General features: G+C 59.2%; 40 protein-coding genes and 1 pseudogene (2 of these 41 only partly in view). 11 read left to right on the plus strand and 30 right to left on the minus strand.

The annotated features are described in order from the left end of the window. The 16 genes from urtC to cbiE all read right to left on the minus strand — a co-directional run. On the minus strand, positions 1-466 hold the beginning of the coding sequence (urtC, locus tag ACMXYI_RS09825; RefSeq protein WP_415773065.1) for an urea ABC transporter permease subunit UrtC. The gene continues 614 nt to the left of window position 1, outside the view; the window shows 466 of its 1080 coding nt (coding positions 1-466); it begins with the start codon at positions 464-466; its stop codon lies off the left edge, out of view. Continuing rightward, positions 466-1968 carry an urea ABC transporter permease subunit UrtB gene (gene urtB / locus ACMXYI_RS09830; RefSeq protein WP_415773066.1) on the minus strand — a complete coding sequence of 501 codons (1503 nt, stop codon included), beginning with the start codon at positions 1966-1968 and terminating at the stop codon, positions 466-468. Before urtB ends, urtC begins: the two co-directional genes overlap by 1 nt. Positions 1969-2110: 142 nt before the next feature. Further along, positions 2111-3376 carry an urea ABC transporter substrate-binding protein gene (gene urtA / locus ACMXYI_RS09835; protein ID WP_415773067.1) on the minus strand — a complete coding sequence of 422 codons (1266 nt, stop codon included), beginning with the start codon at positions 3374-3376 and terminating at the stop codon, positions 2111-2113. Between the two features lie 223 nt (positions 3377-3599). After that, entirely contained in the window at positions 3600-3899 is a 300-nt protein-coding gene (locus ACMXYI_RS09840; protein WP_415773068.1) for a hypothetical protein, read from the minus strand. Positions 3900-3943: 44 nt separating this feature from the next. Then, positions 3944-4954 carry a FecCD family ABC transporter permease gene (locus ACMXYI_RS09845; protein ID WP_415773069.1) on the minus strand — a complete coding sequence of 337 codons (1011 nt, stop codon included), beginning with the start codon at positions 4952-4954 and terminating at the stop codon, positions 3944-3946. Next, positions 4951-5898, minus strand: coding sequence for an ABC transporter substrate-binding protein (locus ACMXYI_RS09850; RefSeq protein ID WP_415773070.1), 948 nt, complete (start codon positions 5896-5898; stop codon positions 4951-4953). Before ACMXYI_RS09850 ends, ACMXYI_RS09845 begins: the two co-directional genes overlap by 4 nt. Continuing rightward, on the minus strand, positions 5895-6683 hold the full coding sequence (locus ACMXYI_RS09855) for an ABC transporter ATP-binding protein (RefSeq protein ID WP_415773071.1): 789 nt from the start codon (positions 6681-6683) through the stop codon (positions 5895-5897). Before ACMXYI_RS09855 ends, ACMXYI_RS09850 begins: the two co-directional genes overlap by 4 nt. A gap of 80 nt (positions 6684-6763) precedes the next feature. Further along, entirely contained in the window at positions 6764-8143 is a 1380-nt protein-coding gene (locus ACMXYI_RS09860) for a PepSY-associated TM helix domain-containing protein (RefSeq protein WP_415773072.1), read from the minus strand. A 70-nt stretch (positions 8144-8213) separates the two neighbouring features. Beyond that, a complete protein-coding gene (locus ACMXYI_RS09865) occupies positions 8214-10331 on the minus strand; it encodes a TonB-dependent copper receptor (RefSeq protein ID WP_415773073.1) in 2118 nt (705 codons plus the stop codon). A gap of 84 nt (positions 10332-10415) precedes the next feature. Further along, positions 10416-10865, minus strand: a complete 450-nt coding sequence (locus tag ACMXYI_RS09870; RefSeq protein WP_415773074.1) for a DUF2946 domain-containing protein — start codon at positions 10863-10865, stop codon at positions 10416-10418. A gap of 20 nt (positions 10866-10885) precedes the next feature. After that, entirely contained in the window at positions 10886-11365 is a 480-nt protein-coding gene (locus ACMXYI_RS09875; protein ID WP_415773075.1) for a copper chaperone PCu(A)C, read from the minus strand. A gap of 48 nt (positions 11366-11413) precedes the next feature. Continuing rightward, entirely contained in the window at positions 11414-11812 is a 399-nt protein-coding gene (locus ACMXYI_RS09880) for a DUF2946 domain-containing protein (RefSeq protein ID WP_415773076.1), read from the minus strand. Between the two features lie 48 nt (positions 11813-11860). After that, complete coding sequence (locus ACMXYI_RS09885) at positions 11861-12172, minus strand: hypothetical protein (RefSeq protein ID WP_415773077.1); 312 nt, start codon at positions 12170-12172, stop codon at positions 11861-11863. Between the two features lie 254 nt (positions 12173-12426). Next, the gene (locus ACMXYI_RS09890) at positions 12427-13161 is read right to left on the minus strand and encodes a cobalt-precorrin-6A reductase (RefSeq protein ID WP_415773078.1); all 735 of its coding nucleotides are present in this window, start codon (positions 13159-13161) and stop codon (positions 12427-12429) included. Next, entirely contained in the window at positions 13158-14255 is a 1098-nt protein-coding gene (locus ACMXYI_RS09895) for a cobalt-precorrin-5B (C(1))-methyltransferase (RefSeq protein ID WP_415773079.1), read from the minus strand. The genes ACMXYI_RS09890 and ACMXYI_RS09895 overlap by 4 nt, the downstream gene beginning before the upstream one ends. Continuing rightward, positions 14248-15459, minus strand: a complete 1212-nt coding sequence (gene cbiE / locus ACMXYI_RS09900; RefSeq protein WP_415773080.1) for a precorrin-6y C5,15-methyltransferase (decarboxylating) subunit CbiE — start codon at positions 15457-15459, stop codon at positions 14248-14250. Before cbiE ends, ACMXYI_RS09895 begins: the two co-directional genes overlap by 8 nt. Before the next feature lie 248 nt (positions 15460-15707). Here cbiE and ACMXYI_RS09905 point away from each other — a divergent pair, with 248 nt between their 5' ends. The 7 genes from ACMXYI_RS09905 (at position 15708) to ACMXYI_RS09935 (ending at position 35634) form a co-directional block, all read left to right on the plus strand. Beyond that, positions 15708-16361 carry a hypothetical protein gene (locus ACMXYI_RS09905; RefSeq protein ID WP_415773081.1) on the plus strand — a complete coding sequence of 218 codons (654 nt, stop codon included), beginning with the start codon at positions 15708-15710 and terminating at the stop codon, positions 16359-16361. A 158-nt stretch (positions 16362-16519) separates the two neighbouring features. After that, a complete protein-coding gene (gene cobG / locus ACMXYI_RS09910) occupies positions 16520-17827 on the plus strand; it encodes a precorrin-3B synthase (RefSeq protein WP_415773082.1) in 1308 nt (435 codons plus the stop codon). Next, on the plus strand, positions 17820-18446 hold the full coding sequence (locus tag ACMXYI_RS09915; RefSeq protein WP_415773083.1) for a precorrin-8X methylmutase: 627 nt from the start codon (positions 17820-17822) through the stop codon (positions 18444-18446). The genes cobG and ACMXYI_RS09915 overlap by 8 nt, the downstream gene beginning before the upstream one ends. Next, positions 18446-19177 (plus strand): precorrin-2 C(20)-methyltransferase, encoded by a 732-nt coding sequence (locus ACMXYI_RS09920; protein WP_033053597.1) that lies wholly within the window; start codon positions 18446-18448, stop codon positions 19175-19177. The genes ACMXYI_RS09915 and ACMXYI_RS09920 overlap by 1 nt, the downstream gene beginning before the upstream one ends. Continuing rightward, positions 19177-20880: a precorrin-3B C(17)-methyltransferase gene (gene cobJ, locus ACMXYI_RS09925; protein ID WP_415773084.1), complete on the plus strand. Its 1704-nt coding sequence runs from the start codon at positions 19177-19179 to the stop codon at positions 20878-20880. The genes ACMXYI_RS09920 and cobJ overlap by 1 nt, the downstream gene beginning before the upstream one ends. A 519-nt stretch (positions 20881-21399) precedes the next feature. Beyond that, complete coding sequence (locus ACMXYI_RS09930; protein WP_415773085.1) at positions 21400-28479, plus strand: TcdA/TcdB pore-forming domain-containing protein; 7080 nt, start codon at positions 21400-21402, stop codon at positions 28477-28479. Between the two features lie 75 nt (positions 28480-28554). Beyond that, positions 28555-35634: a TcdA/TcdB pore-forming domain-containing protein gene (locus tag ACMXYI_RS09935; protein WP_415773086.1), complete on the plus strand. Its 7080-nt coding sequence runs from the start codon at positions 28555-28557 to the stop codon at positions 35632-35634. Here the strand turns inward: ACMXYI_RS09935 and ACMXYI_RS09940 are convergent. After that, on the minus strand, positions 35603-36199 hold the full coding sequence (locus ACMXYI_RS09940) for a MarC family protein (RefSeq protein WP_007937197.1): 597 nt from the start codon (positions 36197-36199) through the stop codon (positions 35603-35605). The two genes, ACMXYI_RS09935 and ACMXYI_RS09940, sit on opposite strands and share 32 nt — an antisense overlap. A gap of 252 nt (positions 36200-36451) precedes the next feature. On the opposite strand from ACMXYI_RS09940, the gene ACMXYI_RS09945 reads away from it, so the two are divergent. Both ACMXYI_RS09945 and ACMXYI_RS09950 read left to right on the plus strand, forming a co-directional pair. Further along, positions 36452-37240 (plus strand): hypothetical protein, encoded by a 789-nt coding sequence (locus tag ACMXYI_RS09945; RefSeq protein WP_415773087.1) that lies wholly within the window; start codon positions 36452-36454, stop codon positions 37238-37240. Between the two features lie 57 nt (positions 37241-37297). Then, a complete protein-coding gene (locus tag ACMXYI_RS09950; protein ID WP_415773088.1) occupies positions 37298-38002 on the plus strand; it encodes a hypothetical protein in 705 nt (234 codons plus the stop codon). A 22-nt stretch (positions 38003-38024) separates the two neighbouring features. Here ACMXYI_RS09950 and ACMXYI_RS09955 read toward each other — a convergent pair whose 3' ends face one another. The 13 genes and pseudogenes from ACMXYI_RS09955 to gcbA form a co-directional block, all read right to left on the minus strand. Continuing rightward, a complete protein-coding gene (locus tag ACMXYI_RS09955) occupies positions 38025-40799 on the minus strand; it encodes a hybrid sensor histidine kinase/response regulator (RefSeq protein WP_415773089.1) in 2775 nt (924 codons plus the stop codon). A gap of 99 nt (positions 40800-40898) precedes the next feature. Continuing rightward, the gene (gene purD / locus ACMXYI_RS09960) at positions 40899-42194 is read right to left on the minus strand and encodes a phosphoribosylamine--glycine ligase (RefSeq protein WP_415773090.1); all 1296 of its coding nucleotides are present in this window, start codon (positions 42192-42194) and stop codon (positions 40899-40901) included. A gap of 189 nt (positions 42195-42383) precedes the next feature. Beyond that, positions 42384-43991 (minus strand): bifunctional phosphoribosylaminoimidazolecarboxamide formyltransferase/IMP cyclohydrolase, encoded by a 1608-nt coding sequence (gene purH / locus ACMXYI_RS09965; protein WP_415773091.1) that lies wholly within the window; start codon positions 43989-43991, stop codon positions 42384-42386. An 81-nt stretch (positions 43992-44072) separates the two neighbouring features. After that, positions 44073-44393 (minus strand): DNA-binding transcriptional regulator Fis, encoded by a 321-nt coding sequence (fis, locus tag ACMXYI_RS09970; protein ID WP_007907419.1) that lies wholly within the window; start codon positions 44391-44393, stop codon positions 44073-44075. Continuing rightward, positions 44390-45400, minus strand: coding sequence for a tRNA dihydrouridine synthase DusB (gene dusB / locus ACMXYI_RS09975; protein ID WP_017336338.1), 1011 nt, complete (start codon positions 45398-45400; stop codon positions 44390-44392). Before dusB ends, fis begins: the two co-directional genes overlap by 4 nt. 185 nt (positions 45401-45585) lie before the next feature. After that, entirely contained in the window at positions 45586-46794 is a 1209-nt protein-coding gene (locus ACMXYI_RS09980) for a DUF3426 domain-containing protein (protein WP_415773092.1), read from the minus strand. A gap of 30 nt (positions 46795-46824) precedes the next feature. Then, complete coding sequence (gene prmA / locus ACMXYI_RS09985; protein ID WP_415773093.1) at positions 46825-47703, minus strand: 50S ribosomal protein L11 methyltransferase; 879 nt, start codon at positions 47701-47703, stop codon at positions 46825-46827. A 168-nt stretch (positions 47704-47871) separates the two neighbouring features. Next, positions 47872-49230 (minus strand): acetyl-CoA carboxylase biotin carboxylase subunit, encoded by a 1359-nt coding sequence (gene accC / locus ACMXYI_RS09990; protein WP_111449189.1) that lies wholly within the window; start codon positions 49228-49230, stop codon positions 47872-47874. A gap of 17 nt (positions 49231-49247) precedes the next feature. Further along, entirely contained in the window at positions 49248-49709 is a 462-nt protein-coding gene (accB, locus tag ACMXYI_RS09995; protein WP_008153753.1) for an acetyl-CoA carboxylase biotin carboxyl carrier protein, read from the minus strand. Positions 49710-49755: 46 nt separating this feature from the next. Next, positions 49756-50208, minus strand: a complete 453-nt coding sequence (aroQ, locus tag ACMXYI_RS10000; protein ID WP_129438831.1) for a type II 3-dehydroquinate dehydratase — start codon at positions 50206-50208, stop codon at positions 49756-49758. 131 nt (positions 50209-50339) lie between these two features. Then, positions 50340-52079: a protein-disulfide reductase DsbD gene (locus tag ACMXYI_RS10005; RefSeq protein ID WP_415773094.1), complete on the minus strand. Its 1740-nt coding sequence runs from the start codon at positions 52077-52079 to the stop codon at positions 50340-50342. Positions 52080-52243: 164 nt separating this feature from the next. Further along, positions 52244-52750, minus strand: a pseudogene (locus tag ACMXYI_RS10010) (methyl-accepting chemotaxis protein); the annotation flags it as partial. A gap of 1492 nt (positions 52751-54242) precedes the next feature. Then, entirely contained in the window at positions 54243-55913 is a 1671-nt protein-coding gene (gcbA, locus tag ACMXYI_RS10015; RefSeq protein ID WP_415773095.1) for a diguanylate cyclase GcbA, read from the minus strand. Positions 55914-56199: 286 nt separating this feature from the next. On the opposite strand from gcbA, the gene ACMXYI_RS10020 reads away from it, so the two are divergent. Together ACMXYI_RS10020 and ACMXYI_RS10025 are read left to right on the plus strand one after the other, a co-directional pair. Beyond that, the gene (locus ACMXYI_RS10020; protein ID WP_415773096.1) at positions 56200-57267 is read left to right on the plus strand and encodes a DUF2333 family protein; all 1068 of its coding nucleotides are present in this window, start codon (positions 56200-56202) and stop codon (positions 57265-57267) included. 3 nt (positions 57268-57270) lie between these two features. Then, positions 57271-57671: the 5' portion of an NUDIX hydrolase gene (locus ACMXYI_RS10025; RefSeq protein WP_008153742.1), read on the plus strand. Its footprint extends 157 nt past the window's final position; 401 of the gene's 558 nt are visible here — the first part of the coding sequence; it begins with the start codon at positions 57271-57273; its stop codon lies off the right edge, out of view.

A 57671-nucleotide genomic window follows, 5' to 3' on the forward strand; every position in this document is an offset into this window, starting at 1 on the left:
CCTTGATCCGCGAGCGGAAGGCGAAGAAGCCGAACACCAGCGCCAGCAAACCCGGCGCCAACACCACCAGACACATCGACCAGAGGAAACTGCTGGTGCCGGTCCAGTACCACGGTAATTCGGTCCACGACAAAAAGGTCATGAACGCTGGCAAGCCATCACCCGACGCCTGGCGCATCAGGTACATGCCCATCGCATAACCGCCGAGGGCGAAGAACAAGCCATGGCCGAGGGACAGCAGACCGGCGTAACCCCAGACCAGATCGAGGGCCAGCGCGACAATCGCATAGCAAAGAATCTTGCCCACCAACGTCAGCGTGTAAGCCGAGATGTGAAACACGCTGTCCGGGGACAACAACGACAGCAGCGGCAACGTCAGCAACAGAATGAGGATCACCGCGCCAACGGCGATCGTGACTTTGGGGCCGGCCTTTTGCGTGGCCGTGAGCATCAGAGGCTGGTTCATCAGTCGATCACCCGTCCTTTCAGTGCGAAGAGGCCTTGCGGACGTTTCTGGATAAACAGAATGATCAGCGCGAGGATCAGGATCTTGCCGAGCACGGCACCGATCTGCGGTTCGAGAATCTTGTTGGCGATGCCCAGACCGAAGGCAGCCAGCACGCTACCGGCCAGTTGACCGACACCACCGAGCACCACCACCAGGAACGAGTCGATGATGTAGCTTTGGCCGAGGTCCGGGCCGACGTTGCCGATCTGGCTGAGGGCTACGCCACCGAGTCCGGCAATGCCCGAGCCGAGACCGAAGGCGAGCATGTCCACGCGCCCGGTGGGTACGCCGCAGCAGGCCGCCATGTTGCGGTTCTGGGTGACGGCGCGCACATTCAAGCCGAGGCGCGTCTTGTTCAGCAGCAGCCAGGTCAGCACCACCACAAACAGTGCGAAGGCGATGATGACGATGCGGTTGTACGGCAGCACCAGGTTGGGCAGCACTTGAATCCCGCCCGATAGCCACGCCGGGTTGGCCACTTCAACGTTCTGTGCACCGAACACCAACCGAACAAGCTGAATCAGCATCAGGCTGATGCCCCACGTGGCGAGCAGGGTTTCCAGCGGGCGGCCGTAGAGGTGGCGAATCACCGTGCGTTCCAGTGCCATGCCGATAGCGGCGGTCACGAAAAACGCTACCGGCAAGGCGATCAGCGGGTAGTACTCGATGGCTTGCGGGGCGAAGCGCTGGAACATCAGCTGCACCACGTACGTCGAGTACGCGCCGAGCATCAGCATCTCGCCGTGAGCCATGTTGATGACCCCGAGCAGACCGAAGGTGATCGCCAGACCGAGGGCCGCGAGCAACAGGATCGAACCGAGTGACATACCGCTAAAGGCCTGTCCGAGGACCTCGCCGATCAGCAGTTTGCGTTTGACTTGAGCGAGGCTGGTTTCGGCAGCGGTACGCACATTGGCGTCGGCTTCGACACCGGGTTGCAGCAGGCTTTCGAGGCGGGTGCGAGCCAGTGGGTCGCCGGTTTCGCCGAGCAGGCGAACAGCGGCAAGGCGCACGGCCGGGTCGGTGTCCACCAGTTGCAGGTTGGCCAGCGCCAGGCTCAAAGCCGCGTGAACGCTTTCATCTTTTTCGCCAGCCAGTTGCTGGTCGAGGAATTTCAACTGCGCCGGTTTGGCGCTTTTCTGCAATTGCTGCGCGGCGGCCAGACGGGTTTTGGCGTCGGTGGCGAGCAATTGGTGGCTGGCCAGAGCGGTGTCGATCAGACCCCGCAGGCGGTTGTTCAGGCGCAAGGTTTTCGGTTGGCCGTCGACGGTCAACTCGCCTTGTTGCAGGGCGTTGATCAGCTCGATACGCGCCGGATCGGGCTGCGCGGCCCAGGCTTCCAGAAGCTTGGCTTGCTGCACGGGATTGGCCGCGACGAAGTCTTCGGCGTCGCCGGCATGGGTGGCCATTGGCAGTAAGAGTGCAATGGCGAGGATGAGACGGTAAAGGGCAGTTGGCATGTCATTGGCCTTGCGTATTGATCGTTCCCACGCTCCGCGTGGGAATGCCTCACCGGACGCTCCGCGTCCGCTTTTGGGACGCGGAGCGTCCCTGGCTGCATTCCCACGCTGAGCGTGGGAACGATCGGTTGTGCGGAGTGGCTTAGTTGCTCTTCACCGCATACTCCGGCTTCTTGTCGTTGCCCGGAATAAACGGGCTCCACGGCTGAGCACGGATCGGCCCTTCGGTCTGCCACACCACGTTGAACTGACCGTCCGCCTGAATCTCGCCGATCATCACTGGCTTGTGCAGGTGGTGGTTGGTCTTGTCCATGGTCAGCGTGTAACCGGACGGCGCCGAAAAAGTCTGCCCGGCCAAGGCTTCGCGGACTTTGTCGACGTCAGTGGACTTGGCCTTCTCAGCCGCTTGCGCCCACATGTGAATGCCCACGTACGTGGCTTCCATCGGGTCGTTGGTCACTGCTTTGTCGGCGCCCGGCAGGTTGTGTTTCTTGGCGTAGGCTTTCCAGTCGGCGACGAATTTCTTGTTCGCCGGATTCTCGACCGATTCGAAGTAATTCCACGCTGCGAGGTTGCCCACCAGCGGTTTGGTGTCGATGCCGCGCAGTTCTTCTTCGCCGACCGAGAACGCCACGACCGGAACGTCGGTGGCTTTCAAACCCTGGTTAGCCAGCTCTTTATAGAACGGCACGTTGGAGTCGCCATTGACGGTGGAGATGACCGCTGTCTTGCCACCGGCCGAGAATTTTTTGATGTTGGCCACGATGGTTTGGTAATCGCTATGACCGAACGGGGTGTAGACCTCTTCGATGTCCTTGTCCGCCACACCTTTGGAGTGCAGGAACGAGCGCAGGATCTTGTTGGTGGTGCGCGGGTAGACGTAGTCGGTGCCGAGCAGGAAGTAGCGCTTGGCGCTGCCGCCTTCTTCGCTCATCAGGTATTCAACGGCGGGAATCGCTTGCTGGTTCGGCGCGGCGCCGGTGTAGAACACGTTCGGCGACATCTCTTCGCCTTCGTATTGCACCGGGTAGAACAGCAGGCCGTTAAGCTCCTCGAACACCGGCAACACCGACTTGCGCGACACCGACGTCCAGCAACCGAACACCACCGCCACTTTGTCCTGGGTCAGCAACTGACGACCTTTTTCCGCGAACAGCGGCCAGTTCGACGCCGGGTCGACGACCACCGGTTCCAGCATTTTGCCGTTCACGCCGCCCTTGGCGTTGATCTCGTCGATGGTCATCAGCGCCATGTCTTTGAGCGACGTTTCGGAGATCGCCATGGTGCCGGACAACGAATGCAGAATACCGACCTTGATGGTCTCGGCGGCCTGGATGCTCCAGGTCATGCCCATCGCGGCAATCGATGCCGATAGTGTGAAAGCCTTGATCAAGCTGCGACGCTTCATTGTGCGATCTCCATGAACTTATGAGTTTTCTTGGTGGCAGATGCGGACTACTGAAGGGTCTTTAGCAAGGGCTGTGCCTGGTCGGGAAAAGGCAGGAAAATGTCGTGTTAGAGCGTTTGCGCGGTTTGAGCGGTGCACCATGAAGGGACGAGGGCGGGGCGGTGGTGCGGCGGTGTGCGTCATTGTGGTGCTGCCGCTTGGCGGCAGCGGTGATGCGGGGGATTCAGTTAACGCCCGGGAAGGCGTCGACGTACTCGATAGTGAAATCGGGGAAGGCGTCGACGATCTGAATCTTGTAATCGGGGAAGCTATCGACTGTTTTCCACTTGCCGGCTGAATCTGGAAAGGCGTCGACTTTCTTCACCTTCAGATCGGGGAACGAACTCACCACCTTCACCTTGTAGTCAGGGAAGCTGTCGACGAATTTGATCTTGCCGTAAATTCTTGAGACATCGACGGTGGTGTCGGCCGAGGCGGAGAAGGAACCGAGCAGCAACAGGAACACAAAAACAGCTTTCAACATGGGGCTCATCCTGAGAATGGTGATGTGCGCAGTCTAAGCAACGATCAACGGCGTCGCATCAGTCCGATGAAAAACAAGCCACCGATGGCGGCGGTGGCGACGCCGATCGGCAAGTCTTCCGGGGCAATCAAGGTGCGCGCGGCGACATCGACCCACACCAGAAACACACTGCCGAGCAACACGCACACCGGCAGCAATCGCCGATGCTCCGCCCCGACCAAACGCCGCGCAATGTGCGGCACCATCAGCCCGACAAATCCGATGGATCCGCTGATCGACACCAGCACCCCAGTCATCAACGAGGCAATCAAAAACACCCGCAACCGCACGGTACGAGCGTTGAGCCCGAGGGTCACGGCCGTCTGCTCGCCCGTCATCAACGCATTCAGTGGCCGAGCCATGCCCAGCAACAGCACCAACCCGAGCAACACGCTGGCCGCCGGCACCGCCAGCAATTCCCAACGTGCCAACCCAAGCCCGCCGAGCATCCAGAACATCACTGCGGAACTCGCGCGGTGATCGCCGAGAAACAGCAGCAGATTGGCGATCGCCATCATCACGAAGGACACCGCCACGCCGCACAACAGCAGCCGATCACTGTCCAGCCGCCCGTTGCGGTTGGCGATCATCAGCACGATCAGCATGCTCAGCAACGCGCCGATAAACGCCGCGATCGGCAAGGTCAGCAGGCCGACGATTTCACCGACGTGCAGCACCACGATCACGGCACCGAGGGTCGCGCCGGAGGTGACTCCAAGCAGGTGCGGATCGGCCAGCGGGTTGCGCGTCACCGCTTGCAACACTGCACCGATCAGCGCGAGCCCAGCGCCGACCAACGCACCCAACAGCATGCGCGGCACACGAATCAGCCAGACGATATGTTCCTGCCCGGCGGCCCAGTCCGGCACGCCGAAACCGAAAATCTTGTGCAACAGAATCCGCCACACCACGTCCACCGGCACCCGCGCCGGACCGAAGCCCAGCGACACCACGCACGACACCAGCAACAACACGCCGAGGGCAACCAGCAACAAGGCGTAGCGACGATTGATCATTCGCCGTGGAAACCCTTGGCCAGGGTTTCAACCGCCAGCACGTTGTCAATACCCGGCGTGGCCTGCACATACGGAATCACGATGAAGCGCTGATGCTTGATCGCATCCACCGATTGCAGCGCCTTGTTGTTGAGCAGGAATTGCTCTTTCTGTTCGGCGGTGACTTCGCCGTAGTCGACGATGACGATCACCTGCGGATTGCGCTCGACCACGTTCTCCCAGTTGACCCGGGTCCAACTCGCTTCGACGTCGTCGAGAATATTGCGCCCGCCAGCGGCATCGATCAGCGCTTGCGGCATACCGAGACGGCCGGAGGTCATGGCGCGGTCTTCACCGCTGTCATAGAGGAACACGCGAGGTTTGTCTGCCGGCAGATCCTTGCGCACTTCGGCGACTTGCGCCTGCATCCGGGCGATCAAGGCGTTGGCGCGATCCTGCACGTCAAAGATTTTGCCGAGGTTGCGCAGGTCGTTGTAGGTGTCTTCCAGACTGGCCGGCGGGCGCTTCATCACGAACGCGCAGGACTCGGTCAGCTCGTAGACATTGATGCCCAGCGGCTGCAACGTTTGCGGCGTCAGGTCACCGCCCACGCGCATGCCGTAATCCCAACCGGCGAAGAAGAAATCAACGTTGGCGTTGAGTAGGGTTTCCACCGACGGGTACTTGGCCGCCAGCTCTGGCAAGCCATCGAGGATGGTCTGCATCTGGGGCGTGACCGACTTCCAGCCAGTCACACCGCTATACCCGGCCATGCTGGGTTTCAGGCCGAGGGCGAGCATCATCTGGGTCATGTTGATGTCGTGGCTGACCGCGTGTTTCGGCGCTTGCTTGAAGGTCACCTCGCGGTTGCAGCTCTGCACGGTCAACGGGTAGTGAGTGGCCTCGGCAAATGCTTGGGCATTGCCCAGCAACAGAGCGGCGCAAAGCAGGGAGCGCAAAGTCATGGTTGGGTTATCCAGGTGATTCGTGGGTAGCCGTGCAAGGGATGTTCATCGATCAGCGCTTCGACGCCGAACACGTCGCGCAGCAGTGGGGCGGTCAGGACTTCTTTGGGTGTGCCGCTGGCGACGATGCGCCCGTGATTGATCACGTACAGCCGATCACAGAAAGCAGCCGCCAGGTTCAGGTCGTGAATGCTCGCCAGGGTACCGATCTTCAGGCGTTTGACCAGTTGCAGCAGTTCGAGCTGATAGCGCGGATCGAGGTGATTGGTCGGCTCGTCGAGGATCAGCATTTGCGGTTGCTGAGACAGGGCGCGAGCGAGGATCACGCGCTGTTTTTCACCGCCGGAGAGGGTGGCGAAGGCATGATCCTCGAAGCCTTTCAGTCCGACCGATTCCAGGGCCCGGGTGGCGAGGTTTCGGTCTTCGAGGGTGTCGCCGTCGAACAGACCTTTGTGCGGCGTACGACCCATGGCGACCACCTCAAAAACGGTCAGGCCGAAGGCGTCGGGGAACTCCTGTAGGACCACGGCGATGCGTTGCGCGGACCAGCGTGAGGATTGCTTCCAGACGTTGTGGTGGTCGAGCTTGACCTCGCCGCGCTCGGGTTTGCTGAAACGCCAGGCACAGCGCAGCAGGCTGGTTTTGCCGCTGCCGTTGGGGCCGATCAGACCGACGAACTCACCGGGGGACACGTGCAAGGTTGCATCGCGCAGTTGGAACTGGTGATGGCAATGGCCATGGCCCAGGGGTGTCCAGGCGAGGTTTGTGAGGTTCAGCGAGGTCATTGCGTGCTCGAAGTGCGGGGGTAGTTGCAGCGGGCCGACATTGTAAGGTCAACCGCGCTGCAACAGGCATCTCGCTGTATTCAGGATGAAGATGAGGCGGATTCAGATTGGCCACTCAAGCGCGACAGCAGCACCCGATCGAGCAGCCAAACCACCACCAGCGAAGCGCCCACCAACGGAAACGCCACCGCCAATGCAAACATGATGACCATCGCAGTTTTCCATTTCGGCAGGTCGTGGCGCAGCGGCGGAACACCGAATTTTCCTTGTGGGCGGCGCTTCCACCAGATCACCACGCCGCTGACGGCGCTGAGCAGAATCATCAGGCAGATCAGCAGCACGATGATCTGATTGAACACACCGAACATCTTGCCTTCGTGCAGCATCACGCCGATTTCCGTCGCGCGGGCGACGGTGCCGTATTGCTCGTAGCGCACGTCGGCGAGGACGTCGCCGGTGTACTGATCCACATGCAGCGTGGCGTCGTTGCGCGGGTCGTCGGCGAACACCGCGATGGTGAACACGCCAGTCGCCGTGGTCGGCAAGGTGATGCTGTAGCCCGGTTCGACCTGGCGTTGCGCAGCGATGTTCTGCACGTCCTGCAAGCTGATGGTCGGTGCGGCGGGGCCAGCTTGCGCGCCACCGTGGGCCATGTGTTCGGCATGGTCGCCGGACATCGGCATCGGTGTGTTTTCCATCGCCCAAGGCACGGTCTGGCGGGTAGCTGTGTTGAGGCTGCGGGCCTCCACATCGGATTTGGGCACGTCATCCCACATCGCTGCCGGAAAGACATTCCACACTTCGGCGTATTGCTTGCCCCAGAACCCGGTCCAGGTCATGCCGCTGAGCAGCATCACCAGCAGCAACGACGCGCCCCAGAACCCGGTCACCGCGTGCAGGTCACGCCAAAGCACGCGACCGCGACTGCTCAAGCGCGGCCACAGGATGCCCGCTGCCTGGCCACGCGGCCACCACAGAAAGACGCCGGAGACCACCAACACCACGGCCCAACCGGCGGCCAGTTCGATCAGTCGATCACCAACGGTGCCGATCATCAATTCGCCATGAATCGCTCGCGCAACGGCTTGCAGATTCTTTTTGGCGTCTTGCTCGCCGAGGACATCGCCGTGGTAGGGATCGACGAATACGTTGAGCTCGTTACCGCCATTGATCACGACAAATTGCGCGCTGCGCTCGGCGTTGACCGGTGGCAGATACTGCTTGATCGTGGCTTGTGGGTAAGCCTCTTTCACCCGCTTGAGCAGGTCATCGGCCGGGACTCTGTGATGCCCGGCCGGGACGTTCAGCAGGCTGCCGTACATCAGCGGATCGAGTTGCGGCTTGAACAGGTAAATGATGCCGGTCAGGGCCAGCATCACCATGAAAGGCGCGACGAACAGACCGGCATAGAAATGCCAACGCCAGGCCAGGTTGTAGAAATTCACTTTGGGCTGTTTCATCGGTTGTGCTCCGCTGGGCGAATCAATTATTTGTCGAAAGATCGCTGCGGCGATCTCTCGACTTTTCTTGTTAGAAACTCATGTCCACTTTGGTCCAGAGCGTGCGCCCCGGTTCTTTGATGGCTTGCGGGTCATTGGCCTGGTAGCCGAAACCGGCGTTGCCTGCCAGGTTCAAGTGCTCGGCGTAAGCCTTGCCGAACAGGTTGTCGACGCCGGTGCTGACCTTCCAGTGCTTGTCGATCCGGTACGCACCATTGAGCGAAAACACGCCAAACCCCGCGGTCTTGTCGAAGTCCTTGCCGACAACGTTGCCCTTGTTCTGGTCGATGCGGTTTTGCGCCGCGACCACGCGCCACAAGGCGCCGGCGCTCCAGTTGTCTTCGCTGTAGGTCAGGCCGAAACGTGCGTCCAGCGGCGGCATTTGTGGCAGTGCGTTGCCGTCGCTGCTGTTCTTGCCCCAGGCGTAGGCCAGGGTCGCGTCGGCTTTCCAGTTGCTGGTCAGCTTGTAGGCCGCACCCAATTCGCCGCCCATGATTCGCGCGTCGATGTTCTGTGCTTGCGAGGTCATGCCCATCATTGTTGGCGTGTAGTTGAACAGGATGTAGTCGCGCACCTGCCCGACGTAACCCGAGGCCCAGGCTTCGAGATCTTCGGTCTTGTATTGCAGGCCGAAGTCGAGCTGGGTGGTTTTTTCAGGCTTGATCGAGTCGAAGGCATTCACCGAGCCGGCGGGGCCGGACTTGGGTGAAAACAGCTCCCAGTAATCCGGGAAACGCTGGGTGTGACCGAGTCCGGCATATAGCGTGGTCGGACTGTCAGCCAGGTCATGTTCGTAACGGACGAAGCCGCTTGGCAGGGTGTCGGCACGGGTGTCGTCGGCGGTCGGGTTAGGGCGCGCCATCATCCCGGAGCCAGTGGTCTGCCGGAAATCCTTGGCCGAAGCACGGTCCAGTCGCGCGCCGGTAATCAGCCGGTCACGGTCGGCGGCGTACCAGGTCAATTCGCTGAACACGCCGTAGTTGTGGAAGTCGGCGTCCTTGTTGCGCGGCAATTCCTTGTAGACGTCGATGCCCATGGCGCTGCGCTGGCGATGTTCGCTGGTCTGCGCATCGATGCCGCCGATCAACTGCACATCGGCCCAGCGCCAGGTGGCTTTGATCCGTGCGCCGAGGGTTCGACGGTCGACGTTGGAGGCCATGGGACCTGCCATCATTCCGGTGCCGGACGGCGTGCGCAGGGTGTAGTTGTCCATCACGTGGTCGGCGTAGTTGTAGTAAACCTGCGCTTCGACCTTATCCAGCACATCGCCGATGTTCGACTGCTCGAACCGCAGGCCCAGGCTTTCGCGCTTGAACTGCGAGCCGTCCATGCCGCGCCCGGCGTAACGCGCTTCGCCATCGCCCTTGCCGGCGGTGAGTTCCAGCAGGGTGTCGGCGTCCGGGGTCCAGCCCACCGCGACGTCGCCATTCCACTTGTCGTAGCGCGACGGCACGGTGTCGTTGTTGCCGTCCTGGTAATCGTCGGCATGCGCGGTGTTGCCGATCACTCGCACGTAACCCAGCGGGCCACCAGCCGCGGCGTCCAGCACTTTGTCGAAGCGGCCGTTGGAGCCAGCCAGTACGCTGGCGTTCACTCGCGTGCCGAGTTCACCAAAGCTTTCCGGCTCACGGTCGAAGAGGATGGTCCCGGCCGACGCGCCCGGTCCCCAGAGCACGGTTTGCGGGCCTTTGATCACGGTCAGTTTGTCGTAGGTTTCCGGCGAGATGTACGAGGTCGGTGCGTCCATTCGGCCGGGGCAGGCGCCGAGCAACTGGCCGCCGTTGGTGAGGATGTTCAACCGCGAGCCGAACATGCCGCGCAGCACCGGGTCGCCGTTGGTGCCGCCATTGCGCACCAGGGCGAAGCCGGGAATGGTTTTCAGGTAATCGCCACCGTCGCTGGCCGGCACCGGTTGGCGCGGGTCCTTGGGATTGGTGACGATGGTCAGTGGCGAACTCGGCGCGATGGCGGTGATCACCGTCGGACTCAGTTCTTCGCTGTGACCGGCGTGTTCATCGGCCAGCACCATGGGTGTCAGCATTGCACCGCAAAGTAAGGCGGTGGCGTGCCTGAAACGAATACTGGATTCGTTCGGGGCAAAAGAAGCTTGGGCAGCGCTCAAGCGTGTGTCAGCAGAAAACCTGGACATGACAATTTCCATCGAACAGTCGTAAACGACACGGCCGGCAGCCTGTGGCTGTCTTCTAAACCGTGTGAGATCGGAGGTGGGTGTTTACGCGGCGATGGGTGGGGCGCGGGTGCGGGCGCCGGGGAAGAAGGTTTGCCGGGCGTGGCCCAGGCGAGGGGAAGGTGTGGTGAAAGTGGTGGCTGTTGGCGTGTCGTATGCGACGAAGGACTGGCCACCGGTCAGCGCCGGACAATTGAACAGCAGGCTGCAATAGCCGCATTTTTCCCAGAGCGCGTGATGTGAGGCTTTGGGCGGGCAGTGTTCGGCAGCGGGTTGTGCGTCGTGGTCCGCGTGCTCCATCGTCGACATGTCCATGATCATGTCCATCGACATGTTCATGGTCATCGATGAGGCGCGTTGATCCATCGGCATCGACTGAGAAATCAGCGGGCCGATAAAGATCATCAACATGGCGAACAGGCTGATCCAGCTGCCGCGCGTCAGGCTTAACGGCTGACGACGGTGTGCGGATGACCTGGCGCTAAGCGGGCGCATGGGCGTTTTCGCTCAGTCGCTTACTGGGCGTGGGCGTGTATCTGCACGCTTTCCGGCGGCTTCTTCTGCACTGAGATTTCGACCGTCACGTCGCCGGACTTTTCGAAGTGCATCGTCAGCGGGAAGCGTTTGCCGTCACTCAACAGGCTGCGGTCTTTCAGGTTTACCAGCATCACGTGGTAGGCCATCGGCGCAAAAGTGACTTCGCCGCCGGCCGGAATTTCAACGCTCGGTACTTGCTGCATTTTCATCAGATCGTTCTGCATCACATGCTCGTGCAGCTGGGCTTCGCCTGCAATCGGCGAGTCGACGTTGAGCAGTCGGTCGGCCGTTTTACCGCTGTTGTGAATCACGAAATACGCCGCGACTGTTGGCGCGTTTGGCGGCAACTCTTGCGACCACGGATGAGCGATCTCCAGCTCTCCGGCCTTGTATTCATGAGCATTGGCAAAACAGGCAGGCAGCAGCAACACAGCCAGGACGATGAGTTTGTTCAACATGGCAGTTCTCCAGAACGATTCAAAACGCAGGTCAATTGCGAGAAGGAATCACACCAGAGGGGACGCGCGGGGGTTGAGGCTCGGCCATTGCTGGCGCGGTGTCGGTGTATCGAGAGAGGCGTCAGGCAGGCTTCGATTGGCATCGAAACTCGCGAAATAGAGCTGCGGCATATGCCCCGGCAACGCCACCAGTGGCGCGGAACCTGAACAGCACCAGCAATGCTGCATGTTGGAGTGATCGTCACTCTGCGGGGCTTTCTGTTCGATATCGCCCAGGGAAATCGCCACCATCTTGGTGCCGCTGGACGAACAGAAACTGCCCCACAACAACTGCTCTGCGGGTGATTTCGCCGTCTGCGCCATCGCTCCCGTCATCGGCATGGCGAGCATGTTGAACAGCACTGCGAAGCAGGCGATCCAGGCAAATGCGAGCCGTTGTCGGGACATGGGAAAAATCCGGTTGGGTGGGCGATCAGGCGCGGCTATTTAGCCTGATCAGGGCCGATAAGTAAAAAAGCGGCGTGCGGTGTGGTGTCGCAGCGCCTGAGTTAATAGGTGGCGCATCCTATGAGCCATTTCTGGCTTGCCATTATGAAAGAGTGTAGCGACTTCGTTTCGCAATGCCTGAGCAAATTGTGGGTCACTTTGGATTCGTGCGCGGATGATGTGTTTGACGTCTCTGAACGCCAAACGAATGAAATCCCCGTCTCCCGAATCTTCCTCCTCACTGGCCTTGAGGTAATTCCACATATCGGCAGGTGTCAGGAGAAACTCGGCAATATCGAAACGAGTGAATTGTTCGGTCATTCGGCACTCCGAGCGCTACATTCTGGGACTCGGAATATAGGGACGGGGTTGCGACCTGACTAGTCAGCCGCGTTGGATGATGTTGTGGGTGAGGTCCGATAGATAGGTAGGGCGTTGCGCATTTTTTGTAGCAGCTGGCGAAGCCTGCGTTCGGCTGCGCAGCAGTCGTAAATCCTGCATCCACGATTAACCTGAAAGACCGAGATGTTTGATTTTACGACTGCTGCGCAGCCGAACGCAGGCTTCGCCAGCTGCTACAGGTTTTGTACTGATTCTGCTGTCAGGGCTGCCAACACGTCATTCACCGACCCAAACTCCCGATCAACTCCCGGCAACACCGGCCGCTGCAAAACTATCACCGGCACCCCACGCTCCCGTGCCACTTCCAGTTTCGGCTCAGTCGCCGTGCTGCCGCTGTTCTTGCTGATCAGTACATCAATCTGCCGACGCTCAAACAGCTGACGTTCATCCTCAATCAGAAACGGCCCACGCGCGCCGATGACTTCGCAGCGTTCGTTGCCGGGGTAAACGTCCAGGGCACGCAGGGTCCAGAATTGCTCTGGAGGGATTTCATGCAAATACTGCAACGGTTCGCGGCCGAGGGTGAACAGCGGTCGCCGGAACGGTTTCAGCGCTTCGATCAACTCGGCCCAGTCGCTGACATCTCGCCAGTCATCCCCGGTCTGTGGTTGCCAGGCCGGGCGCCTTAACGCCCAGCATGCAATGCCGCTCAACCGCGCAGCGGTGGCTGCGTTCTGGCTGATTTGTGCGGCGTAGGGGTGGGTTGCGTCCAGCAGCAGGTCGATCCCTTCATCCCGAATGAACTGCGCCAGCCCTTCGGCACCGCCGTAACCGCCAACGCGAACCTGGCAGGTCAGATCCGTCGGCACACGCCCCACGCCGGCCAGGCTATAGATGTGTTCTGGCCCGAGGGTCCGGGCGATGGCCAAGGCTTCCGTCACGCCGCCGAGCAGCAATATGCGCTTCATTGAAAAGCTCCCGCATGGCCGACAATCCCGCCTTGTCGATCAATGGCAAACACTTCGACCTGAACCTGCGCCGGCACCACGCTGCGAGCAAAGTCCAGGGCGTGCTGACACACCGCATCTCCGAGCGCGATACCCACAGCGCTGGCCATCGCCAAGGCTTGCTGGCTGGTATTGGCCTCGCGAATCCCTTGCTGCAACGCCTCATCGGCGCCAATCGCCGCCGCCCACTTGGCCAGTTGCGGCAGGTCGATGCTCGAGTGCCGGCTGTGTAAATCCATGTGCCCGGCCGCCAGTTTGCTGATCTTGCCGAAGCCGCCGCAGAGGCTGAGTTTATCCACCGGCACTTTGCGCAGATGTTTGAGCACGGCGCCGACGAAGTCGCCCATTTCGATCAGGGCGATTTCCGGCAGGTCGTAGACCCGGCGCATGGTGTCTTCACTGGCGTTGCCGGTGCATGCGGCGATGTGCAGGTAGCCGTTGGTTTTTGCCACATCGATGCCTTGATGAATCGAGGCAATGTAGGCCGCGCAGGAAAACGGTCGGACGATGCCGCTGGTGCCGAGGATCGACAAACCGCCGAGAATCCCCAGGCGCGGGTTCATGGTTTTCAAGGCCAGCGCTTCACCGCCCTCGACATTCACCGTGACCTCGAAACCGCCGCGGTAATCGAGTTCCTCGGCCAGCAGGGTCAAGTGGTCGGTGATCATCTTGCGCGGCACCGGGTTGATCGCGGGTTCGCCTACGCCCAGCACCAACCCCGGCCGGGTCACCGTGCCGACGCCGCGCCCGGCATTGAAGCGGATGCCCGGCGCCGTGTTCAGTCGCACCTGGGAATAGAGCAGCGCACCGTGGGTCACGTCCGGATCGTCGCCGGCGTCCTTGATGGTTCCGGCTTCGGCGCCATCATCCAGCAACCGGCAGAACTCCAGACGCATCTGTACCTGCTTGCCTTTGGGCAGGACGATGTCCACCGCGTCCGAATGCGTGCCTTCCAGCAACAATCGTGCAGCGGCCAGGCTGGTGGCGGTGGCGCAGCTGCCTGTCGTCAAACCGCTGCGCAGCGGTGCGGGTTGTTCGGCGGTTTCGTCACGCATCGAAAGGCTTCGTCACTTCCAGCAAGGTAATCGGCAACGCCTGACGCCATGTATCAAAGTCCCCCAGCTGTTGCGCTTGAGCGATATGAATGCGCGTCAGCTCACCGCCGTGCTGCTCGCGCCAGGCCATCAAGGTCATTTCACTTTGCAAGGTGACGGCGTTGGCGATCAGTCGGCCGCCGGGTTTGAGTGCGGCCCAGCACGTGTTGAGCACGCCCTCGCGGGTGACACCGCCACCGATGAAAATGGCGTCTGGATCCTCGAGCCCGGCCAAGGCCAGCGGTGCACTGCCGCGAATCAGCTGCAGGCCGGGAACACCGAGGGCATCTCGGTTGTGTTCGATCAACAGCTGTCGTCCTTCATCCGCCTCGATGGCCAGCGCCCGGCAACTGGGATGGGCGCGCATCCATTCGATGCCGATCGAGCCGCTGCCAGCGCCGACGTCCCACAAGAGTTCACCGGATATCGGAGCGAGGCGGGCGAGGGTGATTGCACGCACGTCGCGTTTGGTCAGTTGGCCGTCGTGCTTGAAGGCTGAGTCCGGCAGGCCGGCCAATCGGGAGAGGCGCTGCGTGTTGGGGTCAGAGATGCACTCGATGGCGATCAGATTCAGATCGGCGATCACAGGATCGTTCCAGTCATTGGCGACACCCTCGATGCGTCGTTCGGCGGCACCGCCCAGATGTTCCAGCACGGTGAGGCGACTCGACCCGAAACCGCGTTCACGCAACAGTGTCGCGATTGCAGCCGGGCTCCTGCCGTCGTTGCTCAACACCAGCAAGCGAACACCACTGAACAACTGCGCATTGAGTGCGGCGATGGGACGGGCAACCACCGAAAGCGTGACGACATCCTGCAACGGCCAGCCCATTCGCGCCGCCGCCAGCGAGCAAGAGGAGGGTGCCGGCAGTATCAGCATTTCATCGTTGGGCAATTTCCGGGCAAGGCTTGCGCCCACGCCAAAGAACATAGGATCGCCGCTGGCCAGCACGCAGACCGGTTCGCCGCGCAGCGCCAAAACCGGTTCAAGGGAGAAAGGGCTGGGCCACAACTGCCGCTCGCCACGGATGCACACCGGCAGCAAATCCAGTTGCCGCTGACCGCCAATGATCCGCGAAGCGCACAGCAGAGCGTGCCGGGCGTTTTTGCCCAGGCCCTTGAAGCCGTCTTCGCCGATGCCCACTACTGTCAGCCAGGAGGCCATGTTGTTCCTTAATCCAATGTTCATCGTCAAAGGCGACATGATAGCGCGGCTTCTGTCATCTGGCGCAGGCCTATGGCCGGGAAAGGGGACTTCGGGTTGCAGACACTTAATGTTGACGAAAAATTGTCTGTTGTAATGATGGTTTTGGTAGTTTTATTTTTGTTCAAGTTGCGCAATCTTATATGTATTAAATATTTGCCCCGTCGTTACTGTTGGCTGCGACACTATCAAGGATGAAAGAAACTTATATGGATAACGTGTTAGCTGAAAGTGTCATCGAACATGATGCGCTGATGATGAATAATGTGCTGCTGACCGGCATTGCCGGTCAGACTATCGCCGACAATGGTTTTGTCAAAAACTGTATTTATCTGGCCCAGCATGGCGCGGACAAAGTCGCAAAGAGCGAGACGCAGCCGGGGCTTTGGTTCGATCATTACGCCGGTATGTTTTGGTCAATGGATTGGAAACTTGCCGAGCCTGTCGAGTACATCAAGCCGCAGTTTTCGGGCAGTTTGAAACAGGCTTGGTTGGAAGTGGCACGTCCCTACCTCACGAGCGCTCAAATAGCACAGGTTGGAGCAGTACTTGGAAAACTGGAGAGTGACACCAGGTTGCTGGCGAAGATTGCGGGCTTAAGTGGGAAAATAGGCGGATTCAACATCGTACCGGTCAGTTATACACCCAACGGAGATCTGGAAATGGTGGTCAGTCATGTCAGGTTGATCAAGTTGGGCATCACTACACCTTATCTGTTCTGGACGATAGACCAAAGTCTGTCCCAATTGGATATCCGGATTCGGCGGTTGGAGATCAAGCGTCGAGACATGGACGCCATTCGACAAAGCGTGGAAGAAGCCACGCGAGCCCTTGCGCTCGAGTTCAGCGAGTACGAGCTCTAATCCACGCAGGCCGAAGCATTCTTTTGCTTGATTGATACTTCGGCAGCGTTTCCGACCGGCAGACTTTTCATGCGCTCGGGCAAAGCAGGCATAATGGCAGCCCTTCGCCCTTCACGTGCATCCAGTCAGCCGGCCACTCATTGAACGAACGCCCCCCGATGTCCACCGCTTTACGCCCCTCGGCCTGCCCGGGGTTGCTGCGTATCGTCCAGGCGCTGGATGGCGGTATCTGCCGGATCAAGTTGAATGGCGGTTCGATCAGAGCCTCCCAGGCCGAAGCGGTGGCCCACTCGGCCGAACGCTTTGCCGGTGGCGTGATCGAGGCGACTAACCGCGCCAACCTGCAGATTCGCGGGATCGGCAGTGAACATGGCGCCTTGATCGATGGCCTGATGGCTGCCGGGTTGGGCCCAAGCACTGCCGCTGGCGACGATGTGCGCAATCTGATGCTCAGCCCGAGCGCCGGGATTGATCAGCAGATGCTGTTCGATACGCGTCCGCTGGCTGAACAGATCCTCGCCACCTTGCAAAGCGATGAACGCTTCCACGACCTCAGCGCCAAGTTCGCCGTGCAACTGGATGGTGGCGAAGGCTTGGCGATGCTCGAACATCCCCATGACCTGTGGTTGTCCGCCACTGAACGAGACGGCGAACTGGTTTTTGCATTTGGCCTGGCAGGTTGCCCTGTGGATTCGCCTGCGGGCGCGGTGTCATTGGAGCAGGGCCACGCGCTGGTGGTCGCGGTGCTTGAATTGTTTCTCGACCTGGCGCGTCCCGATCAGACACGCATGCGGCATTTGCTCGCTGAATGCTCGCTCGACGATTTTCTCTCCCGTCTGGCCGAACGTGTGCCGTTGATGCCCATCGCGGGTTGGCAGCGCAAGGTAAGTCCGGGTGTCTTGCACATCGGCGTTCATCCACAGCGCGACGCCGAGCATGTGTATATCGGCGCGGTGCCGCCTCTGGGCCGTCTCAACCCCGCAATGCTCAGAGGCGCTGCACAGCTGGCTCGTGAACGGGGCGACGGCAGCCTGCGTTTCACGCCTTGGCAAAGCCTGTTGTTACCCGGTGTCCATGTCGACGATGCACCGCAAGTTATCCACAACCTTGAACAGCTCGGCCTGCGTTGCTCGGCCGACGATGCCTTGGCGCACCTGATCGCCTGCACCGGCTCGACGGGTTGCGGCAAAGGCCTGGCCGACACCAAGGGCGATGCCCGACAACTGGCGGCGCTGCTGCAACGTCACGGCCAGACACTGAACGTGCACCTGTCCGGCTGCCAGCGTTCCTGCGCTGCCGCACACATCGCTCCGGTGACTTTGCTGGCGGTTTCTCCCGGTCACTACGACCTCTATTTTCGCGATGCAGCGCAGCCGGGTTTCGGCGCGCTGCATGCACACAACCTTACTATTGAAGCGGTCGCAGCCTTGCTCGACGCCCGCTCACGGAGCCCCCTTGATGCTTGATTACATCCGCGACGGTCAGGAGATCTATCGCAACTCCTTCGCGATCATTCGTGCCGAGGCCAACCTCGAGCGTATTCCGGCCGACCTGGAAAAACTCGCGGTCCGTGTGATCCACGCCTGCGGCATGGTCGACGCCATCGATGGCCTGCAATTTTCCGAAGGCGCGGGCAAGGCCGGGCGCGATGCGTTGGCCGCCGGTGCGCCGATTCTGTGCGACGCGCGGATGGTCAGTGAAGGCGTGACCCGCACGCGTTTGCCTGCGAACAATCAGGTCATCTGCACCCTGCGCGATGAAAGCGTTCCTGATCTGGCCCGCGAGCTGGGCAACACCCGCTCCGCCGCCGCGCTGGAACTGTGGCGCCCGCACCTGGAAGGCAGCGTGGTGGTGATCGGCAACGCACCGACTGCACTGTTTTATCTGTTGGAAATGCTCGATGCCGGCGCACCGAAACCGGCGCTGATTCTCGGCTTCCCGGTAGGCTTCGTCGGCGCCGCCGAATCCAAGGCTATGCTTGCGGCAGACAGTCGCGGCGTGCCCTTCGTCATCATGCAAGGCCGCCTGGGCGGTAGTGCCATGGCCGCCGCCGCCGTCAATGCCCTCGCCACGGAGATCGAATGATGCAGCAACCTGGACGTTTGATCGGCCTGGGCGTCGGCCCCGGTGATCCGGAACTGATTACCGTCAAAGCCCTGCGCCTGCTGCGCGAATCGCCGGTGGTGGCGTACTTCGTCGCCAAGGGCAAAAAGGGCAACGCGTTCGGCATCATCGAGGCGCATTTGCAGGACGCGCAAACGCTGCTGCCGCTGGTGTATCCGGTGACCACCGAAGCGTTGCCGGCGCCGCTGTCGTACGAACAAGTCATCAGCGATTTCTACGATGCGGCCGGTGAAGAACTCGCCGCGCACCTGGACGCTGGCCGTGACGTGGCGGTGATCTGCGAAGGCGATCCGTTCTTCTACGGCTCCTACATGTACCTGCATGATCGTCTGGCTGAGCGCTATGAAGCCGAAGTCGTGCCGGGTGTTTGCTCGATGCTCGGCGGTGCCTCCGTATTGGGCGCGCCGCTGGTGTATCGCAATCAGAGTTTGTCGGTCCTGTCAGGCGTATTGCCTGCCGACGATCTCAAGCGTCGCCTGGCCGATGCCGATGCCGCCGTGATCATGAAGCTGGGGCGCAACTTTCCCAAGGTCCGTCAGGTGCTCGAAGAGCTCGGGCTGGCGGAGCGTGCGCTGTACGTTGAGCGCGCAACCATGGCCAACCAGAAAATCGTCCCGCTGGATCAGGTCGAGCCGATGTCTTCGCCATACTTCTCGCTGATCATTGTGCCCGGCGAACGGTGGCAAGGCTGATGGCCCGTCCAGTTCCGGCGATTGTCATTCTGGGCAATGGCAGCCTCGCGACCGCGCGCAAGATTGCGCAGCTATACCCTGGCGCATTGATCCATGGTCTGGCCGAACGGGTGGAAGGCGCGGACCGCGTCTATCACGAATTCGGCGCCACTTTGCGTGAGTTCTATCAGCACGACACGCCGATTATCGCCTTGTGTGCGGCCGGCATTGTGATCCGCACCCTGGCGCCGCTACTGCTGGAAAAAGGCGCCGAACCGCCAGTGCTGGCCGTGGCTGAAGACGGCAGCGCCGTGGTGCCGCTGCTCGGTGGCCTAGGTGGCGTGAACGTCATGGCACGCGAGATTGCCGCCGGTCTCGAGGTGGCTGCGGCGATCACCACCAGCGGTGAATTGCGCTTCGGCACCTGCCTGCTCAATCCACCCAGCGGTTACGCCCTCGGCGATCTGGAACTGGGCAAGCGCTTCGTCTCGGATTTGCTCGCCGGCCAAAGCGTACGCGTCGAAGGGGCTGCGCCGTGGCTGGCGCAGGCGCAGTTGCCGCAAGATCCTCAAGCGCATCTGTCGATTCATGTCGGCCATGCCGAGCGGACACCGACAGCCAATGAATTGATGATTTACCCGCGCAATGTGTTGGTGGCGGTGAGCGGCGAGGGAACGGATCTGCCAGGCGCGATTCGCACGGCCCTGCATCAAGCGAAAATCGCCGTGCAATCGGTGGCGTGCCTGTTGGCCAGCGATCTGAACATGGCCAGCACGACATTGCGCGAAGCGGCACTTGAACTGGGTGTGCCTCTGCGGTTTGCGTCGGTCAGCGGCGGCGTTAGCGAGTTGTCCCGCCACACCGTGCCGAACGCTACCATCGTGTCAGCGGATACCGGCATTGCCATCGCGGTGGCTACTCAGCCGCTGGACGCTGCGCAGATCGGCCGTGCACGCGGTCGTCTGGCGGTGATCGGCCTGGGTCCTGGCGCCGCCGAACTGATGGTGCCAGCGGTCAAGGCCGAACTGGCCAGGGCCACCGACGTACTCGGCTACGAAACCTACGTGCGCATGGCCGGGCCGTTCCGTGAAGACCAGGTGCTGCATTGCACCGACAACCGCGAAGAAATGCAGCGTGCCCGTCACGCCTTCGAGCTGGCGGCGCAAGGCCGTTCGGTGATTGTGGTTTCGTCCGGTGACCCCGGCGTGTTCGCCATGGCGGCGGCGGTGCTTGAAGCGTTGCATGAGTCGAGCGAGCCGAGCTGGCACAGCGTCGATCTGGAAATCCTTCCGGGTGTTTCCGCGTCACTGGCGACGGCTGCTCAAGCAGGCGCGCCCTTGGGCCATGACTTCTGCGTGATGTCCCTGTCGGACAACCTCAAGCCCTGGGCGATCATCGAGAAGCGTCTGGACCTGGCCGCCGAAGCTGATCTGGCGCTGGCGTTCTACAACCCGATCTCCCGCGCGCGGCCGTGGCAATTGGGTCAGGCGCTGGAAATCGTCGGCCGGCATCGCACACCGGAAACAGTGGTTGTGCTGGGCCGCGACATTGGCCGTCCTGGTCAGACGCTACGGGTTACCACGCTCGGCGAACTGACCCCCGACCAGGTCGATATGCGCACCATGGTGCTGATCGGTTCGTCCACCACCTGCGTGTTCCCTCGTGCCGAGGGGGGCGAGTGGGTGTATACGCCTCGTTGGTACGGCGAAAAACCGACCAGTTAAGCCATGGCGGTCAGTTCTGCTGGCCGCCACTGCCCCTCGACCGCGTAAGATTTTTCACTGAAAGACACCGGAAACACGCTCGTATTGACGTCGTAAATCGGCGGCGCGAGTGTTGAACTGTCGTGCCTGCGCATAAGTTTTTTTACTTCCGCTGTTTTCATGTTCTGAAACAGTCGTTAGAGGCCTTGGTCCTTCTTGATGTGCGCAGATTGTAAGTGTGTTTTAGGGCGAAAGTTTAATAGTTACATTTGCTCTATGGCTTAAGTGTAATTAATTAATTGCTTAAGTGTGTGGTTGAAGTCTTGGTTGTTATCAATTAGTGTTTTTTCGGTCTGGTGAGGGCTGGCCCTGTTGGGTGTTTGTTATTTCCTAAATAGTCTTCGGCTCTTTATCGAGTGCTTTTCACATTTAATTACGAAGTTGAAATAGTGTCCGAACTTGTCTGTCTGTCGGGCGTGTCGCTTCGCGTGTGGATGTTTTCTTATTGAACTTATTTGATTGAAAAGGGTGTGATGCGTTATGAGCTATGTGGATGGCAAGGCGGCGGGTTTCAAGGAATTTATCGGCCTTTTTAAACTGGATGAACTTGAAAAGGCACTGCAGGACTTCAATAAAACACCAGAGTATGAGGCGATCATCCGGTATTACTTTGCGTGTATCAATACGCCCAAGCCTGAACGGCAACGGGAGCCGATTGGGTTACTCAAGGAGGCCCTGGCAGCGTTACCCGGGTCTGAAATACGTCGTCGGCGCGCCTCTGAGTTGGAGTTGCCGGTCAGTCCCGGTGCCAACCAGGCACCCGATCTGACTGAGATCTACGACCGGGTCGAAGCGTTTCAAGGGCGTTTGAACAATTATGTCTCGCAGATCATGTCGACAGCAGTGCAAGTGCCAAAAAAGCTCCACTTCATCTGGCTGGGGGGAGGTCTCGGGGATATTCAGCGCGATTATATTAATGTCTGGAATCAGGTCATGGCCAATAAAGGCTACGAGCTGAATGTCTGGTATGACAGCGATGGATTGCTGGTTCATGAAACCAACCGAATCATCGTCGAGGCGGCCAAGGCTGATGTGTTGTCTGGCGAAGGGCAGGGTGTTACCTCCGGCCACGACTTGGCCGATCTCTATGAAGAGCGAGCCACGGCGTTGAAGCGCCAGATGTACGAACACATCAATCGGGCGATCGAACTTGGCAAGAGTGCCGATCAGGCACGAATGGACTTGCTGGTTCGCGGTTACGGTCAGGAGGAAGAAAACCTGCGCGCTTTGCGCAATAAAAACGCTCAAGTCATGACCGGCCTCAATGACGAGCACATTCGATTGCGCGATGTTCATGAACTTCCGACCTTCTCTCGAATGGGAGATTTCTATAACCGTGAAATGTCTTTGCGCGGCAACCTTGCGGCGGCCTCGGATATTATGCGGGTACTGGTGGAACATGACGAAGGCGGGATCTATAACGACGTGGATTTCTTGCCGCCGCTTGTTCAGAAAATGGCTGATATTGAAATTGACAAACTAGATCTCGGCGCACGACTCGAAGTTTTTCAGGTGTTGCTTGACCACAATCCTCACTGGATGCCGAGCCGGCAGACTCTGCGCAGTCGCTATACCGACTACACCGGACGAATACCTGCGGCGCATCGAGATGCCCTGGAGCGGTTTGCCAAAAGTTCGCCAGCGTTAGAACAGGTGTTTGTACCGCTCGAGGATTACGCTGTTCGACCCGACAGTTTGCGGTTAGCGGTGATCGACCACGGCGAGTCCAATGCGCTGATTGTTAGCCATCCCGGGTCAGCTGCGCTGGAAGCCATTATCGAGCGGTTTGAAATCCACCAGCGTGCACTGCTGGCAGTTGAACTCCAGGCCAACAAACGAGGAGTCAAATTCTACGATAGGAATGCCATTTATGAACTGACAGAGGAAGTACTCAGGGAGGAATTCGATATCGTCGATCAACAAGCTGGCGACGAAGATTATCGGGCCAGTAACCTGTGCATGGGGATCGCAGATTATTTCAGTGACGGCATTCGTCCCCAGGCTGAGGGCTCGATATTCTTGACGGGACCGGCGGCTTTGCGTGCCGGTCTGGTGGACTTCGAAAGCAAAACCCTGACACCTCAGGCCTCCAAGGCGTTTAGGGATGCCGTGCGAGTGCACGCTGGGTTTAACAACGTTACGGAAGAGGAAAGAGATCATTCCTGGAAAGAAAATGCCGTAGACCTTGATTCCTGGCTCAACGCAGAAAAGCAGCGCTGGACCGACGGGGCGCTGAAAGCTCGTTACACAGGCAACATGGCACAGCTGCTCAAGTACCAGAGCATTGATTTCGAGGAAGGATGGCCGGTCATCGAAGGTCGTCATGTGTTGATCACCGATCTGTTGCAGCAACTGGCGGATGACCTTGGAGAGCCATTTCGCCAGGCGATGAGTCAGCGCCACAACGGCAGCGTGACGTTTGAAAAGCCATTGTCCCTGAGCTTCGATGACCGGCAAGCGATCATCGCTCAGGATGCCAGCATCCGCCCCCCGGCATCCCTCCCGGACGCAGCGATACAAAATCTGTCGATGGATGAACTGCTGAGCCAGGTCGCCAAAGACCCGCTTCTCACGGTGAAACTAAACCCGCTGCAACGTCTGTTGCTGGGTGGCCTGTTGGGGGTCAATGCACTGGATAATCAGCGTTTTGACGCCGCCAGTGCAACGCTTGAAAACCTTGCCAATGCGATGTCGGAGTTGGGGGTCAGCCACCGTTACGGGGCCATTGAACGGGAGCTGTTCAAGCAACGTCACCCGGCGTTCCTTGCAGGGTTGAAGCGTGCTTCCAACCCGTCCGTGGCCTTGTCCGAAACCAGTGTCAAACTCAAGAAGCAGGCACTCGAACGCCTGCTGACCCTGGTTGAATGGGGACATTGGGTTGCCAGAATTCAGCAAGTGGCGAAGCTCGAATACCGCGACCGGATCGGCGAACGAATCGGTGAAGTGCTGGAGAGCTTCGATCACGGCAGTTTCAAAATGGTGCCCCAGGACTTGTTGCTCGAGGGCGCGGGCGACCGGGTTGCCGGGCGCTGTTACCCGCTGGCACTGGCCATGGCTGCTGCGCTCCATAAAAACAGCGCCGCGGCCAACACTTTGCGGGAGCGCTTTTACCTGGCAGTTACCGAACCTGAAGCCGCCGACTCAAGGGCGTTTGTGAACATGCTCGAGGAGCTGCGTGACGCTCCGCTCAATGAAATAGGCAAGCCATTGATGCGCTCCGATCTGACTCAGATCGTAGCGATGCTGGAAGAAAAGACGGCCACCACCTCCGTGATGCTCAACTCTGACAACCACTCGATGCTGGTTGCAAAAACGCTTGAGGGGCCGCACAGCACTTACCTGCTCTACGATCCGAATTTCGGGATCTTCGAGTTTACGACTGCCTCGGCGTTCGGTGAGGCGCTGACACATTTTTTTATTCGCAAGGAGATGGCCAGGCATTACGCAGCCTTTGGCGATGTGGCGCGTCCGACCTTTGATCTGATTGAACTCAATGGCGCCGGGTTGAACGCCATGGTGCTTTCGTCCGGAGCTCAGGTCTCAAGCCTGTCGGACCCGGGAGCGTTGCCAGAGCAGGCTGCGCCGCGGGTAAGACAACGGCTGGCCAGTGCCCGGGGGCAGTCGCTGGTCAACAATACGGTGCTGGGCAGTTCGTTGCTGGAACTGGACGCTCACTGGTGGGGTGAGCAGATCGCGCAGGCGACACGGCAGTTGCAGGAGCAACACGGGCTGTCGCCGGGCGCTGTTGCGTTGTTCGAGACGCTGGAGATAACCCCGACAGGGGAATACAACATCAGTCTGGTCAACACCGATGCCGCGAAGACCATTGTGCGTGTCACCACCAGCGATCACCGGCTCCTGAGAATTAAAAACTTCCTCTCCGAAACCTTCCATTCATTGGCCGCTCGCCCGCGTGCACCGGTCAATTCGCCGGATCCGACGGACGCCGGCAGCGTTCATACGCTTAATGCCGGGTTCACCGTACAAGCCTTGATGAACGCGCTGCGTCATCACGAGAGTGCTGCGAGCGGTGGCGACAAGGCCCTGACCACCGCCATTCGCCTGCACGCCTATGTCAACTACGCCCAACTGGCCCATGGCAACGCGGTGGATTTGATTGGCATTGTGAAACTGGTGCGTCAGGCGCTGGACGATGAAAAGCTGATCGCCCGCACCAGCGCACCGTTGGTGCAAAAGGCCTTGGGGCATGTCGCCAATGAAGGCGTCGGTACTGTACTGGGGCTGGTGAATGTCGGGTTTGATATTTATCAGTTAAACCACGCCACCAATGACATTGAAAAGGCGCAGTTCGGAACGCAGTTGGCCTTTGACTCCGCGAGTGCGGTGGTAGGCGCAGCCGGTCTGGGTGCGGCACTGGCTGGCGCGGGTACGGTGGCCGGGGTGCTTGGGGGTGTCGGGGTGATTCTGGGCGGGCTGGCGGTGGGCGTTACAGCGCTGGCCGAAGGCTTTGGGACCATTGCGGAGGAAGTCAAGGAGGTCGCGCTGTTTTTTGATGGGCTGGAAAAGGCCTATTTACAAGGCGGCTATTACCTGGACAAGGCGTCGAATGCCTGGATTACGCATCCGTTGCTGGTATTCACCGGAGTGGATTTGCGCGCATCCACCGTCCATTTCGACAGTCCGAAACTGTTCCCGCTTCGGGACCATTTCGGGGTCCCGGATTACGATGTGGATTACAACCGCGCCATCGATATTCGTCAGGGCCTTGAGTTGCCGGACTCGGCGCGTTTCTCACCACAGGCAGGACAGACAATCGTTCTGCCCTGCACACCCAAGACCTGGTACGGCTACCAATACAAGTTGCTGCCGTTTGTCACGTTTCGTCATGCCGGCGGGTACGACACGGCACGTCGACTGGAGAAAAAGAACGAACAGGGGCAATGGCAGTTTATGTTTTCGTTCTACTCGTTTCCCGGTGAATACGCGGTCAACCGGCTGAACTCGGTCTACAAACCCACGGTATTCAACGTTCGCCTCGATAACGTCGAGCGTTCACTGGCGGTACCTGTGCTGCCGAAGGCGTGGCATGACCTGGTGTCCTACCGGGTAGAAGGGGCCGGTGCTCGATGTTCTATTTTGCTCAATCCTGGGGTGCGCCTTGAACTCGTCGCACCCAGTCACATTGCCATGCAATGGGTACTGCTGACTCCATGGCTGGTGGAGGCAGACATCCAGATAGAAGCCGGGGGGCGCCTTGTCTTGGGGACGCTGGATGTGACATTCAGTGGCAGTGGCGTTCACCATGTGTTGCTCAAGCTGTCGAATAACAAAATCGTGCGTGTGGATCTTGCCGCCCTGCGGCTGGAGGTGGTCGAAGAAGTGGCCAATCCGGCGCTTGGGGAGCAAGCGTTGCTGGATCACTTCAAGTCATTGGCCCGTGAACATCGCCTAGCCATGCCTTATACCCCGGTTCACAACTTTGTGGTGCCGTTTGAAAAGCCGCACCAACCCAGGACGGTAGTCGCGTATTACGACTCGGCACAGGATCGTTTTCTGTACATCCGCGACCCGAATGTCCTGTTGTCCGATGAGGTGATATTGGGCGCGGTGTTGGAGGGTTCGGCTTACTTCTATCACCCCGAGTCTTTCGATGTCTGGCAGGTCGATGCGAACACCGGGACGCTGGTACAGCACTATCGTTTGCTTGTACGAATTAACATGGCGATTGTCCGCTGTGAGGCCGTGACCAATGGCGGCATTCAGATCGTGCAGCAGCTCACTGGAAAGGACGGCCAGCACGATGAACTGACCTATGTGATCCATGATCGGGCCGTGTTGCTCAGCTCGATTACCCGCGGTCAGGATCCTGCGCTGCAGGCTGTTTTGGAGGCTGACACGCTGACGGACTGGAAGCAGGTACTGGGCGACTATCACTTGTGGGCAGAGTCCGCCAATACAGTTAACTGGCGTCCCGGTGCACTGGTTTCGATTTGTTGGCAGATCGATGACACGTGGCGGGATCTGGTCTGGGTGCGCAGCAGTGACGGGGTGATTATTCGTGCACCTGCCAGGCGTCACCATGCTCGGGGATGGGCAGACTCGATCAAGGCTTTGAATGATCTTCTGCTCATCGCCCCTGCCGGTGCCGAGGGCGAAGTGTTCGTTACCTACGACAAGCCTCAGAGAAGGCTCGTGCGAAAGCAAAGGTCGATGGTGGAGGGGCGCGCACAATGGTCGTCCAGAGAAATCGCCCCCCCTGGGCTGAAGAATGTTATCGCCGTTGAGCGGGGCTATCTCGCCCTGACCGACTCTGGTCTGTTCTTTGACATTACGCCGGACGGGAATCTGAGATTTGGCGGGCTGACCGAGCACTGGTTCGAGGGCAAAACCCAGTGGTGGTCGGCGCTGGCAACGGTTGCGTTGCAATACCCGGTGCCGAGTTTTGCCATCCTGGGTTTGACCGGTTTCAAGGGCGATGCCTTGTGCGCCTGGTACCTGGATGGTCGGCTGCTGCTCGCTGAAATGGGGCACGGCAAAGAAGTACGGCTACTGAGTATTACTCCAGACAATCAGGCCACCTGGCTGTTTGATCTTTCAACCGGCAAGGTTGTCCGCCAGGGTTTTATCAATCCAGACCACTTGAGCACGGCATTTGCCCAGGGAACGAAACTGTTACTGGCTGAGGCATTGCCAGCCCCGACGCAGGAATGGTCGAGCTGGACCTTTAGCGACGTAACCGTGGAAGGCTCTGGCCTGAGGGCAACGACGCTTGAAGGCGTGGAGGTGGATTTACAGCACAACGAACCGGTACGGATTACCGGCGTTGACAGCCATTGGATCGCTGCTCTGGAAGGTGAATTGAGTGAGGGCCTGGCGGCGCTGGCGAACGAACATCGATGCGCCGATTTCCTGTCCGTCAAAGACCCCGACTACCAACAGTGGTACGTGGTCCGGACCGGACGGTTGATCCGCATTCCGAAAACCGCTATTGCTGCGCAATTCACGCTCGTCGGCACCCGGCATCAAACCAATGCGATGCTGCATGACCGCGGGGATGGTTTTTTGCGCACCTATCCGCAGAACAACAAGGTCGGGCCGCTCGGCTATGTCGAGCGAAACGCCGAAGTACTGGTGGTCGAGGGACCGAAAACGCTTTCGGACCTGCTTCCGTTGATTGCCGATGATGTCAGCATCCTGGTGCTCAAACTGGGTCAAGGTTCAACGACCTGTCGGCTTACCAGAGCGGCATGGTTGAAACTTGAATCGGTCATTGTCGATTGCCGCCATTCGCTCGACCACTCGCCTTCGGTTCCGGGAAAACTGGTCTGGGATATCGTGGTTGCGGATCAGTTGTGGGCGAGCCGGGTCGATGAGCACTTGGTGATTGTGGATGCGGACAGCGGACACAGTTTGATCTTTCGCGACGTGTTCTCGACCGATGTCGTTTTGCAACGGAACGTATTTCTGGCGATGAGCGGCTATCAGTCCTTCGCGGTGTCAACACTGGTGAGTGCCCTGGTTGCCAGGAAAGGCAACACGAGCAGTGTGTTACTCAAAGACATTTTGCCCACCGCAATAGTTGAAAAAATAGAAGATTGAGTTCTGACAGCCACAGACACATTGAGCCTGTTCGATGTGTCTGTGGCTGTCGGCTTTTTTCATAAGGATATGAAAATGCAAAGTACACCTGCCGAAACACCAAATCAGACTGACACTTTTTCCATGCCGTTTGATCGCCGCGAGTTGGAGTTTGCGTTGAGCGACTTCCAAGGACTGCCGGAGCACGCAGCGATCACCCGTTACTTCGTCGGAGCCACCGAAGCGTCGAGTCTAGACGCCCAACTGACGCCAATAAGTCTGTTGAAGGAAGCGCTCGAATCAATAAACCCGAAAGGGTCGGCTGCCGCGCTGAAAAAAGTTCGGGGTAAATTGACGAACTATTTCCTGCGTTTGAGTACAACTGTCGAACTACTGAATACTGCCAAACCCGTCCCCAAAAAGTTGCACTTTGTCTGGGTGGGCGGCGGCATTGGCGCTATTCAGGGAGACTACATCAATGTCTGGCGGCAAATGCTTGCCCCGCAGGGTTATAGCCTCAACCTGTGGTATGACAGCGATGCTTTGCTGGCCCATGAGACCAATCGCATTATCGTCGAGTCAGCCAAAGCGCTGGGGACGATTTCTGCTCCGCAAGGCGCAGTCGATACGCCTGCTGCACTGGCTCGTCGTTACATCGAGCGAACTCGAGTGTTGCGACAGCAGATGTTCGATCATATCCAGACTGTCACCCAGGCGGGCGGGAGCGCCGATCAGGCGCGGATTGATCTTTTAGTCAGTGCCTATGGCCAGGATGAAGGTGCGCTCAAGGCGCTCAAGGCCCGCAATCTTCAATCTCTGCAGCGCGTGGAAATTGCCCATCGAGACATACGCGCAGAGCTTATCGATCAACCGTTGTTCGATATTTATGAGCGTGAAATCTCTTTTCGTACCAACCTGGCGGCTGCGTCCGATATCACGCGTTTACAGGCTGTGAATCTCGAGAGTGGAACCTATCTTGATGCTGATTTGCTGCCGTCTCTGCATAAAGTGCTTGGTGGTGTGGATCTCGCCGCCTTCAGTGCTGAAGAACGTATAGGTGTGATGCAGGTATTGTTTGATCACAACCCGACAATCCTTCCGAATCGGGGGCAGGCCTATGCGGATTTTCGCCCCAGGGTGCCTGAACAACACAGAGAGGCTATAACAGCATTTGCCAAAAGCATGCCGTCCCTCCGCGATATTTTTGCCCCGTTCAATGACGTCATGGTTGCGTCGAACGGTCTGCGTGTCGGTAATAAAAACACGCCTGAGTCGATGACGAATCAAATCAAGACGCCATTCAACGGATTATCCAATGCCCTGTTGAGCGGTCATGCGGGTTCTGCGCAACTCGCCGCCGTTATGGAAAAAATCCGCAGCAACTATCAGTTCCTGGACCGGGTAGTTGCGCAGGCCTTGAGCAGCAATGTATCGCTTCAGGATCGCCAGGCATTTCCCGATCTGATTATCCGGGAGCTGGAGAAACAACACGGTCCGATTTCAAGCTGGAAGGCGAATCTGCAAAGCCTCAACAGTTTTTTGCAGGCGATCAATGACTATGATGCCGATGGCATCAAATTCGGTGCCCAATCGGCCATTGCGATGAGCGGGCCGACGGCGGTATCCAGCGGTTTGAGTGACTTTGTCGAAGACCATGCGCTGCTTGAAAGCCGCCAATTGATCAGCGACAAGGTTGACCTGTTCGACGGCTTTAACCTCGCCACCGAAGAAGAAACCCATCACAGCTGGAAAGACAATGCCAGGACTGAGGCTGCCTGGTTCGAGCTTGAAACAACCAAAGCGAGCCAGGGCGGCTATAAGGCCCACTTCAAAGGCAACATCACTGAGCTGCTTAAAGGTCAGCTCATGACGTTTGAAAAGGGTTGGCCTGTGATTGAAGGCCGGCCGGTTTTACAGACCGACATCTTGCAGCAATTGGTGAATGATCTGGGAGACCCCTTCATCCGGGCCATGAACGAAAAACTCAGCGGCGACCTGAGCTTCGATAAGCGTTGGTCCCTGAGCTTCGATGAGCGTCAGCGGATCCTGGCGCAAGCCCGTGTCGAACTTCCGGTCTCACACGGTTTTGAGCCGATCGGCAATCTGAATGAAATGATCGTTCGCATTGGCCACGGCTCTCTGCCACTTGATCAGTTGAGCCCGCTGCATCGGGTGTTGCTCGGCGGGCTGTTCGGCGCGCAGTCGCTGGATAATGCCGGATTCGACGGTGCCTGGCAGCACACCCGAACCCTCGCGCAGAGCACCGCCGACCTCGGTTTCACCCAGCGTTATATGGCCATCGAGCAGGCCTTGCTCGCCCACAGGAATCCTGCATTCGAAGCCGGGTTTGCAGCGGCCCAGGCAACGGTTGAGCCATCGAAGAACAGCGCTCAGGTGCTCAAGGCACTTGCGTTCGAGAAGCCCTTGACCTTGCGCCAATGGGGCGAGCACATGGCCCGCATCAGGTTTCAGGCCCAATACGAACTGCGCCACCACATCTTCCAGCGCAGCGCTACGGTGCTGGAAACCTTCATCGCGCAAGGCGCTTCGACGGGGAGGTTGATGCCTCAGGGGTTACTGGTCAGGGGTGAAGGCGATCCGGGAAGGCGCTGTTATCCACTGGTGTTGACCATGGCGGCGGCCATCGAAAAAGGCCCCGCGGCCGTGGACGCTTTGAGCGGCAGGTTGGCCAATGCCAACCTCGCACCCGACGCCAATGAATCCCATGCTTTTCTGCGGACCCTCGATGAGCTGCGAACCGTGCCAATGGCGCGCTCGGGCACTTTATTAGGGGCATCCCGGCTGAATCAGGTCATGCAGACACTGGAAGCCAGGACTGCCACCAGTACCTTGATGCTCAACACCGAAAGCCATTCCCTGTTGGTGGCAAAAGTCGTCAATGGCGAGTCGAGTACCTACCGCTTCTACGATCCGAATTTCGGTGTCTTCGGATTTGAACGGGCGCAGGACCTGCACCGTGGTCTGGAGCGGTTTCTGAGCAGCCCTGAGCTGGCCAAGCTCTATGAGTTCAGTCACCTGACGGAAGCGACGTTCAACGTCGTCGACCTCAATGGCCCACGTATCGCCGATCTGACACTGCCGTCGCAGATCAATGTGTCAGGTTTGCTGAGGCATGATCCGATCAGCACCGGTGTAACGGTGGCGCCATGGGAACACTACGCCGCGTTGCGGGCCCGTTCATTGTCGGAAAATGCCCGACTGGGGCGTGGGCTGAGTGAACTGGACGCCCGCCACTGGGCGCAGCAGATTCAGCACAGCACTGATCGCCTCCACACGGAAAGTCACCTTGGGCGAGACTTTGTTCCGGTGTTCGACAGTGTGCGAGAGGTACCGGGTGGCAACTATGAAATCAGCCTGGTCAATCTCAAGGACCCCACGCGCACCGTCAGGGTGTCAAGCACTGACGGTGTTCTGTCGCGGATCCGCTCCTACCTGACGGAGACCTTCCAGACGCTGTCGGTCAAGCCGTCCATACCGGGCAAGGTCGACCCGACCGATGTCAGCGCCGTGCATACCTTGAACGCGGCTTTTACGGTTCAGGCGCTGCTGGTGGCGCTCCAGTCCCATGAGCAAACCAGCAACATCAATGAAGACCGGAGCCTGACGACTGCCGTGCGAATGCACGGTTACCTCACTTACGCGCAACTGGCCCATGGCAATCTGGTCGACATCGCGGATCTGGTCAAACTGTTCAGGGTGGCGCTAAACGACGCACGACTGGTGGCCCGGACCACCTTCTCGATCGTGGTCAATGCGCTGGGACATATTGCCAGGGATGGTTTGGCCACGGTGTTGCAACTGGCCACGCTGGGTTTCGATATCTACCTGCTGGCCAATGCCAAGGACGATCTGCAACAGGCGCAATACGGCACGCAGTTGGCGTTCAATGCGGCGGGGTTGGTAACGTCTGTGGCCGGCATAGGCGCCGGCCTGGCAGGTGCCAGTACGGCAGCTGCGTTTCTTGGCGGAGCCGGTGTGATTCTGGGCGGGTTGGCCATTGGCGTGGGCGCGCTGGTCGAAGGGTTCAACGGCACATTGGAGCGAGGACGGCGGATCGGTATGTATCTGAACCGCGTCGATGAGGCGTATCGCTCGGGTGGTCACTCGATCAGGGAGGGCGTGTTTTATCCGGATCCTTATGCGCTCATCCGCGAGATTGATTTGCGCAACAAGCGACTGACGTTCGGTAGTCAGGAAATTTTATCGGCCGACACCTCCACGCTGCACCCGCCGAGTCACAACCTTGATCGTTCGAAAGCTATCAACATTCGACAACACCTCGAGGTGCCGGAGCATGCGGCTATTGGCGATTTGACGACCATTCAGGCCATTGTCCTGCCGTGTGTGGCCAACACCTGGTTCGGTTTCGATTACTCGGCCCTGCCGTTTTCGACCACGCGTACCGAGAATCTTGAAACTGCGCTGAAGCTGGAGTACGACGCAGCAGGCAATCGCCAGTTCTGGTTTACCTTTTACAAGTTCCCCACCGAATACATCATGCACAACTTGAATCCGATAGAAGACAAGACGTCGATCGGTGTCTTGCTGGATGAGGAGCCGCGATTGTTGCTGGTGCCCGAGCTTCCCAAGACGTTGCACGGCAAGCTGTCCTACAGTATTCAAGGGGTGGGTGGTCATTGCGCGTTGGTACTCGTTCCGGGCGTGCGATCGGTCTATCTGTCACTGGCACCGAAGGCTCGCCCCATGGCCTGGACGCTGCGTGCGCTCTGGTTGAGCGAAGAGGATATCGTTGTCGGCGAAGGCCTTTTGAAGGTGGGGACTGTCGACGTTCACGTCATTGGTACGGCTGAAGTGGTTATCCAGACTTCGAAAAACGTGTTTCGAGTCAACTGGGCGAAAAAGCAGTTGCTGCTCGAAGAACTGGAGAACGATCCGACTGTCGACCCGACGATGATCCCGACCCGAGTCAGGAACCTGGCCCGCGCCAATCGTTTGGCCAGCCCGTTCACAGCGGTACAGAATTTCCCGATTCCGTTCGCAGGCCCACAAGAACCACAACTCACCACGGCTTTTTATGAGCAGGCCCGTGATCGTTTTATCTACACTCGCGAAGTCCCACAAGAACTGGCGAGCCATGTCAGGCTGGGCGCGGTTATTGATGGGCAGGCGTATTTTTATTACGACCAGGGAGCGCTAGTCTGGCGCTGTGACGTGGTCACCGGGCAGGTCAATCGATTCTATAGGCTGATGGATCCGCTGCCCGGTTCGAGGATTTCGGCGTTCCAGGTCCTGGGGCAGGGGGGCATTCGGATTGTCCAGCAAGTAACCCAGCGCACTGGGCCTGAAGTCAAGGTGGTCTACCTGTTGGGTGAAGACGAAGTCTTGCTGCTGGCGATTGCAGGTCATCTGACCGAACGTCAGCAAGACCTGCTGCTCAAGGACTACATGCCGTGGTGGTCGGACTTCTTGTGGGAATACGAACCGTTGCTCAGGGACTCGACACTTTTTTGGCCTTTGACCCCAGAGAAAATCGTGAATTATCAGCCAGCGGCGTTTGTCTCGATAACACCTTTGACCCAGGGCAGAGAGGATCCGCTCAGCACTTGGCTCCGTACTGCCGATGCCCTGCTGATTCGTCCCAATGTGCCGCAGATGGATCAGGCCGTTGCGGTCAGCCCGATGTTGCTGACACCCGCGAGCAGCACGGGCGATACCGTCCTGTTCTTTGACAAGCGCAATCGCACCCTCTATCGCCAGAAGATCGGGGTGACCGTCACCGGTGTGGATGCCCAGGCTGAGCTTGTCGTGCCCTGGGGGGTGATCGAAGTCATCGCCAATGAAAAACGCTACGTTGCGTTGACCAGTGAAGGGCTGTATTTCCATATTAACGAGCAAGGGCAGTCGCAGCTGGCCGGAGTCACCGAAGACTGGCTGGAGGATGCCAGAGGGCCGTTGGGCCTTGGCTTTTTTTGGACCGACGTTGAGAAGCTTGCGAAGGTGCATCAAGCGTCGGGCTTTTCGATCCTTGGTCTGGGTAACGGCATACGGGATGAAAAACTGTGTGCCTGGTACGTCGACCATCGATTGCTGATTGCTGATGTGGGCCCCGGCAAGGTAGTGCAGTTGGTAGCAACGTCGCCAGATGAGGAGGCGGGTTGGCTGCTGGATGTTTCCGTTGGGCAACTTTACCGCCAATCGTTCGTTGATCCTGAAAAACTACCGACACTCTTTGGTAATGGTCTGCAGCTTCTGCGGCAGGGCCTGTTGCCTGTGCCACAAAAGGTCTGGCCCGAATGGTCTTTTGCGCAGGTATGGACACATGGCGCCGGTCTGCGAGGGCGAACGCTTGAAGGGATTGAACTCGAGATGATGTTCGGTGAACCGGCACGTATTGTCGGTGTCACGGAAGACTGGGTTCTGGCGCAACAGGGTACGAAAGACCCTTACGATGAGGGGGTGGGGCAAGCGTTGAAGGCGCTGGTGAGCAAGCATCCCCACGAAGCATTTGTATCGGTTGGCGATTACTCGGATTACCGATGGTACGTCGAGGGCATCGATAGTGTGGTGGGTGCTGTCTTTACGGGCCTTGAAACCCGACTGCTGGGTGTTCGACACATAGATGCCTTGTTACATGAAACGCCCAACCAACTGACTTACAGCGATACGATGGATGTATGGCTGGAGAACAGCGTTGCACGTCGTGAAGCCGAGGTGTTGATGCTGGAGTTTCAGGGTGAGCTCAATGACGTTATGCCGTTGATACCTGACGGCGTTACCCAGTTGATCTTGAGTTATGGGCCCGGAGCGATCAGCTGCAGTGTATCGAGCACGGTCTGGCAGCGGCTTGAATGCATTGTGGTTGATTGTCGTCGTTTGTTGAGCGCTGAGTCACTGATACCTGGCACATTGATTCTGGATGCCGGCGCGCAGGATGATTGGCGGGTCAGACTGGTTGAAAGGCAGTTGGTGTTCACCGACCCGAATACCGGGCACAGCCTGATCTTGCGCGATCACTCCGACGATTTGACCGCGCGCAACGCGGTAAGCCTGAGTCTTCAGGTTCATGGCACCACAATGACCGTAACCCTTGATCAGCTAGTGCAGGCACTGGCCATCGATGGCGAGGACAGGCAGCTCGCCGCGCTAATGACGAAGGTGGGCGTCACGGAACCAGATAGCCCTTCACCCCGGTAAAGATGATCTGCGCCGCCAGTGCGCAGACGAACAACCCCATCAACCGGCTGACGATCTGCAAGCCCTGGTCACCGAGAATCCGCTCGATACGGTTGGACAGATAAAGCACTACGCCAACCGTGAAACTGGCCAGGGCAATACTGAGTATGGCCGTGAGTTTGTCGTCCCAATGAGGCTGACTCACGCCCATCACCAGCAAGGCGCCGATGGTGCCAGGGCCGACCGTCAGGGGAATCGTCAGCGGGACGATGGTCACGTCCTGCTGCACGTTGTCGGTCTGCACCGCCGACTTGCCTTGGGCCATGCCCAGCGCCGAGATGAACAACACACTGCCGGCGCCAATGCGGAACGCGTCCACGGTGATGCCGAAGACACTGAAAATCACCCGCCCGAACAGGTACAGCAAGACGCTGGAGACCAGCGTGGCTGTCGCCACTTTCCAGGCCAGTCGACGTTGCTCCTTGCGCGAATAACCGCGGGTCAGACTGATGAAGCAGGACAATACGAAGAACGGGCTGTAGAGCACCAGCATCTTCAGGTAAACGCTGAACAACACGTGGAGCATGGTTTCGGCTCGCATCAAGAGAGAGGTGAGGCGAAGTCTATCAGTCGATCCATTGCGTGTGGGTATCGGGTTTCAAAGATCTGTTGGTTAGTTATCTTTATTTGCGTGTTCTAAACTAAGTATGGAGTATTGGTTGTTGTGGGGTGGCGGATATGATGTTACATGTTTGGTTTGCTAGTGTTAAATAGTTTGGTTATTGTTTTTCTCGCAAGTTCATGAGGAGCTTGATTGAGTGTAAATAAGGAATGCGTTATGAATAACCAAGTAGTTAGTGATCAGTATGTTACCGCCTGTGTTAAAAGTCTGCAGGAATATGAGCTGGATGATGGGGTGATTATTCGCCCTCGTAGTATGTTGACGGTGGGTGACAAGATTGAAGAACCGTCGAAAGCCTCTATCGTGGGCGAAGGTGTGTTGTCCTTCAGCAGTGGCCTTAGTGGTGAGAACCGGTCGGATGCGCAGAATGCTTTTCTCTATGCGAGCCTTGTAGCGAACAAAAAATTTCCAGAGGACTATCAGGGTAAAGAGTGGTATGAGCTGTTTCGGGAAGTCATGACCAAGGCGGGCTGGGCGCCTGTCAGCAAGTACTACAACGACTTGCACATCAGCGGAACCAGTGTCCGCATGGACAAACTGGTGTTGGAGATTCTTGGCTCGGTGGTCGCCGGCGTTGCGCTGCCTGGTCCGACTACTGCCTTGATGCTGAAAGTGGCGGGAGAGGCGATTGCTGCCCTGCAAAAGCGCGATACGGCACTGACAGTTTATGAGCGAAATCTGTTGGCGCATGGCGTAGGCGGAATAGCGGCCGGTGCGTGCACTGAACATAATGGCGTAGCCACTTTGGCCCTCGGTGCGGTGCGGTTTTTACGCAGGAACACGTCGACCAAAGTGCTGTTTGTGGATGTGGATACTCGTAGTGTGAAACTGTATCGCGGTGAGACGGTATTTGAGAAAAATGATACGGTCGCCCAAGGCACTCGAAAAACAATTGCAGATAAACTTATCGCCCATGCCGGCAAAATTGCTGACTATGACATCTAATTAATCTGGAAGGGCAGTCGAATATCGGCTGCCCTTCTTTGTGAGCGAGGAACGGATATGAGTTGCGATTATTCAGTGTCGGTCGTAGGTGGGGCTATCGTTATTGTTCCCGAATCTGATGGGTTGGCAGCTCATGATGATTTGCTCAATTCGGTGTTGCTGGCGCAATTGGTTGCCAATAAAGCGGTTGAAAAAGATCCAGAGGTTAATTGGTACAGCGCTTATGTGAAAGTTTTAGATGACTTCTGGCTGCGGCAAACAAAGGCGCGAGAGGAAAGGCTCATCGCCGAAAACAGCGGCGAGTCTGCGATCGAATGGGTTACCGCTGCGATGTCCAAAGGTGCTTCAGGCGAAGGGCAAGCTGCTGCCGCAACTTTGGCACGGGTGGCGAGTGTGTCGGGCACTGAACCTGCAATCAGCTTGCTGCGCAGTCACGTGCAAAAAATGTCCGCAGATGAATCGACTGAAGTACCTGCGCCGCCCAAAGTTGTGCGTCTGCTGGTGATTCTGGCGCGAACGCCAACCTCGTTCTCAAGTGTGTACTTGGAGTTCAAGACCCATCTGGACATAAGTCCCAATCCTTTGGTACAGCTGTACCAGGCCGAAGATGTGAAAGGCATTGTCAGCATGCGTTACGCCCGAGCCAATCTGGACGAAAAACACTACGGTCTTGCGCGTAATTCTATCGCCTTGAAGGTCCGGGAAAAGCTTGACGCAAATGTTGCGAAGTTGAGCCTGACCGACGGCTCTTGGGGCGTTTGATCGAATCGCAGCACAGGGCTGCTCAGAAGGTCGAGGCCGTACGATTCTGCTGATCACGCTGAGCCACCCAGTGCTCAATCAATTCACGCAATTGCGACAGCTCCACCGGTTTAGCCATATGCCCGTCCATCCCGGCCTGGCGGGCACGTTCTTTGTGCTCGGCGAGGATGTGTGCGGTCAGCGCCACCACCGGTGTGCGAATCCGCTGATTACCGACTTCCCAGGCACGCAATTGCTGAGTCGCGGAGAAGCCGTCGAGGATCGGCATTTCGCAGTCCATCAGGACCAGGTCATAACGCTGGGCTTTCATCGCCTGCAAGGCTTCTTCGCCATTGCTGGCGGTATCCGGTTGCAGGTTGAGCTTGCCTAGCATGCCGCGAATCACTTTGGTCGAGATGCTGTTGTCTTCGGCCACCAGGATGCGGAAATCACTTGGCACCTTAACCGGTAAGGTAGGGCCCGCGGGCAGGTGCTGCGAGATGGAAAGGCCCTTGTTTCGCTGGTTCAGCTCGTCGGCCAACGTCGTCTTGAGGGTGTAGCCGGCCACCGGTTTGGCGAGGATGCGTTTGATCCCGGAGTTGCGCGCGATGATCTTGCTCGGCGCATTGCTGATGCCGGTGAGCATGATCAGCAGGATGTCGTGGTTCAGGCTCGGGTCTTCCTTGATCTTGGCGGCCAGTTGCATGCCGGTCATGCCGGGCATGTTCTGGTCCAGCAGGACCACATCGAAGTAATCGCGCAAGTGAGCCTTGGTGCGCAGTAACGCCAGCGCTTCCTTGCCGGAGGCTACGGCACTCACATTCAAACCCCAGGCGCTGCACTGTTGCACCAGCACTTTGCGACACGTGTCGTTGTCGTCCACCACCAACACCCGTGCACCCTGCAGGGGGCCATCGAGGTCGGACGTCGGGTGTTCCAGGCGGTCAGGGTCCAGCGGCAGGGTCAGCCACAAGGTGCTGCCCTGATTGGTGCCGCTCTTGACCCCGAACTCCCCTTGCATCAAGCGAATCAGCTGACGGGCGATCACCAGCCCCAGGTTGCCTCCCAGACGGGTGGCCGAGAGGAAGTGTTTGCTGTGCAGTTCGGCGTGCATCAATGCGTCACGTTCTTCGGTGTCCATCGGCTCGCCGCTGTCCTGCACGGCAATGCGCAAGCGCGGTTTGGCGCTGCGCTCATCGAGCGCGACGACGATCAGGATTTCGCCTTCGTCAGTTTTTTTCAGGGCGTTTTCCAGCAGACTCAGCAAGGTCTGACGCAGGCGCGTCGGGTCACCGCTGATGACGCGCGGCACTTGCGGCTGGATAAAGCTGATCAGCTCGACGTTCTGCTGTTCGGCCTTGGCGCGGAAGATGCTAAGGCAGTCTTCGATCAGTGCGTTGAGGTCGAACTGCACATCGTCCAGTTCGATCTGCCCGGATTCGAGCTTGGAGATGTCGAGAATCTCGTTGATCAGTGTCAGCAGTTCGTTGCCGGCACTGTGGATGGTCTGTACATAGTCACGCTGCTTGACCGAGAGCGGCGTGCCCAGCAACAGCTCGGTCATGCCCAGCACGCCATTCATCGGGGTGCGGATTTCGTGGCTGATTTTTGCCAGGAATTCGGCCTTGGCGTTGATCTCGGCGTTGCTGGCGGCCAGGTCGCGGCTGACGCTGAAACGGTCTTCGGTGATGCTGCGCTGACGTTCGCTCAGCGCAATGCTCATCAACACGCCGCTGATGCAGATTAACCCCAGCAGCGTCATGATCAGGCCCTGCGGTGCGACCAGGGTCAATCCCAGCAGTGCCGGCAACATGATCAGGGTGCCAATGTTGAACACCACCATCGCCGCGACGAACAGGCGCGCCGGGCGATAACCTTTTTGCCAGTGATAGGCGCTGACGAACAACATGCTCAGACCTGCCAGAGCGACCAGGGCGTAGGTCATGATGTTCAGCGGCAGTGTGTTGACGAATAACAGCAGCAAGCCGCAGACCACGATGAACAGAATGTCCCCCAGCAGCAGCTTGTTCAGCGGGTGCGGGCCGAGTGGGGCGAAGAAGCGATAGGCGAACATCAGGCCGCACGGCGCCGTCAGCAGCAAGGCGAGGTAGGCGCCGGGTGTCTGCACCGCGTGCCAGTTCGGCAGCCAAGGCCCTGCCAGATTCAGCAACAGCAACAGGCTGAGCATCAACAATACTTCGCATCCGGCCAGCCAGAGACTGCTGCGTGAGCGGGTATAGGCGTAGCGGACGAGGCTGTGCAGGATCAACATCCCGAGGCAACCGAACAGCAGGCCGTAGGCCAGCGTCTGGTTCTGATTGGATGCGGTCATGACCGCCGATTGCAGGGTGATGTAAGGCCGCAACTGATGTTCGGAGACCAGTCGCAGGTAAACGTCGAGAGGTTTTTCGTTTTGCGGCAGCGGCAACATGAAGTCGCTGCTGGGCAGTGGCCGTTCAGCCTGGGGCTGGCCGGTGCCGGAGTTCAATTGTTCGATCAGCGTGTCGCCGTCCAGCACATACAGATTGAGGTGCGACAGGTCGGGAGCGAACACCCGCAGCAACTGTTCATGCTTGCCGGGAGCGAGTCTGAAACGCAGCCATAACGCGCCATCGGGCTCGGCGGCGGTGAGGCGGTCGAGTTCAATGGGGCTGAATTGATTGGTGTAGCGAGCGGAACGGATGTCGCTGAGCTGCAGGTCGCCCTGTTCGTCGAGCAATACCGCCCAGCCACTGCCTTGCGCGGCCTGGGCCGGGAGCATGCAGAGCAAGGTCAGCAGAGTGACGGTGAAACCTATGGCAATCCTGAGCCAGCGCACGGCGAAATCCCTTCGTAGGTTAATGCCAGAATATAACTATGCGCGGCGCCGGAATAGTCCGGCAAGGACCCGAAGCCCTTGCCTGGCCCAATGGCGCTCTTATTCCTGATTTTCGCCACGCTCGCGGGCAATGGCACGGTAGCCAATGTCCTTGCGATAGAAACAGCCTTCCCAGTCAATTTTGGCCGCCAGCTTGTAAGCCTGCTGCTGAGCGGCATCGACGCTGACACCCATTGCCGTGGCGCAGAGTACCCGACCACCGGCCGTCACCACTTGACCGTCCTTGAGTGCAGTTCCGGCGTGGAAGACTTTGCCTTCCAGTGCTGCAGCTGCATCGAGACCGTTGATGGCAACGCCTTTAGCGTAGTCACCAGGATAGCCGCCAGCCGCCAGCACGATGCCGACGCTCGGACGCGGATCCCATTGTGCTTCGACCTTGTCCAGGGCTTGCGCCAGCGCCGCTTCGACCAGCAACACCAGGCTCGACTGCAAACGCAGCATCACCGGTTGGGTCTCAGGGTCGCCGAAACGGCAGTTGAACTCGATAACTTTTGGGTTACCGGCTTTGTCGATCATCAGACCGGCGTACAGGAAACCGGTGTAGACGTTGCCTTCATCGGCCATGCCGCGCACGGTTGGCCAGATCACCAGGTCCATGACGCGCTTGTGCACTTCAGCGGTCACGACCGGGGCAGGGGAGTAGGCACCCATGCCGCCGGTGTTCGGACCGGTGTCGCCGTCGCCGACGCGTTTGTGGTCCTGGCTGGTGGCCATCGGCAATACGTTCTTGCCGTCGACCATGACGATGAAGCTGGCTTCTTCGCCATCCAGAAACTCTTCGATCACCACGCGCGAACCGGCATCACCGAATGCGTTACCTGCGAGCATGTCGCGCACGGCGTCTTCGGCTTCGGTCAACGTCATGGCAACGATCACGCCTTTACCGGCGGCCAGGCCATCGGCCTTGATCACGATCGGTGCGCCTTTTTCACGCAGATAAGCCAGGGCCGGCTCGATCTCGGTGAAGTTCTGGTAGTCGGCGGTCGGGATCTTGTGGCGCGCCAGGAAATCCTTGGTGAAGGCTTTCGAACCTTCCAGCTGAGCAGCGCCAGCGGTTGGACCGAAGCAATCCAGGCCACGGGAGCGGAACAGATCGACGACACCAGCGACCAGCGGCACTTCCGGGCCGACGATGGTCAGGGAAACATTCTTCTCGGCGAAGTCAGCAAGCTGTTCGAGTGCCAGCACGTCGATAGCGACGTTCTCGCACTTGGCTTCAATGGCGGTGCCGGCGTTGCCCGGAGCCACGAAAACTTTCTGCACACGCGGATCCTGAGCCACTTTCCAGGCCAGGGCGTGTTCACGGCCACCGCTGCCAATGATCAAAACATTCATTTCAAAAACCTCGGATGACGCTAATTCTGTTTTAGAACCTAAAGCGCTTCACGCCGTAGGAGGTCGCAATGAAGTCGGTAGATGCAAGGCGAAGTCGACCTCGATGAGCGGAGTTGCCTTTTGGCAATGAGCATCATCGAGGTCGGCTCCAACGCAGCAGATGCCGGCTTCAGTGCGGCCGTTGTCTGATTAGTGACGGAAGTGGCGCATGCCGGTGAAAACCATGGCTATGCCGGCCTCGTCAGCCGCTGCAATCACTTCGTTATCACGCATCGAGCCGCCTGGCTGGATTACCGCAGTGACGCCTGCCTTGGCCGCATTGTCCAGGCCATCACGGAACGGGAAGAACGCATCCGACGCCATGACCGAACCCTGCACTTGCAAACCAGCGTGTTCAGCCTTGATCGCTGCAATACGAGCGGAGTTCACGCGGCTCATCTGGCCAGCGCCGACACCGATGGTCTGACGGTTCTTGGCGTAGACGATGGCGTTGGACTTAACGTATTTGGCGACTTTCCAGGCGAAGATCAGGTCGTGGATCTCTTGCTCGGTCGGGGCGCGTTTGGTCACGACTTTCAAGTCGTCGGCACCGATCATGCCGATGTCGCGGCTCTGCACCAGCAGGCCACCGTTGACGCGTTTGTAGTCCCACGCAGCGGCGCGATCAGCCGACCACTCGCCACAGGCCAGCAGGCGCACGTTGGCTTTGGCAGCCACGATGGCGCGAGCTTCTTCGCTGACGGAAGGGGCGATGATCACTTCGACGAACTGACGCTCGACGATGGCCTTGGCGGTTTCAGCATCCAGCTCGCGGTTGAAGGCGATGATGCCGCCGAACGCCGACTCGGTGTCGGTGGCGTAGGCCAGTTCGTAAGCCTGACGGATGCCACCTTCGGCGTCCGGGCTGACGGCCACGCCGCACGGGTTGGCGTGCTTGACGATCACGCAGGCCGGTTTGACGAAACTCTTCACGCATTCCAGCGCGGCGTCGGTGTCGGCCACGTTGTTGTACGACAGCTCTTTGCCTTGCAGTTGGGTCGCGGTGGCGATACCGACTTCGGCAGGCTTGGCTTCAACGTAGAACGCCGCGCTCTGGTGCGGGTTCTCGCCGTAGCGCATTTCCTGAGCCTTGACGAACTGGCTGTTGAAGGTGCGCGGGAACTCGCTGCGACCTTCGGTGCTGAGGGTGTCAGCCGCCTGGTTCACGGTGCCCATGTAGTTGGCGATCATGCCGTCATAGGCAGCGGTGTGTTCGAAGGCCTTTAGCATCAGGTCGAAACGCTGAGCGTAGGTCAGGCCGCCGGCCTTGAGGCTTTCGAGGACGCTGGCGTAGTCGCTGGCATTCACCACGATGGCCACGTCTTTGTGGTTTTTTGCAGCCGAACGGACCATGGTCGGGCCTCCGATATCGATGTTCTCGATCGCGGTCGGCAGGTCGCAGCCTGGCTTGTTGATAGTCGCTTCGAACGGGTACAGGTTGACCGCTACCAGGTCGATCGGCTTGATGTCGTGCTCGTTCATGATGGCGTCGTCGATACCGCGACGACCGAGGATCCCGCCGTGGATTTTCGGGTGCAGGGTTTTCACCCGACCGTCCATCATTTCTGCGAAACCGGTGTAATCCGCGACTTCCACTGCGGCAACACCGTTGTCGCGCAGCAGCTTGAACGTTCCGCCGGTGGAGAGGATCTCGACACCCAGGGCTTCAAGCTCTTTGGCGAATTCGAGGATCCCGGTCTTGTCGGAAACGCTGATCAAGGCGCGGCGGATCGGCAGGCGGGTAGTCTGGTCGGTCATTTCAATTTCCATCAAAAGCAAAGGAGTCAGCAAAAAAGGCGACCGTTTTTACGCGGGCGCCTTTCTGGTTTGATTGAATGCTTACAGCAAATCGTACTGCTTGAGTTTCTTGCGCAGCGTGCCTCGGTTCAGTCCGAGCAGCTCGCTGGCCTTGGTCTGGTTGCCCTTGACGTAGTTCATCACGCACTCGAGCAGGGGAGCCTCGACTTCGGAGAGCACCAGGTTGTACACATCCGTGACGGCAGCGCCTTCAAGGTGGGCGAAATAATTGTGCAGCGCCTTCTCGACACTCCCGCGAAGGGTCTGACCTTCTTCGCTCGGCGTATTGAGGTGCTGTTTCAAATTCACGTTGTCGCTCACGGGTGTTGTTCCACTCACTAAAGTCTCGGTCATCATCGTCATGCGGCCACCTCTTCTCCGTCCCCTGTCAGGCTCTTGTAACGTTCGGCGAAGAAGCCCTGAACGTTGGCGCATTGTGCTTCCGTATCTTCCAAACGATTGAAGTGGGCGCGAAACTCCCTGGCGCCCGGCAAGGTTGCGAGATACCAGCCCACATGCTTTCGAGCAATGCGTACGCCCATGACGTCTCCATAGAAGACGTGCAGCGCAGCCAGATGCTCTAGCAGAATGCGTTCCACCTCGATCAGTTCCAGTGCCGGGAGTTTCTCGCCGGTACGCAGAAAATGATCGATCTCACGAAAAATCCATGGCCGCCCCTGGGCGGCCCGGCCTACCAGCAGGCCATCGGCACCGGTCGCATCGAGCACGTACCGGGCTTTCTCTGGCGAATCGATATCGCCATTGGCAAAGACCGGAATCGACACGGCCTGCTTGATCGCGGCAATGGTGTCGTACTCGGCTTCGCCGGTGTACAGATCGGCACGGGTGCGGCCATGGACCGCCAACGCCGTAATGCCTGCCTGCTCGGCGATCTTCGCCACGGTCAGGCCGTTCTTGTTGTCCCGGTCCCAGCCGGTGCGGATCTTCAGGGTGACCGGCACATCAACCGCAGCCACTACGGCCTGCAGGATCTCGGTCACCAATGCTTCATCTTTCAACAGTGCGGAACCGGCGGCCTTGTTGCAGACCTTCTTCGCCGGACAGCCCATGTTGATATCAATAATCTGTGCGCCCAGTTCAACGTTGGCCCGGGCTGCATCCGCCAGCATCTGTGCATCACCACCGGCGATCTGTACCGAGCGGGGCTCGGGATCACCTTCGTGGATCATGCGCATCCGCGATTTGCGGGTGTTCCACAAGCTCATGTCGCTGGTGACCATTTCCGAGACTACAAGTCCTGCGCCCAGTCGCTTGCACAGCTGACGAAAGGGTTGGTCTGTGACCCCCGCCATCGGGGCGAGAATCAAGCCGTTGTGCAATGTGTAAGGACCGATGCGTACCGCCGACATAGGACTTCCCTGTTGTGGGGTCGGATCATGAGAGTTCGAAAAAGGGTTGGCATGATACCCGCTCTCGATGACTGGATAAAGGCTGAATTGAACAAAATCTGAACAGTTATTCTGTTATCGCCAGCGGTTTGGTGTGAGCGGTCAAAGTCAGAAATATGCCGTCAAAGCCGTAACACTGAACCGTTTCACTCGGGCGAATGGAAGCTCAGGCTGTAATTCACCGCTTTGGAGCCTGGATCGAGGATATCCAGCGCGATGTGGATCGGCGTTTGCGGAGGCATCTCCGCCATCCCTTCGAGATCGCCGTTGAGGTACTCGCCGGGCTTGAAGCGACGGCTGGCGATCAGGTGGCCGTTGAGGTCGGCAAACCGCAACTCCAGCAGCGGGAAAGGCTGGGAGAAGGGCGCACGGTTGTAGATGATTGCGTCGACCACCAGTGCACCGTTGAAGTCCGGGTGACTGCGGACCACCAGGTTGCTGCTTTTGATTTTGGCGATGTCGACTTTGGATGGCACGGTGCAGCCGATTTGCGGGCACAGTTGCTGGAACCACGGACGGTACTGGTCCTGACGCGCCAGCTCCTCGAAATGGTAGGCGATGTACTGGCCGGCGAGCGCGGCGGCGCCGAGCAGGATCAACAGCAGCCAGAAAAATCGGCGGCCCCAGGGTGAGCGGCGTTTTTGCCAGTCAAGTTGCAATGGGTCATCGGTCAGGTCTTGCAGGGCTTCGGCGCGGACAGCCGGCTCACGCTTTTTGCGCACAGGTTCGATCGAGGGCAGATCGTCGTCGATATCATCGGTCGCCGACAGGCGTTCGTGATGCATCGGTGCGTCGAGTGGGTCGTGCAGGCGCAGCTGTGGCGGCACAGACTCGTCGTCCAGTTCCACCGGTTCCAGGGACAGCGAAGGTTCGGTACGCGAGTATTTGTCCGGATCGAGTTCCAGCTCTGGCAAGTCGGTGGTCTGCGCACGATCGGCAGCCGATTCGCTGAACAGGCTGTCGGGCCACGGCGCTTCTTCGTGCTCGACGGTATCCCGGCTGGCACTCAGGTTGTCTTCGCGGGGCCGGCCGAATTCCGTGGTCGGCTGGATCTCCCGTTGTTCGAGGCGGGCGAGTTCTTCGTCCAGGTCCAGACTGTCCAGATCCAGCTCGGCGGCGCTCCATTGCTTTTGGCTGATGGCCCGCGGCTCCGGCGGTTCGACGATGGCCGGGACCGGGGCCGCCGGCGTGATCGCATCTTTGCCAGCCCGTTGCTCAAGTAGCTGCTTGGCGGCGTTGAACACCTGCAAACACGAGCCGCAACGAACCACCCCGCGGGCCACGCTCAATTGAGCATGGCTGACACGGAAGCTGGTTTGGCAATGCGGGCACTGGGTGACGAAGCTGTCGGTCATGCGGCGATCCGGTTTATGCAGGCGTTCATTCTAGCGCCGACGGCCAGTGATGCGCACCCAGCCATCGCGATTGGCGATCGGGTCCAGATCGAAGTCCTGAGCGTAGGCTTTGGCGACTTCTTCACCTTGCTCGGCGAGGATGCCTGACAGCGCCAGACGACCGCCCGGCTTGACCAGGCTGGACAATTGCGGCGCCAGGGAAACCAGCGGTCCGGCAAGAATGTTGGCCACCAGCACGTCGGCCTGAACCTGCGGCAAGTCTTCTGGCAGGTACAGTGGGAAGAGCTCTTCGGCAATATTGTTGCGCCCAGCGTTATCGCGGGACGCTTCCAGGGCCTGCACGTCGATATCGGTACCGACGGCTTCCTTGGCGCCCAGCAGCAGGGCAGCGATGGCCAGAATCCCTGAACCGCAACCGAAGTCCAGCACGTTGCAGTCTTTCAGGTCCTGACCGTCGAGCCATTCCAGGCACAGCGCGGTAGTCGGGTGAGTGCCGGTGCCGAACGCCAGGCCCGGATCCAGCAGCAGGTTGACGGCGTCAGGCTCGGGTGCGGCGTGCCAGCTTGGAACGATCCACAGGCGCTGGCCGAAACGCATCGGCTGGAAACCGTCCATCCAGCTACGTTCCCAGTCCTGGTCTTCGATGACTTCGCTGTGATGCTCGGGCAGCGGACTGCCGGTCAGCAACTCAAGGTGGGCCAGTACGGTGGCGGCTTCGGTGCCACCTTCGAACAGGGCCAGCAGGTGCGTGTGCGACCACAGCGGGGTGGTGTTGAGTTCCGGCTCGAAGATCGGCTGATCTTCGGCGTCCATGAACGTCACCGACACGGCGCCCACTTCAAGGAAAGCGTCTTCGTAGGTTTCGGCTTGTTCTGGGCTGATGGCGAGACGGACTTGCAGCCAAGGCATGGCGGGCACCTTTGAAAAATATTGATTGCAGCCTAGCGGGCTGCGAGAAGCGCGCAAGTTTACGCGAGCGCGGGGCTTTTGTGGGAGCGGCCTTGCTCGCGTGCACATTATGAAACCTTCAGAAACAACAAAGCCGCCCGAAGGCGGCTTTGTTGATTGGGTCGAAGCTTAGTGCTTTTCGCCAGCCAGCTTGTGTTCCAGGTAGTGGATGTTGATTCCACCTTTGCAGAAGCCTTCATCACGGACCAGGTCGCGGTGCAGCGGGATGTTGGTCTTGATCCCGTCAACCACGATTTCGTCCAGCGCATTGCGCATGCGCGCCAGGGCTTCGTCACGGGTTGCGCCGTAGGTGATCAGCTTGCCGATCAACGAATCGTAGTTCGGCGGAACGGCATAGCCACTGTACAGGTGGGAATCGACGCGAACGCCGTTGCCGCCTGGTGCGTGGAAATGCTTGACCGTGCCTGGGCTCGGCATGAAGGTTTTCGGGTCTTCGGCGTTGATCCGGCATTCCAGCGCGTGACCGCGGATGACCACGTCTTCCTGGGTGTACGACAGCTTGTTGCCAGCGGCGATGCTGAGCATCTCCTTGACGATGTCGATGCCGGTGACCATTTCCGAAACCGGGTGCTCAACCTGAACGCGGGTGTTCATTTCGATGAAATAGAACGCGCCGTTCTCGTACAGGAACTCGAAAGTACCCGCGCCACGGTAGTTGATGTCGATACAAGCCTTGACGCAGCGTGCGAGGACTTCAGCCCGTGCCTTCTCGTCGATGCCCGGTGCCGGTGCCTCTTCGAGAACCTTCTGGTGACGACGTTGCAGCGAGCAATCGCGGTCGCCCAGATGGATGGCGTGGCCCTGGCCGTCGGAAAGTACCTGAACTTCCACGTGACGTGGGTTGGTCAGGAATTTTTCCAGATAGACCATCGGGTTGCCGAACGCCGCGCCGGCTTCGGAGCGGGTCAGTTTCGCCGAGGAGATCAGGTCTTCTTCTTTATGCACAACGCGCATGCCGCGACCACCACCGCCGCCAGCGGCTTTGATGATCACCGGGTAACCGACTTCGCGACCGATGCGCAGAGCGGTTTCTTCGTCTTCAGGCAATGGGCCGTCGGAACCCGGAACGGTTGGAACGCCCGCAGCGATCATGGCGTGCTTGGCCGATACCTTGTCGCCCATCAGGCGAATGGTGTCGGCTTTCGGGCCAATGAAGGCGAAGCCGGAGTTCTCGACCTGTTCAGCGAAATCAGCGTTTTCCGCAAGGAAACCGTAGCCTGGGTGAATGGCGGTAGCGCCGGTCACTTCAGCCGCGGCGATGATTGCCGGGATGTGCAGATAAGAGTGCGCGGCCGAGGCCGGGCCGATGCAGACGGATTCGTCTGCCAGACCCAGGTGCATCAGCTCTTTGTCGGCCTTGGAGTAAACGGCGACAGTCTTGATGCCCATCTCTTTGCAGGCACGCAGAATCCGCAGGGCGATCTCACCGCGGTTGGCGATCAGAACTTTTTCCAACTTCGCAGTCATCAAAGTTTCTCCGCGGTTCAAACGATGGTGAACAGCGGTTGGTCGTACTCAACCGGCTGGCCGTCTTCGACGAGGATGGATTCGATCACACCGCTGGATTCAGCTTCGATGTGGTTCATCATCTTCATGGCTTCGACGATGCACAGGGTGTCGCCTTTCTTCACGGTCTGGCCGACTTCAACGAAGGACGGCGAGGATGGCGAAGACTTGCGATAGAAGGTACCGACCATAGGCGAACGGGCAACGTTGCCGTTCAGAACTGGCGCGGCCGGAGCAGCAGGTGCGGCGGCAGCAACCGGGGCAGCAGCAACAGGCGCAGGCGCCGGAGCATGCATTGGAGCCGGTGCGTAGTACTGCTGAGCCGGGGTCTTGCTGTGACGGCTGATGCGTACGGACTCTTCGCCTTCCTTGATCTCGAGCTCGTCGATGCCGGACTCTTCCAGCAGTTCGATCAGTTTCTTAACTTTACGGATATCCATGAATCATCAACTCCCAAGGGTCGGTCAGGGGCGTTACGCTTGTTGTTCAAGCCGTTGCCTGTCTTTCAAGCAGCTCTAGTGCAGCCTCCAGGGCCAGTCGATAACCGCTGGCGCCAAGGCCGCAGATCACTCCCACCGCTACATCGGAGAAGTAAGAGTGATGGCGGAAAGGTTCGCGTTTGTGCACGTTAGACAAATGCACTTCGATGAATGGGATGCTCACCGCCAGCAGCGCGTCACGTAAAGCGACACTTGTGTGCGTAAAAGCTGCTGGGTTGATCAGAATGAAGTCCACACCTTCGCTGCGGGCAGCGTGGATGCGGTCGATCAATTCGTACTCGGCGTTGCTTTGCAGGTGCAGCAAATGGTGGCCGGCTTCACGGGCACGGCGTTCCAGGTCCTGGTTGATCTGCGCCAGTGTCGTAGCGCCGTAGGTGCCCGGCTCACGGGTGCCGAGCATGTTCAGGTTGGGTCCGTGCAGAACCAGTAGCGTCGCCATCTGCTGTTCCTTGTTATCTGTGTGCAATTGTCAGAACCCGGCGACTATGCCGCAAAGCCTTTGTGACTGTCCAGTTCTATGCAATAGCCAGCACGATGGCCGATGTTTGCGCGAAATATGTGACCGGGTTATTAAATCCGGTCATTTGCTTTCGCAACACGTTCGGCGAAGTCGGTGGCGTTGATCTCGCCGATCACTCGCACATCGGCGTGTTCGACGCCGTCCTTGCCGAAAAACATCAGCGCTGGCGGGCCGAACAGTTTGTAGCGGTCGAGCAGGGCGCGTTGCTCGGCGTTGCTGGCGGTGATATCGAAGCGGATCAGTCGATAGCCTTTGAGGCGTTCGACGACCTTGGCGTCGTTGAGCACCTTATGTTCGATGACTTTGCAACTGATGCACCAGTCGGCGTACCAGTCGAGCAGCAGCGGGGTGCCCGATGATTTGGCTTCGGCGAGGACGCGGTCCAGGTCTGCCGGGGTGCTGACGGTTTGCCAGGCGCTGGTATTTTGCGGTTGCTCGTTGCCGGCAACCGTGCGCGGCTGGCCAATCGGATTGAGCGGGTCGGTCTGGCCGCTGAACGCTCCGTACCAACACGCCAGCGCGTAAAACAGCAGGAACATCCCAAGCAATTGGGCCAGGCGTTTTCTCGGCGGTTTGTAGACGAACTCCAGCGCACCCATGAACAAGCCAGCGCCACCGGCCAACAAGCCGATCAGCAGCAGCGTGATCTGGCCCGGCAGTACTCGACTGAGCAGACCGATCGCCAACCCCAGCAACAAAACGCCAATCGCGTTTTTCACATAGATCAGCCAAGGGCCGCTTTTCGGCAGCCAGGCGGCGCCACCGGTGGCGACCAGCAACAGCGGTGCACCCATGCCAAGGCCGAGCATGAACAGTTTCAGACCACCGCCCAATGCATCGCCGCTGGCGCTGATGTACAGCAGCGCGCCGGCCAGCGGTGCCGAGACGCAGGGCGAAACCAGCAGGCTGGAAACCACGCCTAGCACAGCGGCGCCCCACAACGAACCGCCTTCGGTGCGGCCGGCGATCCGATCCAGCCGACTGCTGATGGCGTGAGGCAACTTGAGTTCGAAGACGCCAAACATCGCCAAGGCAAACAGCGCAAAAAACATCGCGAACGGCACCAGCACCCACGCCGATTGCAGCCGCGCCTGAAGATTGAGTTGTGCGCCGAACATCCCCATCAATGCCCCGAGCAGGGCGAAGCAGGCGGCCATTGGCAGCACATAAGCGAGGGACAGATTGAAGCCGCGCAAACCACCCACCTGCCCACGCAACACCACGCCGGACAGGATCGGCAGCATCGGCAGCACACACGGCGTGAACGTCAGACCCAGGCCGGCGAGGAAGAACAGCGCCAGCTCGCGCCAGCTCCAGGCCGGGGGCGCGCCAGCGCTGCCATCAATACTCAGGCGCTCTGTTTCGGGTGGATAACACAAGCCTTTGTCGGCGCAACCCTGATACGTAACCACCAGGGTGAAGGCGCGTTGATCGGTGCGCGGCAGCTCTACATCGAGAATCCCGTGGTAGACCTCGACATCGCCGAAATACTCATCATGCTTCTGCTCGCCCTTGGGCATTTGCGCGGCGCCCAGGCCTGCATCGGCCGGGTCGGCGCGAAACTGAAAGCGATGGCGATAGAGGTAGTAGCCCTCGGTGGCGATGAAACGCAGTTTGATTGATTGCGGTGTGCTTTCGACCAGGCTCAGCTGAAAAGCTTCGCGCACCGGCAGAAAGTCGGCGCTGTTGTTGATCGAGCCCAGCGTCGAACTGGGTCGACTGTCCAGCAAGCCGGCGGCGGTGGCCGGCAGGGTGAGCACTAAAAACAACAGGCAGAGCAAACGGCGCATGACAATCTCGCGTATCGAAAGTGAGGGCATGATAGCGGACGGCAGCGTGGTGTGCAGGGCGGTGGGTTTTGCGGTGGTTGTTCTGGCGTCATCGCGGGCAAGCCCGCTCCCACAGGGTTATGCGCTGTTCTTGTGGGAGCGAGCTTGCTCGCGATGGCGGTCTGTCAGACGCGGAAGGCCTGAACGGCTGTATGCAGTCGTCCACCCAGCACCAACAAATTCTCCCCTTGCACGCGTCCCTCACCAATGCGCAGCAAGTTATCCCCACCCAATTGGTGAATCCGCTCACTGTGATCGCGGATTTCGCTGACGGCGCCGCTCTGCTGGGCGGTGACATCGGCGATGCGCACGGCGGTGTCGGAAATGGTCTGGATCGCACCGACGATTTTATCCAGCGCACCGTCGGCGGCCTGGGCCTGATTGGCGGTGGCTTCGGCGTGTTCGACTTGGGCGCGCATGCCTTCCACCGATTGTCGCGCGGCGGTTTGCAAGCCGGCGATCAGTGTCTGGATCTCTGCTGTGGCGCCAGCGGTGCGTTGTGCCAGTGAACGAACTTCTTCGGCCACCACCGCAAACCCTCGACCCATTTCCCCGGCCCGGGCCGCTTCGATGGCGGCGTTCAGGGCCAGCAGGTTGGTCTGGTCGGCAATCGAGCGGATCACCGTCAGTACGCCGCCGATGGTCGCCGACTCTTCGGCCAGGTGTTCGATCATCTGCGCGTTGCCTTGCACTTCACCGACCAGCGCATGCAGCCCGGTGAGGCTCAAGCCGATGACTTTCTGGCCATGCTCCACCGCCAATCCGGCATGGCGGCTGGCGTCGGCCGCCTGGCTGGCATCGCCGGCAACCTGTTGAATGGTTGCTTCCAGTTCACCGAGAGAATCACGGATCAGCGCCGTGTCGCCGGCCTGATGTTCGGCGCCGCTGTGCAGGTCATTGCTCAACTCGGCCAGGGTTCGGCTGCTACCGGCGACCTGTTCGGCGTTGAGGCGAATGGTCCCGACCAGGTCGACCAGATAGGCACGCAAGCGATTGAGCGAGGCTTGAATGTCATGCAGTTCGCGATTGGTTGCGCCCAGTTCAATGTCCCGACTGAAGTCGCCCTCGGCCCAGGTCGAAAGGGCCGGCGCGAGGTTGGTCAGCGTCCGGGCCAGTTTCCGTTGCAAGGTGTCGATCAGCAAAGCAATCAGCAGAATCAGGCCAATCATCACCCCTTGCATCAGCCGCACTTCGCCCTGGATTTGTCCGTGCTGGGCGCGAACCACCGGTTCCAGTCCGGCAATGGCCTGCTGCACGGCGGCGATTTTCAGGTGAGTGGCGGCGCTGAGGTCGGTGCGTTTCTGGATCTGGTCACGTGTGCGCGCCAGTTCGGCCGGGTAGCGAGTGAGGAGGCTGTTCAATTCACGCTTGAGGCCGACGCCAGCATCCTCGGCAACGGCCTTTTCGGTGTTCTCCAGACCCATCATCGCCGCGAAATCATCCGTGCCCGATTCACTTTTGCTCGTCACACCCAGCAGCGGCAACGTTTCCAGAAGCTCAGCCTGGGTGCGGATGTTGCTGACTTCGCGCTCGACATCGGCAGCCAATTCACTGCGCCCGCTGCTGACCAGTTTGTCCCGGGCCAGAGACAACTTGCCCAAGTGCTGGGAGGCAGCGAGCAGCGGCGTCAGATACGCCGCGTTAGCGCTGGCGTATTGGCTGAGCTGATCGAGGCTGGCACCGAGTTCGCGTTCGGCTTGCAGCAGCAGCGCTTGCGGATCACCGGCCAGTTTGCCGGCCGCCAGCAGGTCGGTTTTGCTGAATTCTTCGAGGTTCGACAGGCTCGGGCGCAAGGTGTCAGCCAATGCTGGCGGCAACTCACCGAGTTCCTTTTGCACGCCGTCGATGGCCTGGCTGGCGCTGCTCAAGCGCAGGGCATCGCCGCTGGCGAGGTAGTCCTCGATGTTGCGCGCGACTTCATTTTGAAATTGCTGGGACAAACCCAGGTAACGCTCCATCAATAGATAGGGGCGCTCAAGAGCCTTTTGCGACCACCACAGTGTGGCGCCAAGGGCCACGCACACGGCGACTAAAAGGAGGGTATTGAGATTGGTCAGCAGCTTCAGGCGCATCGCGGGTCTACCAGCGGCAGAATGGTAAGCGCCTGAATTTATTGCGTTTGTGTTACAGGGTTATGACCGAATCGGTCGATTCCGATGAAAAGGTGGCACTTTGCTTTGACGTCCGCGCGGCCTGCACGCGGTTGCGTCCCGCGTCCTTCGCGCGGTACAGCGCTTCGTCTGCCTGGCTGGCCATCATTACGCTGTCGGTGTTGTCACACAGTTCCACCACCCCGGCGCTGAACGTGCACCAGAGGTCCTGCGGTTGAGCCGGGTAGTGAATCTCGGCAAAACGTCGACGGATTTCGTCGAGCACTTTGTGGGCCGATTCGAGATCGGTGTCCGGCATGACGATGGCGAATTCTTCACCGCCGTAACGGCCGATGAAATCGGTCTTGCGCAAGCGTTGCTTGAGAAACAGCGCCAGGCTCTTGATCACCCGATCGCCCATGGGGTGGCCGTGGCTGTCGTTGACCCGTTTGAAGTGGTCGATGTCGAGCATGGCAAAGCTCAGCGGCTTGTTCTCGCGACGGGCGCGGAACGAACAGTCTTCGAGCAATTGCAGAATGTGCGTGTGGTTGTACAAGCCGGTCAGGCTGTCGCGGACCATCCGCGCTTTCAGATTGCGTGCCCGTGCCGCGCGGTTGCGCACGGTGGTGATCAGGTGTCGGGGCTTGATCGGTTTGGTCAGGAAGTCGTCGCCGCCCTCGCTCATGGCGTCGAGCTGCTTGTCCAGATCGTCTTCGGCCGACAGGTAAATGATCGGCACGCTGACATAACGGTCGTTATGACGGATCACCTTGGCCAGTTCAGTACCGGTGCAGGCCGGCATGTACATGTCGAGGATGATCAGGTCTGGCTGGAAATCCGCGAGCTCGGCCATGGCCTGGATCGGCTCGATCAAAGTCCGCGTGACGATCCCGGCGCTATTGAGCAGGCGCTCGGTGTGCAGGGCCTGGGCGCGGGAGTCGTCGATGATCAGCACTTTATAAGGTTCGTACTGGGCGACGCAGGTCAGGACTTCGATTTTCTCCAGCAGGCTCGAGGCTTCGAGGGTGCCGGTCAGGAATTCCTGGCCACCGGCACGCACGGCGGCGAGACGGGTCGGGGTGTCGGTTTCGTGCAGGCTAAAGAACAACAGCGGCAATTGATGATCGAGGCCTTCCTGGGCTTCGGCGGCCAGTTTCAGGCCGATGCCGGTGCCACTGAAATCCACGTCCATGACGATCGCCGCAGGCAAGCGCTCGATCATCGAAGAGCGGAAAGCCGCAACGCTGTCGAGGGCTTGCGCGCTGAGCCCGAAAAATTCCAGTTGCTTGGCCAGACGCTCGGCGCGGTCGTAATCTTGCAGCATCACGTAAATAGGCTTGCGTAGCGGCGGCAGGAAGGTTTGTTCGAGTTGGTCGCCGTGGCGCAGGCCGGTGCGCGACAGGCGCTGCATCAAACGATTGAGATCAGTGATCAGTCCGCTGCTCAGGCGTCCGCGATTGGCGTCGACAGCCTCCAGCGACTGACCGATGTGGCGTGCCAGCTGCGTGTGTTCAGGTTGTTCGAAACGCTCGGCGAAACGCAGCAGGCGCAGATTGGCCTCGCTCAGTTCCGATAAGTCGGTGGTGGACCACTCGCTGCGTTGCAGGCGCTGCCATATCTCAAGAATTTGACGTGCCTGATGAATTACCCGCTGGGCAAAGTAGTGCTTGAGGCGCTCACGGCTGGGGTCTTCTGGCTCGGTCATATCCTGACTACTAGTTAGGGTGCATGCTGAGATCGACTGGTGGCTCTATGCTAGCACCTCTTTTCCATCGTATGAGTGTCGTACGTCAATTAACTGCAAAGCGACCTGATTCAGTTGCTGACCGACTGGTCGCATAGGATCGAAGCTGTGCTTCATTTATAGTGGCCGTCGATCGTGGTCATTGTGCGGGTAGTGTTTGCGCAGGATTTAATGCGCGGCAAACGAGGCACGATGAGATAGGGTTGTGGTCGAACCGATGAACTCAAGTGATTGAAAGGATATCGCCATGCTGGACTGGAAGAACCGCGCGGGCAGCGCGCCTGAACGTGCCGCTGAACCGAAATCGGCCACCCGCAGTTACTTGGGTGGCCTGTTGTTCAGCCGGGCGCTGGCCACTCTGATTGCCATTTACTTGCTGGTGGCTATTGCGCTGGGCTGGTACTGGAGCCAGGAACCTGCGCTGTTCCCGGTTCAGCAGAATGCGCAGATGGCCGCCGAGAAAGAAGGCAAGCAAATGGTCATCGGCTACACCACGGTCGAAACCCTCAAGACCGTCGCCGGTACATTGCTGAGCAAACCGGGTGGCTACATTTCCAACGACCGTTTTCCGCCGGGCCTGTGGATGGATAACACGCCGAGCTGGGAATATGGCGTGTTGGTCCAGGTCCGCGACCTGAGTCGTGCCATGCGTAAAGACTTCGCCCGTTCGCAGTCGCAGTCCACCGAAGATGCTGACCTGGCCAAGGCCGAGCCGCGCTTCAACTTCGACAACAAGAGCTGGGTGCTGCCGTCCAGTGAGTCTGAATACCAGGAAGGCATCAACTCCCTGAGCCGTTATCAGGCGCGCCTGTCCGACCCGAGTCAGAAAAGTGCGCTGTTCTATGCCCGCGCCGACAACCTGAACAACTGGCTGGGCGATGTCGGCACCCGTTTGGGTTCGCTGTCGCAACGGCTATCGGCCAGCGTTGGCCGGGTCAAGCTCAACACCGCGCTGAAAACCGAAGTCCTGGCCCCAGGGCAGGTGCCACAGGTTGACGAAGAAATAGTCGAAACCCCGTGGATGCAGATCGACAACGTGTTCTACGAAGCTCGCGGTCAGGCGTGGGCCTTGTCCCATCTGCTGCGCGCCATCGAAGTCGATTTCGCCGATGTGCTGGCCAAGAAGAACGCCACGGTCAGCGTGCGCCAGATCATTCGTGAACTGGAAGCCTCGCAGGAGCCGGTCTGGAGTCCTATGATCCTTAATGGCAGCGGCTTCGGGGTGCTGGCCAACCATTCGCTGGTCATGGCCAACTACATCTCCCGGGCCAACGCCGCAGTGATCGATTTGCGTCAATTGCTCAATCAGGGCTAAGTCATGGTCGATAGCGCCAGAGAGGTCGCGCACCGCGCGGCCTCGGATGCCGAACAGATCGCCTGGGTCGACGAGCAGGACAACCTGCTCGGCGCCCTGGTCCGCTCCGACCTGCGTGAACGCGGGCTGATCGGGCGCGGCACTTACATCATGCTGTTCAATTCCGCCGGTGAACTCTGCGTGCATCGACGCACACTGAGCAAAGCCATTTATCCCGGTTTCTGGGATGTGGCGGCGGGGGGCATGGTGCTCGCTACCGAAACCTACGCCGAATCGGCTGCCCGCGAGCTGGAAGAAGAGCTGGGCGTGAGCGGTGTGGAACTGACTGCCCATGATCACTTTTTCTTCGAAGACACTGGCAATCGGCTCTGGTGTTCGGCGTTTTCGGCGGTGTGGGACGGCCC

This window comes from Pseudomonas lyxosi (assembly GCF_047758685.1).
Classification (GTDB): Bacteria; Pseudomonadota; Gammaproteobacteria; order Pseudomonadales; family Pseudomonadaceae; genus Aquipseudomonas; species Aquipseudomonas lyxosi.

Excerpts from the sequence above, each read along its gene's own strand:
- urtB (WP_415773066.1), bottom strand. The coding sequence starts at position 1,968 with ATGCCAACTGCCCTTTACCGTCTCATCCTCGCCATTGCACTCTTACTG.
- urtA (WP_415773067.1), bottom strand. The coding sequence starts at position 3,376 with ATGAAGCGTCGCAGCTTGATCAAGGCTTTCACACTATCGGCATCGATT.
- ACMXYI_RS09840 (WP_415773068.1), bottom strand. The coding sequence starts at position 3,899 with ATGTTGAAAGCTGTTTTTGTGTTCCTGTTGCTGCTCGGTTCCTTCTCC.
- ACMXYI_RS09845 (WP_415773069.1), bottom strand. The coding sequence starts at position 4,954 with ATGATCAATCGTCGCTACGCCTTGTTGCTGGTTGCCCTCGGCGTGTTG.
- ACMXYI_RS09850 (WP_415773070.1), bottom strand. The coding sequence starts at position 5,898 with ATGACTTTGCGCTCCCTGCTTTGCGCCGCTCTGTTGCTGGGCAATGCC.
- ACMXYI_RS09855 (WP_415773071.1), bottom strand. The coding sequence starts at position 6,683 with ATGACCTCGCTGAACCTCACAAACCTCGCCTGGACACCCCTGGGCCAT.
- ACMXYI_RS09860 (WP_415773072.1), bottom strand. The coding sequence starts at position 8,143 with ATGAAACAGCCCAAAGTGAATTTCTACAACCTGGCCTGGCGTTGGCAT.
- ACMXYI_RS09865 (WP_415773073.1), bottom strand. The coding sequence starts at position 10,331 with ATGTCCAGGTTTTCTGCTGACACACGCTTGAGCGCTGCCCAAGCTTCT.
- ACMXYI_RS09870 (WP_415773074.1), bottom strand. The coding sequence starts at position 10,865 with ATGCGCCCGCTTAGCGCCAGGTCATCCGCACACCGTCGTCAGCCGTTA.
- ACMXYI_RS09875 (WP_415773075.1), bottom strand. The coding sequence starts at position 11,365 with ATGTTGAACAAACTCATCGTCCTGGCTGTGTTGCTGCTGCCTGCCTGT.
- ACMXYI_RS09880 (WP_415773076.1), bottom strand. The coding sequence starts at position 11,812 with ATGTCCCGACAACGGCTCGCATTTGCCTGGATCGCCTGCTTCGCAGTG.
- ACMXYI_RS09885 (WP_415773077.1), bottom strand. The coding sequence starts at position 12,172 with ATGACCGAACAATTCACTCGTTTCGATATTGCCGAGTTTCTCCTGACA.
- ACMXYI_RS09890 (WP_415773078.1), bottom strand. The coding sequence starts at position 13,161 with ATGAAGCGCATATTGCTGCTCGGCGGCGTGACGGAAGCCTTGGCCATC.
- ACMXYI_RS09895 (WP_415773079.1), bottom strand. The coding sequence starts at position 14,255 with ATGCGTGACGAAACCGCCGAACAACCCGCACCGCTGCGCAGCGGTTTG.
- cbiE (WP_415773080.1), bottom strand. The coding sequence starts at position 15,459 with ATGGCCTCCTGGCTGACAGTAGTGGGCATCGGCGAAGACGGCTTCAAG.
- ACMXYI_RS09905 (WP_415773081.1), top strand. The coding sequence starts at position 15,708 with ATGGATAACGTGTTAGCTGAAAGTGTCATCGAACATGATGCGCTGATG.
- cobG (WP_415773082.1), top strand. The coding sequence starts at position 16,520 with ATGTCCACCGCTTTACGCCCCTCGGCCTGCCCGGGGTTGCTGCGTATC.
- ACMXYI_RS09915 (WP_415773083.1), top strand. The coding sequence starts at position 17,820 with ATGCTTGATTACATCCGCGACGGTCAGGAGATCTATCGCAACTCCTTC.
- ACMXYI_RS09920 (WP_033053597.1), top strand. The coding sequence starts at position 18,446 with ATGCAGCAACCTGGACGTTTGATCGGCCTGGGCGTCGGCCCCGGTGAT.
- cobJ (WP_415773084.1), top strand. The coding sequence starts at position 19,177 with ATGGCCCGTCCAGTTCCGGCGATTGTCATTCTGGGCAATGGCAGCCTC.
- ACMXYI_RS09930 (WP_415773085.1), top strand. The coding sequence starts at position 21,400 with ATGAGCTATGTGGATGGCAAGGCGGCGGGTTTCAAGGAATTTATCGGC.
- ACMXYI_RS09935 (WP_415773086.1), top strand. The coding sequence starts at position 28,555 with ATGCAAAGTACACCTGCCGAAACACCAAATCAGACTGACACTTTTTCC.
- ACMXYI_RS09940 (WP_007937197.1), bottom strand. The coding sequence starts at position 36,199 with ATGCTCCACGTGTTGTTCAGCGTTTACCTGAAGATGCTGGTGCTCTAC.
- ACMXYI_RS09945 (WP_415773087.1), top strand. The coding sequence starts at position 36,452 with ATGAATAACCAAGTAGTTAGTGATCAGTATGTTACCGCCTGTGTTAAA.
- ACMXYI_RS09950 (WP_415773088.1), top strand. The coding sequence starts at position 37,298 with ATGAGTTGCGATTATTCAGTGTCGGTCGTAGGTGGGGCTATCGTTATT.
- purD (WP_415773090.1), bottom strand. The coding sequence starts at position 42,194 with ATGAATGTTTTGATCATTGGCAGCGGTGGCCGTGAACACGCCCTGGCC.
- purH (WP_415773091.1), bottom strand. The coding sequence starts at position 43,991 with ATGACCGACCAGACTACCCGCCTGCCGATCCGCCGCGCCTTGATCAGC.
- fis (WP_007907419.1), bottom strand. The coding sequence starts at position 44,393 with ATGACGATGATGACCGAGACTTTAGTGAGTGGAACAACACCCGTGAGC.
- dusB (WP_017336338.1), bottom strand. The coding sequence starts at position 45,400 with ATGTCGGCGGTACGCATCGGTCCTTACACATTGCACAACGGCTTGATT.
- ACMXYI_RS09980 (WP_415773092.1), bottom strand. The coding sequence starts at position 46,794 with ATGACCGACAGCTTCGTCACCCAGTGCCCGCATTGCCAAACCAGCTTC.
- prmA (WP_415773093.1), bottom strand. The coding sequence starts at position 47,703 with ATGCCTTGGCTGCAAGTCCGTCTCGCCATCAGCCCAGAACAAGCCGAA.
- accC (WP_111449189.1), bottom strand. The coding sequence starts at position 49,230 with ATGACTGCGAAGTTGGAAAAAGTTCTGATCGCCAACCGCGGTGAGATC.
- accB (WP_008153753.1), bottom strand. The coding sequence starts at position 49,709 with ATGGATATCCGTAAAGTTAAGAAACTGATCGAACTGCTGGAAGAGTCC.
- aroQ (WP_129438831.1), bottom strand. The coding sequence starts at position 50,208 with ATGGCGACGCTACTGGTTCTGCACGGACCCAACCTGAACATGCTCGGC.
- ACMXYI_RS10005 (WP_415773094.1), bottom strand. The coding sequence starts at position 52,079 with ATGCGCCGTTTGCTCTGCCTGTTGTTTTTAGTGCTCACCCTGCCGGCC.
- gcbA (WP_415773095.1), bottom strand. The coding sequence starts at position 55,913 with ATGACCGAGCCAGAAGACCCCAGCCGTGAGCGCCTCAAGCACTACTTT.
- ACMXYI_RS10020 (WP_415773096.1), top strand. The coding sequence starts at position 56,200 with ATGCTGGACTGGAAGAACCGCGCGGGCAGCGCGCCTGAACGTGCCGCT.